Below are 57,281 nucleotides of genomic sequence, written 5' to 3'. Positions count from 1 at the left end.
CGCGCAGCGGCGAGCCGGACGGGCCGGCCGGGACGAAGCCGCCCTGCAGCGCGTGCAGCACGGCGTCCAGCTCGTCGGTGGTGGCGGCCAGGCGCGGCACCACCTGGGTGGCGGCGAAGGCCAGCACGTCGTGGACGGCCTCCGGCAGCCCGGCGGCGACCTTCTCGACCGCCTCCGGCGCCCAGTCCTCGGCCTCCATCGCCTCGACCAGGGCGCGGGCCCTGGCCTCGGCCGCGTCGGTGGCGCCGAGGGTCAGCGCCGCCTCGTCCAGGCCGAGCGCCTCGCGCAGGCCGGGCAGCGCGCTGACGCCGCCCCAGATCTGCCGGGCGCGCAGGATGGCGAGCACGATGTTGACCCGGTCGGTGCCGGCCGGCGCCTGGCCGAGGACGTGCAGGCCGTCGCGGATCTGGGCGTCCTTGACCTCGCAGAGCCAGCCGTCGACGTGCAGCAGGAAGTCGTCGAAGCCGTCGTCCTCGGGGCGCTCGTCCAGGCCGAGGTCGTGGTCGAGCTTGGCGGCCTGGATCAGGGTCCAGATCTGGGCGCGGATGGCGGGCAGCTTGGCCGGGTCCATCGCGGCGATGTTGGAGTGCTCGTCCAGCAGCTGCTCCAGGCGCGCGATGTCGCCGTAGGAGTCGGCGCGGGCCATCGGCGGGACGAGGTGGTCGACCAGGGTGGCGTGGGCGCGGCGCTTCGCCTGGGTGCCCTCGCCCGGGTCGTTGACCAGGAAGGGGTAGACCAGCGGGAGGTTGCCGAGGACGGCGTCCGGGCCGCACTCGGCGGACAGCGCGGCGGTCTTGCCGGGCAGCCACTCCAGGTTGCCGTGCTTGCCGAGGTGGATGACGGCGTGGGCGCCGAAGCCGCCGTCCTCCTGCGCGGCCTCGATCCAGCGGTACGCGGCCAGGTAGTGGTGGCTCGGCGGCAGGTCGGGGTCGTGGTAGATCGCGACCGGGTTCTCGCCGAAGCCGCGCGGCGGCTGGATCAGGACGAGCAGGTTCCCGGAGCGGATCGCGGCCAGCACGATGTCGCCGTCCGGGTTCTGCGAGCGGTCGACGTACAGCTCGCCGGGCGCCGGGCCCCAGTGCTCCTCGACCTGCTCGCGCAGCGCCTGCGGGAGGGTGGCGTACCAGCGGCGGTAGTCGGCGGCGGGGATGCGCACCGGGTTGCGGGCCAGCTGGTCCTCGGTGAGCCAGTCCTGGTCGTAGCCGCCGGCCGCGATCAGGGCGTGGATGATCGCGTCGCCCTCGTGGCCCTCCTCGGCCCCGTCGTCCAGGCCGGGCAGCTCGTTCCCGAGGTCCATGCCCTCCTCGCGCAGCCGGTGCAGCAGGCGGACGGCGCTGGCCGGGGTGTCCAGGCCGACGGCGTTGCCGACCCGGGCGTGCTTGGTCGGGTACGCGGAGAGCACCAGCGCGAGGCGGCGCTCGGCGGCCGGGACGTAGCGCAGCCGGGCGTGGCTGACGGCGGTGCCGGCGACGCGGGCGGCGCGCTCCGGGTCGGCGGCGTAGACGGTCAGGCCGTCCTCGTCCAGCTCCTTGAAGGAGAACGGGACGGAGATCAGGCGGCCGTCGAACTCCGGCACGGCGATCTGGGTCGCGGTGTCCAGCGGGGACAGGCCGTCGTCGCTGCTCTCCCACTGGGCGCGTGACCAGGTCAGGCAGAGCGCCTGGAGGATCGGGCGGTCCAGGGCGGCGAGCGCGCCCGCGTCCCAGGCCTCCTCGTCGCCGCCGGCCTGGGCGTCGGCGGGGCGGGTGCCGCCGGCGGCGAGCACGGTGGTGACGATCGCGTCGGCCTCGCCGAGCGCGGCCAGCAGCTCGGGCTCGGCGCCGCGCAGCGAGGCGCAGTAGTAGGCCTTCGCCCGTGCGCCCTGGTCCTCGATCGCCTGGCAGAGCGTCTCCACGAAGGCGGTGTTCCCGCTCATGTGGTGGGCGCGGTAGTAGAGCACCGCGACCGTCGGCCGGTCGGCGCCGGGGCCGTCGCCGGTGCGGGCTTCGCGCTCCAGCGGGCCCCAGGCCGGCGCGGACGCGGGCGGGGCGAAGCCGTGGCCGGTGAGCAGCACGGTGTCGGAGAGGAAGGAGCCCAGCTCGGCCAGGTTGGCGGCGCCGCCGTGGGCGAGGTAGGCGTGTGCCTCGGCGGCGATGCCGGCCGGGACGGTGGACAGCTCCATCAGCTGGGCGTCGGGGGCCTGCTCACCGGTCAGCACCACCACCGGGCGGGGGCCGGCCAGCAGCGCGTCCAGGCCTTCCTGCCAGGCGCGGCGTCCGCCGAGCAGGCGGACCACGACGAGTTCGGTGCCCTCCAGCAGCGCGGGCAGGTCGTCGGGGGTGAGCCGGGCCGGGTTGCCGAGCCGGAAGGGCACCGGGCCCTCGGATGCGCGGGCGCTGAGCAGGTCGGTGTCGGACGTCGACAGCAGCAGGATCATGCGAAGGCCCTCCCGGCCTCGTCGGTGGCCGGGCCGGCCGTGGAGCCGGTCGGGGTGGCCCGGACGCGGGCCGGGTCGGCCGTGGAGTCGGCCGCGGCGGCCGTGACTCGGGCCGGGGCCGCCGTGCTGGCGGCCGTGGACGCGTGCGCGGGCATGCGACAGCGCTGGTGCATTTCTGCCTTCCTCGGGGTCCGCGCCCCGGGCCGGTGGAGGACGGCAGGAGTTCCTGGCTCCCGCGGCCGACCGGTTGCCCGGTGAACCGCGGTCACAGTGGCGGGACCGCACCGGGTTTGCACCGGTTTCCTCCCCTGCGCCGTCGCTGGCGTGTGGACGGTCCGCCGGACCGTCCGCCCTGCATCGTACGGGGTACGGCTGACCTGGGGGAGAGTGAGCTTTCGGCCGGGCCCCGGAGGGGGCGGCGCGCGGCCCGGGGGCGGTGGACGTACGGGTCCGGGCCGGTCGGGGCGCTGGTCCGGGCCGGCCGGCAGGCGGCTCGGGGCCGTGCGGTGCGGGCGTCCGGGCCGGTCGGGCACGGCGGCGCCGGGCGCATGCGACGGGTGCGCCGGAGTGTGATGCAGCGGACGGAGGCAACCGATCGGATCATCTGTATGCTCGCCGCCATGCCACCGACACCCGACGCCACCGCGCCGGGCGCCGCCGTGCCCGACCGGGAGGTGCCCGACCGGGGGCGCGCGGACGCCTGCCCCGGGGCGCTTCGCCTGCACCCGGCCGACGACGGCGCCCTGGCCCGGATCCGGCTGCCCGGAGGCCTGCTGACGGATCGTCAGGCACTCGCGCTGGTCGAGGCCGCCGAGGCCCTGGGTGACGGGCAGGTGGAGACCACCTCGCGCGGCAACGTCCAACTGCGGGGCCTGGCTCCGCAGTGCGGGGCGGACCTCGCCGAGCGGCTGCGCGCCGTCGCGCTGCTGCCCTCGGAGACCCACGAGCGGGTCCGCAACATCGTCGCCTCTCCGCTGGCCGGGCTGGATTCCGGCCCGGGCGCCGACGTCCGGGCCTGGGTGCGGGAACTGGACGCGCGGCTGTGCGCGAGCGACTGGGCGGCCGGGCTCTCCGGCAAGTTCCTCTTCGCGCTGGACGACGGGCGGGGCGATGTCGCCGCGCTCGACGCCGATGTGACATTGATCGCAGCCTCGGGGGCCGCGCCGGGAACGCCCGCGCTGCTGCGCCTCGGGCGTTCGGGCCACGGGCACCCGGTCGAGGCCGGGCAGGAGGTGGCGGCCGTGCTCGACGCGGCCCGCTCCTTCCTGGACGCGCTGCGCACCAGCGGGCGCCGGGCCTGGCACCTGCGCGAGGTGCCCGACCTGCTGCCCGCCGGCCCGGTGCCGCTGCCCGCCTTCGCCGGTGCGGCGCCCGCCGTCGGCGCGCATCCCGGCGGGCTCTCGGTGGGGCTGCGCTTCGGCCGGGCGAGCGCCGCGCAGTGGCGGGCGCTGGTCGCCGCCGCGGCGGCCTCCGCCGGTGAACTGCGGCTGACGCCCTGGCGCGGCGCGGTCGTGCCCGGAGCGGCCGCCGATCTGCTGCCCGGGCTGGCCGCGGCCGGGTTCCGCACCGAGCCGGGCTCCGCCTGGGAGCGGGCCACGGCCTGCACCGGGTTGCCGGGCTGCGCCAAGTCGCTCGCCGACGTCCGTTCGGACGCGGCCGGGGCGCTGGACGCCGGCCCCGCTGGTGCGCACCCGGGCCCCGGCGCGCTGCCCGTCCACTGGTCGGGCTGTGAACGGCGCTGCGGCCACCCGGCCGGGCGGTGGGTGGACGTGCTCGCCACCGGGCACGGCTACCGGGTGACGGTGAACGGACCGGCGGCCGCCCCCATGGCCGCCGAGGTGACGAACGAGCAGATGGCCGAGGCGGTCGCCGAGGCCAGGAGGACCACGAAGTGATCGAGTACGAGAAGGACGGCGCGTCCATCTACCGCCAGTCCTTTGCCACCATCCGCGCGGAGGCCGATCTGGCCGCCCTCCCGGCGGACGTCTCCCAGGTCGCGGTGCGGATGATCCACGCCTGCGGGATGGTCGACCTGGTCGAGGACCTGGTGTACTCGCCCGGCGTGGTCGCCTCCGCGCGCGCCGCGCTGCACGCCGGTGCGCCGATCCTCTGCGACGTCAACATGGTCGCGAGCGGTGTGACCCGCAAGCGGCTGCCCGCCGACAACGAGGTGATCTGCACCCTCACCGACCCGTCGGTGCCCGAACTCGCCCGAAAGATGGGCAACACCCGCAGCGCCGCCGCCATGGAGCTCTGGCTGCCCCGGCTGGAGGGCGCGGTGGTCGCCGTCGGCAACGCGCCGACCTCGCTGTTCCGGCTGCTGGAGATGATCGAGGCGGGCGCGCCGCGCCCGGCCGCGGTGATCGGCGTCCCGGTCGGCTTCATCGGCGCCGCGGAGTCCAAGCAGGCCCTGGCCGAGCACCCGTCCGGCCTGGAGCACCTGGTGGTGCGGGGCCGGCGCGGCGGCAGTGCGATGGCCGCCGCCGCCGTCAACGCGATTGCGAGCGAAGAAGAATGACGGAACATCAGGAACGTCAGGAGTCTTCGACCGGGCGGCTGTACGGCGTCGGACTCGGCCCCGGCGACCCGTCGCTGGTGACCGTCCGCGCCGCCGAACTCATCGGCAAGGCCGACGTGGTGGCGTACCACAGCGCCCGGCACGGCCGGTCCATCGCGCGCTCGATCGCGGAGCGGTACCTGACGGCCGGTCAGATCGAGGAGAAGCTGGTCTACCCGCTCACCGTGGAGACCACCGACCACCCCGGCGGCTACCGGGGCGCGTTGGACGAGTTCTACGAGGAGGCCGCCGACCGGCTGGCCGCCCACCTGGACGCCGGGCGCGACGTCGTCGTGCTCGCCGAGGGGGACCCGCTCTTCTACGGCTCGTACCAGCACATGCACAAGCGGCTCGCCCACCGCTACCCGACCGAGGTGGTGCCCGGCGTGACCTCGGTCAGCGCCGCGGCGGCCCGGCTCGGACAGCCGCTGACCGAGGCCGAGGAGACGCTCACCGTCATCCCCGGCACGCTGCCCGAGGAGGAGCTGACGGCGCGGATCGCGTCCGCCGACTCCGCCGTGATCATGAAGCTCGGGCGCACCTTCCCGACCGTCCGCCGCGCCCTGGAGCGGGCCGGGCGGCTGGCCGACGCCCAGTACGTCGAGCGGGCCTTCATGGCCGGCGAGCGCATCGCGCCGCTCGCGGAGGTCGACGGCGAGACCGTGCCGTACTTCTCGGTCGCGGTGCTGCCCAGCAAGGTCGCGCCGCTGGAGCCCGAGGTCCGGCTGTCGGAGGGCACGGGCAGCGTGACCGTCGTCGGCACCGGGCCGGCCGGGCCGCTCTGGCTCACCCCCGAGGCGCGCGGCGCGCTGGCCGAGGCCACCGACCTGGTCGGCTACACCACCTACCTGGCCCGGGTGCCGGAGCGCCCGGGGCAGCGGCGGCACGGCTCGGACAACAAGGTGGAGTCGGAGCGCGCCGAGTACGCGCTCGACCTCGCCCGGCGCGGCCACCGGGTCGCGGTGGTCTCCTCCGGCGACCCGGGGGTGTTCGCGATGGCCACCGCCGTGCTGGAGGTCGCCTGCGAGGAGGCCTACCGGGACGTCCCGGTGCGGGTCCTGCCGGGGATGACCGCCGCCCACGCGGCCGCCTCCCGGGCCGGCGCCCCGCTCGGGCACGACTACGCGACGGTGTCGCTCTCGGACCGGCTGAAGCCCTGGGACGCGGTGGCCAAGCGGCTGCGCGCCGCCGCCGAGGCGGACCTGGTGCTCGCCCTCTACAACCCGGGCTCGAAGTCCCGCACCACCCAGGTGGGCCTCGCCCGGGACCTGCTGCTGGAGTACCGGGCGCCCGAGACCCCGGTGGTCATGGCGCGCGACGTCGGCGGGCCGACCGAGCGGGTGCGGATCGTCCGGCTGGGCGAGCTGGACCCGGCGCTGGTCGACATGCGGACGATCCTGCTGATCGGTTCCTCGCAGACCCGGGCGGTCGAGCGGGGCGGCGGCGTGGAGGTCGTCTGGACGCCCCGGCGGTATCCGGAGGCCTGACGGCCGGCGGCCGGCGAACGGCGGATGACACATGACAGCCGACAGATTTCATCATCTGTCGGCTGTCATGTGTCTGCGGTCCTCTGTTCTCGTCCCCGCCGACCGTTACCGGGTCGGCTTGGCGACCAGCAGCTCCGTGTTGTGGTCCTCGCCCGCGCCCAGCAGCGCCGTCGGCCGCCCGTTCGGGTCGTTGTACGACAGCTCGCGGTAGAGCGCCGCGAGGTTGGCGTCCGAGGTGCTGCCGAAGTCCGTCCCGTACGGCGCGGAGGACTCGATCAACGTGGTGAACAGGGAGAGCGTGCCGTCCCCGTTGTCCACGACCTCGATGACCCGGCCGTGCTGCGGGTAGTCGATGTGCGAGGCGGTGTTGATCTCCCAGAACGCCCGCTCCGGCACCGAGTGGCCGTGCGGCGTGATCTTGTTCATGTGGGTGTGGCCGTTCACCCAGGCGACGACGTTCGGGTAGCGCTGCAGCAGCGTCACCAGCTCGTTGCCGTCGTGCCGCTTCTCGAAGATGTTGCGCGGGTCCGGCAGCAGGTTGCCCATCGAGGTGCTGGTGTGGTGGCTGAAGAGCAGGACCACGTCGTCCGTGCTGCCGCCCGTCACCCGGCGCCCGTCGGCGTCGTACCAGTGCCCGCTGTGCGCCTGCAGCTGCTGCTCCAGCCAGCGCAGCTGCGCGGTGCCGAGCGAACCGTCGGCGAACCCGGCCTGGTTGGTGGTGTCCAGGCTGATGCCGACCACCTTCTCCGAGATGCGGAAGGTGTAGTAGAGCTTGCCGCTGCTCACCATGTCCGAGGTGAAGCCGTGGCCGTACGGGCCGGCGCCGGTGACCGCCGGGTTCAGGTGGGCCTTGGCGAACTCCTTGAGCGTGAACGGCTTCCGGCGCTCGTCCGGGGTGATCCGGCGCACTGCGTCGCCGCTGGCTATCAGCTTGGCGAGCAGGAACACGGCGCCCGCCGGGTCGCGGCGCAGGGAGTCCATCAGCTGGGCGGCGGTCGCGTCGTCGCAGCCCTCCAGCTTGTACTGGCCGGTGTAGAGGTCGTTGAGCAGCCCGAGGTCCGGCAGGGTGCCCTCGATGCTGTCGTCGTGGTTGCCGACCGTGGTGTACCAGGGGGTGCGCAGGCCCGGCGCGTCGAAGGGGCGGCCGGCGGCGGACAGGAAGCCGGGCACCAGCGGGAAGCCCTTGGCCTTGTAACCGTCGGTGTACGAGAGTTCGGGGTTCCAGTAGCCGGCGTTGCCGGAGTTCTGGACCCCTTCGTAGCGGTTCGGGTCGCCGGTGTTCTGGGCCAGTCGTCCGCCACCCATGACCTTGAGGTACCAGTCGAGTTCGGCGAGCTCGTGGTTGTCGGTGTTGTCGCCGGTGGCCATCACCATGCTGAACGGCATGCCGGTGTAGGGGCCGCCGCCGAGCGAGTTGACCCGCTCGACGAGGGCCGACACGCCGCGGGCGTTCAGGGCCTCCTGCGGCCGGTACGCGCTGCCGTTGAACCGGGCCAGGTACTCGAAGCGCACCGGGGACTCGGTGTCGACCAGGTGCAGGTCGCTGAACTGGACGAAGCTGGCCAGCCCGGTGCGGCGGTCGTCCCGGCCGGTGCCGGGCGCCGCCAGTTCGCCGCGCACCACCAGCGGCCAGCCCGGACCGGCCGTCAGCCGCTTGTAGCCGCCGGTGCCGACCGGCGTGGCCACCTGCTCCAGCGTGGTCCCGGTGACCTTGACCGCTCTCGCGGCCGTCGTCGCCAGCGCCTGGTCGCGCGTCGCGGCCGAGGCGAACTGCGCGCCGCCCAGCGACAAGGCCGACCACGCGGCGGCCACCGACGTACCCGTGAGGAACGTACGCCGACTCATCCCTGCCACAAAAACCCCCATACTGATGGCCGGCCGGGCGGACGACCCGTTCACCGACCCACGTGTCATGAACCCGCTTCTGGCGGACCGCCAGATTACTCACTGGTAGGGCACGGGGGCGAGGCCCGTGCAGCGAACACTTCGGGAACGCGGGAGGCCGGCTGCGCGCAGTTTCCGCACGGCTCGCGCACGGCCCGCCGCACGCCTCGCGCGTGACCGGCCGCACGCCTCGCGCGGGGCCTGCCGTTGCGGCTCGCGCACGGCCCGCCGCGCGGCTCCCCGGAGAGCTGCCGCGCGGCTCGCGCAGGTGGTCCGGCGGGTGGCGCCCCGGGTCGTCGTCGGCCACCCCGGTCGGGCCGCGGCCGGGCGAATGGGGGAAAATCGGCGGCGGCGGCCGGTGCGGCCGCCGGAGAGAGCAGGACGGCGCGGGCGCCGTCGGAAGCGAGGCGCAGGTGGCCGCAGCGGCAGCCGAAGGCGGAGCCCGGGCGCAGTCCGGGGCGGGGGGCCGGGCCGGCCAGCTCAAGAGCAGCGGCCTGCGGCACGGCTGGACGACGGGCGCCTGCGCCACCGCGGCCACCAAGGCCGCGTACACCGCGCTGCTCACCGGAGAGTTCCCCGACCCCGTGGTCATCACCCTGCCCAAGGGGCAGCGGCCCGCCTTCGCGCTCGCCGCCGAGCGGCCTGCGGCGGACGGGCGGCCGTACGCCATGGCCGGGGTGGTCAAGGACGCCGGCGACGACCCCGACGTCACCCACGGCGCGCTGATCCGCTCGACCGTCCGGGCCGGAGAGCCCGGGGCCGGGGTGGTGTTCCGGGCCGGACCGGGGGTGGGGACGGTCACCAAGGCGGGCCTGCCGCTGCCCGTCGGGGAGCCCGCGATCAACCCGGTGCCCCGGCAGATGATCCGGGACGCGGTCGCCGAGGTGGCCGCCGAGCACGGCGGCAGCGGGGACGTGGTGGTCGAGATCTCCGTCGACCACGGTGCGGAGATCGCCCGCTCGACCTGGAACCCGCGGCTGGGCATCCTCGGCGGCCTGTCGATCCTCGGCACTACCGGGATCGTCGTCCCCTATTCCTGCTCGGCCTGGATCGACTCGATCCGCCGCGGTGTCGACGTGGCCCGGGCGGCGGGCCGCACGCACGTGGCCGGGTGCACCGGTTCGACGTCGGAGAAGGTCGCGGTCGCGGTGCACGGCCTGCCCGAGGACGCACTGCTGGACATGGGCGACTTCGCCGGAGCCGTGCTGAAGTACCTCAAGCGCCACCCGGTGCCCCGGCTGACCATCGCGGGCGGCTTCGCCAAGCTGTCCAAGCTCGCGGCCGGTCATCTCGACCTGCACTCGGCGCGGTCCCAGGTGGACAAGGGGTACCTGGCCGAACTGGCCCGGCGGGGCGGGGCGGACGAGGCGCTGACGGAGGCGGTGGCGGCGGCCAACACCGGTCTGGAGGCGGTGCAGCTCTGCGGGGCGGCCGGGGTGCCGCTCGGGGACCTGGTCGCCGAGGCGGCCCGGGCGACGGCGCTCGGCGTCCTGCTGGGCTCGCCGGTCGCGGTGGACGTCATCTGCATCGACCGCGCGGGCACCGTCGTCGGCCGGGCCGAGCCGCTGGGGCCGTGACAATGTCACGACTGTCACGGGAGCGCGACAACATCACCTGGTGATGTGAAGATCTGACGGCCATACAGGGAAAGAAACGGACAAAAGGAGCGCCGCGCCGCCTCTCGCTTCTATCGCCATCTCAGCCATGAGATATGGTCTGCCGAGTGACAGGCGACTACCTCACCCGTATCGGCACCCTCATCCGTACCGCGCGTCAGCACCGCGGCTGGTCCCAGGCGCAGCTCGGAGAAGCGCTCGGCACCAGCCAGAGCGCGGTCAACCGCATCGAACAGGGCAAGCAGAACGTCAGCCTTGAGATGATCGCCCGCATCGGCGAAGCCCTCGACAGCGAGATCGTCTCCCTCGGCTACTCCGGCCCGATGCACCTGCGCGTCGCCGGCGGCACCCGCCTCTCCGGCGCCATCGACGTCCGCAGCAGCAAGAACGCGTGCGTCGCGATCCTCTGCGCCTCGCTGCTGACCACCGGTCGCACCACGATCCGCAGCGTCGCCCGGATCGAGGAGGTCTACCGCATCCTCGAAGTGCTCACCAGCATCGGCGTCAAGAGCCGCTGGATCAACGAGGGCCGCGACCTCGAACTCACCCCGCCCGCCGAGCTGAACCTCGACGCGATGGACGTCGAGGCGGCCCGGCGGACCCGCAGCGTGCTGATGTTCCTCGGCCCGCTGATGCACCGCGCCCAGCGCTTCGCCATCCCGTACGCGGGCGGCTGCGACCTCGGCACCCGCACCGTCCAGCCGCACCTGACCGCGCTGCGCCGCTTCGGCCTGGAGGTCGCCACCACCGGCGGCGCCTACCACGCCTCGGTCGAGCCGGGTGCCCCGCTGGACCGCCCGATCGTGCTGACCGAGCGCGGGGACACCGTCACCGAGAACGCCCTGCTGGCCGCCGCGCGGCACGACGGCGTGAGCGTCATCCGCAACGCCTCGCCCAACTACATGGTCCAGGACCTCTGCTTCTTCCTGGAGGAGCTGGGCGTCAGGATCGAGGGCATCGGCACCACCACGCTCACCGTGCACGGCGTTCCGGAGATCACCCGCGACGTCGACTACACCCCGGCCGAGGACCCGGTGGAGGCGATGAGCCTGCTCGCCGCCGCGGTCGTCACCTCCTCCGAGCTGACGATCCGCCGGGTGCCGATCGAGTTCCTGGAGATCGAGCTCGCGGTGCTGGAGGGCATGGGCCTCGACTACGACCGGACCCCCGAGTACCGGGCCCACAACGGTCACACCCGCCTGGTCGACCTCACCGTGCGCCCCTCCAAGCTGACCGCGCCGGTCGACACCATCCACCCGATGCCCTTCCCCGGCATCAACATCGACAACGTGCCGTTCTTCGCCGCCATCGCCGCGGCCGCGCACGGCACCACGATGATCCACGACTGGGTGTACGACAACCGCGCGATCTACCTCACCGAGCTGACCCGTCTCGGCGCGGACGTCAAGCTCCTCGACCCGCACCGCGTGCTGGTCCAGGGCCCCACCCGCTGGCGCGCCGCCGAGATGATGTGCCCGCCGGCCCTGCGCCCGGCGGTCGTCATCCTCCTCGCCATGCTCGCCGCCCAGGGCACCTCGGTCCTGCGCAACGTCTACGTCATCAACCGCGGCTACGAGGACCTCGCCGAGCGCCTCAACTCCATCGGCGCCCGGATCGAGACCTTCCGCGACATCTGACGGTCCCTCAGCGAACTGTCCGCCGCCTGCCGTCCGGACTCAACCGGTGAGTCCGGTCAGCAGGATGGCCACGTCCAACCCGGTGTCCAGGTAGTCCACGAACACCGGGTTGTTCAGTGCCCAGGGCGACCGCCGTTCCCGGATCAGCCGGACCGCCTCGCCAGTGTCCAGGCCCAGGCCTACCAGGGCCTGCGCCACCACCAGGCCCGAACGGTTGTAGCCCGAGTGGCAGCGCACCAGCGTCCGGCGGCCCCGGTGGACGGCCTCCGCCGTGAGCTCCGCCGCCTCCCGCACGGCCTCCAGCTGACCGGGGGAGAGCGGGGCGTCGGGCACCTCCCGGACGACGTGTTCCACCCACGGCGCCGGGCCGTGCCCGGGGAGCGTGAACAGACTGACCACCAGATCGAACTCGTCGCGGACGACGGCGGGTTCCAGATCGCCGCCGGGCGGGGTGAAGCAGTGCCCGCCCATCCAGAGCCCGGGGGCGATCTCGTTCCAGGGCTCCGACGGCCCGGGGGTGCCGCGTTCCTTCTGGCGGGTCCGCACGACCTGCTCCCTCTCCGTCGGCCCGCCCGGCCCCCGGCCCGGGTGCTACTCGCCGGTGCTGCCGTCGAGGTGCTCGCGCAGCAGGTCGGCGTGGCCGTTGTGGCGGGCGTACTCCTCGATCATGTGGGTGAGGATCCAGCGCAGCGGGAAGACCTCCTCGCCGTGGTGGCCCAGGACGTCCAACGACTCTGCGGCGGCGACGAGTTCCCGGGCGCGGTCGCACTCGCGGTGCCAGCTCGCGAAGGCCTCGTCCGGGTCGGCGTCCTCCACATCGAACTCGACGAAGGAGCCGTCGGGGTGCTTCCGGAACCCGGGCAGCCCTTCGCCGTCGAGGACGTTGCGGAACCAGCCGCGCTCCACCTCGGCGAGGTGCCGGACCAGACCGAGCAGCGACAGGGCGGAGGGCTCCAGCGCCCGGGCCCGGAGCTGCTCGGTGGTCAGGCCCGCGCACTTCATCGCGAGGGTGTCGCGCTGGAAGTCCAGGAAGCCTGCCAGGGTGGTGCGTTCGTCGGCGGTCCGCGGGGTCTCGGTGCGCCGGTCGGCCGTCATTCCGGTGCGCTGGGCGTCGGTCATGGGTCATCCTGCCGGGCGGTCGGCGGGTTCGCCCGGCATTCCACGGACCGGGCTCAGCCCGACCGCTCCAGCCAGCGCAGCGCCCCCTCGACGTCCGGGACCACCGGCACGCCGTCCGGCACCGGCGGACGCTCCACGACGATGACGGGCAGCCGCAGCCCGCGGGCGGCGGTGAGCTTGGGCGCGGTCGCGGCGCCACCGCTGTCCTTGGTGACCACGACGTCGATGTCGTGCGCGCGCAGCAGCGCCAGCTCGCCCTCGATCGTGAATGGGCCCCGGTCCAGCAGGACTTCGAAGGACGGCGGCAGCGGCGGCTCGGGCGGGTCGACCGAGCGGGCGAGGAAGTGGACCCCGTCGAGGTGGGCGAAGGCGGCGACGCTCTGCCGCCCGGTGGTCAGGAAGACCCGCTCGCCGCGCCGCGGCAGCAGGTCGGCCGCCGCGGCGAGCGACGGCACGGGGAGCCAGTGGTCCCCGTCGACGCGGGTGAAGCCAGGGCGGCGCAGCACCAGCAGCGGCACGCCGGCGGCGGCGGACGCCACGGCGGCGTTGTGCGAGATGCCGGCGGCGAACGGGTGGGTGGCGTCGACGACGGCGTCCACCCGCTCGGCGCGCAGCCAGTCGGCCAGGCCGTCCGGGCCGCCGAAGCCGCCGATCCGCACCTCCCCGGCGGGCAGCCGGGGCCGGGCGACCCGGCCGGCCAGCGAGCTGGTGACCCGCAGGGACGGGCGGCCGTCGAGGGCCGCGGCCAGCGTCCGCCCCTCGGTCGTCCCGCCGAGGATCAGCAGGTGGCGCATCACGCCCCGCAGGGCTCGTGCGGGCGTTCGCGGTCCGCCGAGTAGAGGTGGCTGTCCCGGAAGTGCTCGGCGGCCAGCGTCCGGCCGACGATGATGACGGCCGTGCGGACCACGCCCGCCGCCTTGACCTGCTCGGCGATGTCGCCGACCGTGCCGCGCAGCACCAGCTCGTCCGGGCGGCTCGCCATCGCGACGACGGCGGCCGGGCAGTCGGCGCCGTAGCGCGGGAGCAGCTGCTCGACCACGTCGTCCACGTACCCGGCGGCCAGGTGCAGCACCAGCAGGGCGCCGCTGCGGCCGAGGGTGTCGAGGTCCTCGCCCTCGGGCATCGGGGTGGCGCGCTTGGCGATCCGGGTGAGGATGACGGTCTGGCCCACGGTCGGCACCGTCAACTCCCGCTTCAGCGCGGCCGCGGCGGCGGCGAAGGCGGGCACACCGGGGACGACCTCGTAGGGGATGCCGGCCGCGTCGAGGCGGCGCATCTGCTCGGCGACGGCGGAGAACACGGACGGGTCGCCGGAGTGCAGCCGGGCGACGTCCTTGCCCTCGTGGTGGGCACGCGCCATCCGCTCGACGATGCGGTCCAGGGTCATCTGGGCGGTGTCGACGAGCAGCGCGCCGGGCGGGCACTCGTCCAGCAGCTCGCGCGGAACCAGGCTGCCGGCGAACAGGCAGACCTCGCTGCGGGCCAGGATGCGCTGGCCGCGCAGGGTGATCAGGTCGGCGGCACCCGGGCCGGCTCCGATGAAGTAGACGGTCACGAGGCGTCCTCCTGGGGGGTGTCGGTCCTGACGGCGGACCACTGGGTGACCGGCATGGCCTGGCGCCACCCGGTGAAGCCGCCCACCGGGACGGCGTGGGAGACGGCCAGTTTCACGAGCTCGCCGCCGTGCCGCCGGTACCACTCGGTCAGCAGCGCCTCGGACTCCAGGGTCACGGTGTTGGCGACCAGCCGGCCTCCCGGGCGCAGCGCCGCCCAGCAAGCCTCCAGCAGACCGGGTGCGGTGAGACCGCCGCCGACGAACACGGCGTCCGGGGTGGGGAGTCCGTCGAGGGCTGCGGGCGCGGGGCCGGTCACCACGCGCAGCCTCGGCACGCCGAGCGCGGCGGCGTTGCGGGCGATCCGCCCGGCGCGCACCGGGTCGCGCTCGACGCTGACCGCCCGGCAGTCGCGGTGGGCGCGCAGCCACTCGACGGCGATCGAGCCCGAGCCGCCGCCGACGTCCCAGAGCAGCTCGCCGGGGGAGGGGGCGAGCGTGGCGAGGGTGGCGGCGCGGACGTGCCGCTTGGTCAGCTGGCCGTCGCTCTCGTACGCGGTGTCGGGCAGGCCGGGGACGAGGGAGGTGCGGGGGCCGTCGCCGAGCTCGACGGCGATCAGGTTCAGCGGGTCGCCCGGCGGGTGCGGCCAGCCGTCGGCGGGGCCGTGGAGCTGCCGTTCGCGCGCGTGGCCGAGCTTTTCCAGCACGCGCAGGCGGGCGGTGCCGTAGCCGCGCTCGGTGAGCAGGGCGGCGACGGCGGCCGGGGTGGCGGCGTCGGCGCTGAGCACCAGCAGGCGGCGGCCGGGGTGGAGGGCGAGCGCGAGGGTGGCCGGCGGACGGCCGACCAGGCTGACCACCTCGGTCGCCTCCAGCGGCCAGCCGAGCCGGGCACAGGCGTAGGAGACGGAGGAGGGGTGCGGCAGGACGCGCAGCCGCTCGGCCCCGACGGTCTCGGCCAGGGTGCGGCCGATGCCGAAGAACATCGGGTCGCCGCTGGCCAGGACGGCGACGCGGCGGTCGGCGTGGGCGGCGAGCAGTCCGGGGACGGCCGGGCGCAGCGGGGAGGGCCAGGGGACGCGCTCGGCGGTGACCTCCTCCCGGGGGAGCAGGTCCAGCTGGCGGGGGCCGCCGATGACCACGTCGGCCTCCCGGAGCGCGGCCCGGGCGGTGGCGGCGAGGCCGGGCCAGCCGTCGGCCCCGATCCCGACGACGGTGATCGGGGGTGGCAGCTCGGGCACCGGGTGGCTCCTCGTCGTTCGATCCTGCGGTTGTCGCGACTCGTGGTCCCGCGGTTCCGGGGTCTCGCGGTCCCGGGGTCCCGGGGCCCTGGAGTCCCGGGGGCCTGGGGCCGGCGATCCTGCCGGCCGGGGCAGCCTACCTGGCGGTATCCAGGGGGTAACGGGGCGGTCCTGGTGGCCGGTCCGTCCGGACCGGGTCCGGTGGGGGCGGGGGCTCGGGCGGCTGACGATCGACGGGTTTCAGATGACAGATTTCATCATCTGTTCGCTGAAAGCTGTCAGCTGTGATCTGTCAGCCGCGATCCGTCACACGCGATCCGTCGCCCGTCCCCGCTCACCCGCTGCGCCGCTCGCGTCCTGCGCCGCTCACCTGCCGCACCCGGTCACCGGTCCGCCCAGTCCCCCGAAGCGATCAGTGCCGGCCGCTCGCGCAGTCGGGCTTCGGCGTCCGGCCCGGCCAGGTAGACCCACGCGTCCCGCCGCCCGCCCGGCACCGCCGTCCGGACCGCCAGCCGCCGCCGCACGTACAGCCCTGTCCCGTCCGCCTGGCACTCCTCCAGCAGGTCGAGGGCGGCGAGTGCTCCGGCGTAGGCGCTCGGGCGAATGGTGATCAGCTCGCCCACGATCCGCCGCCCGGGCGTCGCGTCGAGCACCGCGTACGGAAAGCCGGGGCCCTCGTGCAGTGCGGCGCCGTCCAGCACGGCCGGCCGGACGTCGGCGCAGCGTCCGGCCAGGTGTGCGGCGTGGTTGCGGCCGCCGCTGCGCAGAGTGCCGTAGACGAAGAACGGCAGCTCCTCCTCGGACGCGGACACGGGTTCGACCTCCTCGCTGGGGAGCGCCCACGGTACGTCCTCCGGTCCGGTTCGTGATACCGACTGGCGCGCCGGGCCGGTCATGCGCTGTCATATCGGATGTTCGGCCAGCACCGTCCAAGGGGGACACACATGACATCGCCCGCCTCCTCCCAGCCGGCCACCACCGCCGGTGCCGCCCCCACGACCCCCGCCACCCCCGTCACCCCCGCCACCCCGGGGAGTCCCGCCGACGCACCCCCTGCCGACGCACCCCCCGTGGCCCTCACGAAGACCGCCACCGTCGGCCCGCCCCCGCCCGCCGACGCCCGCCCGGCCGGCCGCCTCGGCGGTGCGGTCTGGCTGGCCCTCGCCGTGGTCTACGTCGTCTGGGGCTCGACCTACCTCGCGATCCGGATCGCGGTGGAGACGATGCCCTCCTTCCTCTCCGCCGCCGCCCGCTTCCTCATCGCGGGCTTCCTGTTGGTCGGCTACCTGCTGGTGCGTCAGGGCCCGGCCGGGCTGAAGGTGAGCGGGCGGCAGCTGGCCTCCGCCGCTCTGGTCGGCCTGCTGCTGCTGACCGGCGGCAACGGACTGGTGGTCCTGGGCGAGACCTCCGTCCCCTCCGGCCTGGCCGCCCTGCTGGTGGCGGCCGTCCCGCTGTGGATGGTGGTGCTGACGGCCTTCGGCGGCGAGCGCCCGAAGGCCGCCGAGCTCGCCGGGGTGCTGCTCGGCCTGGTCGGCCTCGGTGTGCTGTCGGCCCCGGCGATCGGCGGGTCCGTCGCGCCGCTCGGCGTGGTCCTGATCATCTGCGCCACGCTGTTGTGGGCGGCCGGCTCGTTCGCGAGCAAGAAGGTCCCGATGCCGGGCAACGTGCTCGCCGCGAGCGCCTACCAGATGCTGGCCGGCGGGTTCTGCAACCTGCTGATCGGACTGGTCCGCGGCGAGCAGCGGGGGCTGGACCTGGCGGCCGTCTCCGGCCGGTCCTGGCTGGCCCTCGCCTACCTGGTGCTGTTCGGCTCGCTGCTCGCCTTCACCGCGTACGCCTGGCTGCTGCGCTCCGCACCGCTGACGCTGGTCGCCACCTACGCGTACGTGAATCCGGTGGTGGCGGTGCTGCTGGGCTGGCTGGTCCTGGCCGAGCCGCTGACCGGCCCCACCCTGGCGGGCGGGGGGATCGTGGTCGCGGGCGTCTGCCTGGTGGTGAGCGTCAGCCGGCGTCCCGGGCGTCGTCCCGGGCGTCGTTCTGGGCGTCTCGGGTCGGAGCCGTCCGCTCGTAGGTGAGCACGACGTTGCCGCGCTCGAAGACCCGGCTGTCGGTGAGGGTGAAGGCGCGGGGCGTGAAGCCGGCGGCGCCCGGGGCGAACAGCGGGATGCCCGAGCCGATCACCACCGGGTACTGCTTGACGATCAGCTCGTCGATCTCGGGCAGCAGCTGACCGGCCAGGTCGGCACCGCCGCAGAGCCAGATGCCGAGCCCGTCCTCCGCCTTCAGGCGGCGGACGACGCTCAGCGGGTCCTCGGCGGTGAGCTCGACCGCAGGGTCCGGGCTGGTGTCGAGGGTGCGGGAGAAGACGATCTGCCGCAGGTGGGCGTAGGGGTTGGCGATTCCGAGCCGGATCCCCGGCTCGTAGGTGCCGCGGCCCATGAGCACGGTGTCGAAGCGCTCGTTGGGGGCGTCGGCGATGCCGACCGCCGCCCGGCCGAAGGTGGGGATGGTCTCGGGGTACTCGCTGTGGAGCGTCGGGGCGTAGTCCTCGGTCACGTACGGCATGAAGACGCCGAAGTCGCCGTCCGGGGCCGCGATGAAGCCGTCGATGCTGGCGCCGATGAAGTAGGTGAGCTTGCGCATGCAGGTCCTTGGGGTCGAGGAACGGGATTCGGGGCGCGGTGCGGGCCGGGACCGGCCTGCTCGGCGAACCACGACAACTATAGTACTCCACATGTAGTGGTTGCCAGGGGTGTGCCGCTCGAATCCCACGCGGTCCGATTTCACGCGGTCCCGATGCCGTACCGCCCCGATCCGGTACCGCCCCGATCCGGTACCGGCCCGAGGCCTCGACGTCACAGGGGGGAGAATCGGCCCATGGTCCAGAACCCAGCCCGCCGCACCGCCCTCGCCGACGCCGCCATCGAGGTCCTCGCCCGCGACGGCGCCCGCGGCCTCACCTTCCGCGCGGTCGACGTCGAGGCCGGCGTCCCCAAGGGCACGGCCTCCAACTACTTCGCCAGCCGGGACCACCTGCTCCACCAGACCGCCCGGCACATCCACCACCGGCTCATCCCGGACCCGGCGATCCTCGACGAACTGATGCGCGCCCCCCGGGACCGCGCCCTGGTCACCGCCCTGATGCACGAGCTGATCCGCCGCATCACCGCCGACCGGGCCGGCTACCTGGCGATGCTGGAACTACGACTGGAGGCGACCCGCCGCCCGGACCTGAGGACCCAGCTCACCGGCACCATCCGGGACGACCTGGAGGCCAACGTCGCCTACCACCTGGACGAGGGCTTCCCCGGCGACCGCGAGACCGTCCTCGTGCTCTACCTCGCCATGACCGGCCTGATCCTCGAACACCTCACCCTGCCCGAGGTGTTGGGCGTCGACGGCTTGGCGGCGCTGATCGACACCATCGTCGAGCGGATCGTCCCGGCGGTCTGACCGCTCCGGGGGCCGCGGTCGCCCCCGCGCGTCCGGTTCGCGGGGGCGGGTCGCCGGGTCGCCGGGTCGCCGGGTCGGCGTCTCGGGGTGGGCGGAGCCTTCGGGTCAGAGGGCGTGCGGCGGCTTGCCCGTCCACCAGTTGCCGGGTGCGTCGGGGTCGCGGCTGGTCCAGTACTCGATGATCGCGGTGGTGAACTCGGCCGCGGACAGGACGCCGTCGCCGTCGGTGTCGAGGTGGCGGAAGGCCTCGTCGGCGTCGTCGCGGCAGAGGCCCGCGAAGTGGCCGCGTTGGAAGACGAAGAACTCGCCGGCGTCGATGGTTCCGCTGCGGTCGGCGTCGGCGACGGCGAGGAAGGCCTCGGCGAGTGCGCCGAGGCTGTCCCGGGCGGCTTCGGGGTCGTCGGCGAGCGACCCGGTCGAGGCGACGAACTGGTCGCGGGTGATCGCCTCGGTGCCGGCGGGCAGCCGGGCGAGGTGCAGGTCGTGCCAGATCGTCAGGTAGGCGCGGACGATGACGGCCTCCGCCTCCGAGCCTTCCTGGTGGCCGAGCGAGCGGGCCACCGAGTGGCCCATCAGGACGTGGTCCCGTTCGGTGATGAGTCCGTCGCCGTCGGCGTCGAGGTGATCGAAACCGTGGTTGATCTTTGCGATGAGCAGGTCGTCCGACAATGTGCCCCCTCGGCTGGCGATTCCTGGCTCTCCTACGTCACATCGCCTGCACGCTAACCCCTTGAGCCGCGCTCGCGCAGCTGAACGAACGGCGAACGGCCGTGCCGGTCCGTCCCGGCGCCGCCCGCCCGTCAGTCCTCCTGGTGGTCGGCCCAGACGTACGTCTCCGGCAGCAGGTCCCGCACCGGGACGGTGCGCAGCGCGGACCCCCGCCCGACGATGATCCGCAGGTCCGGAAAGTAGTCCAGCAGCGCCTGGCGGCAGCGACCGCACGGCGGGATCACCCCGCGCTCCCGGTCGCCGACCGCCACGACGGTGGTGAGCTCGTACGCGCCCTGCCCGGCCGCCGCCCCGATGAGCACCAGCTCGGCGCACGGCCCGCCGGTGAAGTGGTAGGCGTTCAGGGCGGTGACGATCCGCCCGTCGGCGTTGCGCCCGGCGGCCGCCACGGTGTGGTTGTCGCCCCGCGCGTACCGCCGGGCCACCTCCCGGGCGGCCGCGACGAGCTCCGTGTCCACGAGCGGGTGGTCATGGGTGGACATGGTGGTTGCCCCTCCTCGATCGGATCCGACGGGATCCGATCATGATCCACCGGCCCCTGGACGTTCCAGTGCTTTCCTGGGTCACGGCGCCGCCGATGACCCCGTGCCGCCGGTCCTGCCGCGCCGCTCGCCCGGATGCCCCGACCCGACGGGCGTCCTCAGCGCGCCGCCGCCAGCAGCTCCCTGGTGTACTCGGTGTGCGGCGCCTCGAACAGCCGGTCCCGGTCGGTGGACTCGACGAGCCGGCCCCGGTGCATCACCGCGACCCGGTCGCAGAAGTGCCGGACCACGGCGAGGTCGTGCGAGACGAACAGGAAGGCCACGCCGAGGCGTTCGCGCAGCTCCATCAGCAGGTTGAGCACCTGTGCCTGCACCGAGACGTCGAGTGCCGAGACCGGTTCGTCCGCGATGATCAGTCGCGGCTGCGGCGCCAGTGCCCGGGCGATGCCGATCCGCTGGCGCTGCCCGCCGGAGAACTCGTGCGGGTAGCGGTCCAGGTGCCCGGCGCTCAGCCCGACCTGCTCCAGCAGCTCGGCCGAGCGCTCCCGCCGTTCGGCCGCCGTCAGCGCGGTGTGCAGGCGCAACGGGGTGTCGAGGGTCCGGGCGATGGTGCGGCGCGGGTTCAGCGAGGCGTACGGGTCCTGGAAGACCAGCTGGATCTCCCGGCTGAGCCGGCGTCGCAACTCCCGGTCCGGGCGGGTGACGTCCTGGCCGTCGTACGACACCCGACCGCCGGTGGGCCGTTGCAGGCCGGCCAGGACGCGCGAGGTGGTGGACTTGCCGGAGCCGGACTCGCCGACCAGGCCGACCGTCTCGCCGGGCGCGATCCGCAGGCCCACGCCCTCGACCGCCCGGACCGGCTCGGCCCGCCGGCCGGGGAAGCGCCGCCGGCCGGGGAAGTACACGGTGAGGTCCTCCACCTCGGCCAGCCACCGCTCGGGCCGCTCGACGACCCTCGGGCGGAACGCCCACGACGGTGACGGTTCGTCGACAGTGGGCAGTGGGCTGCCCGGTACGGAGTCGAGGCGCAGCGCCGCCCCTACGAGCGAACGGGTGTACGGTTCGCGCGGTGTGGCCAGCAGCTCGGCCGTCGGCGCGGACTCGACGGGGACGCCGTCGCGCAGCACCAGGGTGCGGTCCGTGGTCCCGGCGACCACGCCCAGGTCGTGGCTGACCAGCAGCACCGCGGTGCCGTGCTCGCGCTGCAACTCGCCCAGCAGGTCGAGGACCTGCCGTTGGACGCGGGCGTCCAGGGCGGTGGTCGGCTCGTCGGCGATCAGCAGCCGGGGGTCGTTCATCAGCGCCATCGCGATCATCACGCGCTGCCGCATCCCGCCCGAGAACTGGTGCGGGTAGTCGCGCACCCGGGCCGTCGGGATGCCGACCCGGTCGAGCATCGCGGCCGCCCGCCGGCGGGCCTCGGCGCGGCCCGTCCCGGGGTGGTGCAGCCGGTACGTCTCGGCGAGTTGGGCGCCGACCCCGTGGAAGGGGCTGAGCGAGGCGAGCGCGTCCTGGAGGACCAGCGCGGCCCGGCCGCCCCGCACCCCGCGCAACGCGGACTCCCCGGCACCCACCAACTCCTGCCCGTCCAGACGGATCGAGCCGGTGACGGTGGTGGTGCGCGGGTCGTGCAGGCCGAGGACGGCGAGGCCGACCGTCGACTTTCCGGAGCCGGACTCGCCGACCAGGCCCAGGACTTCACCCGGTGCGAGGTCGAACGAGAGCCCCCGCACGACGGTCACCGACGCGCCGCCCCGCGGGCCGGCGAACGTGACGGTCAGGTCGCGGACACTCAGCACCGGCTCGGCGCCGTCCCCACCGGCACCCGCGGCGGCGTAACCCGCACCCGTATCAGTGGACTTCATCGGAACACTCCCGTCAGCTCAGTCGGACACGCGGGTCGAGCCAGGCCACCGCGAGGTCGGCCAGCGCGACGAACAGCACCACGAAGCAGGCGGCGAACAGCACCGCGCCCACCACGGCGGGCAGGTCCTGCCCGGCGACGGCCTGCGCGGCGAACCGCCCGACCCCGTTCAGCCCGAACACCGTCTCGGTGATCACCGCTCCGCCGAGCAGCGCACCGGCCTCCAGCCCGAGCAGCTGCACCAGCGGTCCGGCGGCGCCGCGCGAGGTGTACTTGAGGTGGGTGCGCAGCCGTCCGAGGCCCTTGGCGCGGGCCGTGCGGACGTACTCCTCGTTCATCGTCTCCAGTAGCTGCGAGCGCGAAAGCCTGGCGAACACGGCCGAGTTGACGAATCCGAGGACGAGCCAGGGGAGCAGCATCCCGCCCGCCCAGGCCGCCGCGTCCTCGGCCGGCGGGGTGTAGGAGGGAAGCGGCAGCAGACCGGTGGAGTAGACCAGGAGCCACTGGGCGACGTATCCGAGGAAGTAGATCTGCACGCTGGCGCCGACCAGGGTGAAGCCGGACAGCAGCCGGTCCGTGCGCCGTCCGTGGAACAGGGCGGAGACGAACCCGCTGCCGAGGCCGAGCACCAGCAGGACGGCCAGTGCCCCGGCGGTCAGGGAGAAGGTGACCGGCAGGTGGTCGGCCAGTGCCTCACTGACGGGCTGGTGCAGCCGGTAGGAGTAGCCGAGGCAGGGCGCGGCGCAGTGGAGGGCCGAGCCGTCCACGTCGTTGATGTCCCGCCCGGCGACGACCCCGACGAGGTAGTCGGTGTACTGGGCGACGAGCGGCTGGTCCAGGCCCATGCTCCGGCGCACGGCCGCGACCTGTCCGCTGTCGCAGCGCGGGCCGCAGGCGGCGCGGGCCGGGTCGGCGGGCGCGGCGTAGAAGAGGGCGAAGGCGGCGGCGGATACCGCGACCAGGACGGCGAGGGCCTGGACGGTCCGTCGCAGGACGAAGGAGAGCATGGCCGATCCGGGGGTCGACGTGGCGGGGAGACGAGGGAGACGAGGGAGTCGAGGGAGACGGGGGAGACGGGGGAGAGGGGGGAGAAGGAGCGAGGGGACGAGGCCGGGAGCGTCGGACACACTCCACCCCCGTTCGGGGGGGGGGGGGGGGGCGGAGGTGGGCCCGACCGCTCCCGGGCCTCGGTGCGTCAGGACTTCAGGTACAGCCAGGACAGCGAGACCGTCCCGTAGATGGGGTGGATGAACGCCCCGCCGACGTTGCTGCCGCGCAGTTGGCTGGTGGTCGGGTAGGCGAACGGCAGCACCGGAAGGTCCTTCATCACGGTCTGCTCCAGCGCGTACAACTCCTTGGCCTTGGCGCGCGGCTCGCCGATCCGGTTGATCCGGTCGATCTCCTTGTCCACCTCGGGGTTGCGGTAGCGCGCGGAGTTGACGTCGCTGCCGGCCCGCCCGTCGAAGGAGAACGGGATCAGCGTGGACGGGGTCGGCCAGTCGACCGAGGAGGTCTCCTCGAACAGGTCGTACGGGGAGTCGCTGCGGTGCACCTCGTCCAGGAAGGCCTTGGGGTCGACGGGCTTGGGCACGACGGTGATCCCGGCCCTGGCGAAGCCGTCCACCAGCACCTGGGCGACGCGCTGCCCGTTCGGCGTGTTCTTGTACGCGTAGGTCAGGCTGCCCGGCGCCTGCCCGGCCTTGGCGAGTTCGGCCTTGGCGGCCGCCGGGTCGCCCTCGGGCCCGGCCGGGTGGAGGTCGTACTTCTGCCAGTCGATCAGGGCGGGGGAGCTGAGGGTGGTGGCGAGCTCGCCGGTCCGGGCGCCGCCCTGGACCTGGCGGGCCTGCCGGCGCGGGTACGCGAGGTCCAGCGCCTTGCGGACCGCCAGGTCCGGCACCCGCTCGTTGTTGATCACCAGCTGGGTGACGAAGGCGCCCTGCCGGCCGGTGACGACCAGTTCGCCGGCCCCGGGGTCGGTGTCGGTCGTCTGGTAGAGCTCGGGGGAGAGGGGGTCGGCGGCGGTGGTGGCGTTGGCGCCGCCGTCCCGCCCGGAGAGGATCTCCTGGTTGAGGTTGAGTGCCTCCTTGCCGTACGTGAAGACGAACTTGTCCGGGTACTGGGTGCGGATCGGGTCCGTCTCCGGCTTCCACGCCGGGTTGCGCTCCAGCACCATCCGGGTGTTCTGGACGTGCTCGACGATCCGGTAGGGGCCGGTGGCGAACGGCAGCCGGTCGTAGTCCGTCCCGGTGTCCTTGTCCCGGCGCACCGGCGAGGAGGAGGACTGTGCGGCCATGTACGGGACGTCGGCCTGCGGCTGCGGGAAGTGGAAGACGACGGTTCGCTCGTCCGGTGTCTCGATCGCGGCGAGGTCGCCGTCCTGCGGGCCCGCGTACTTGGCGCGCGCCGCTTCGTAGTTCGCCTCGCCGGTGAGCCACTGCGGCCAGTAGGGCGGGCCGACCTCGTAGCCCTTGCCGAAGGTCCGCTCGATGCCGTACTTGACGTCCTGGGCGGTGATCGGCCGGCCGTCCTCCCAGGCCACGCCCTGCTTGAGCCGGTACGTCCAGGTGCGGCCGCCGTCGGCCGGGGTGCCGGTGTCGGTGGCGAGGTCGCCGACCAACTTGGCCTTGCCGTCGACGATCTGATACTGCGTCAGCTGCCGCCCCCAGAGCAGCGAGGCGTTGTAGGCGGCGCCCGCGTAGACCTTCTGCGGGTCGAGGTGGCGGAACTCCACACTGTTGTACACGTTCAGCGTGCCGCCGGCACGGGCACCCGGGACGGCCGGGGCGGGGCCGGCGCTCTCCTGCTCGGTGCCGAGTGCGGCGGTCAGCGGGGCGGTCTCCTCGGCGGAGGCCCCGGCACCGGCGGGGCCGGGGCCGCCCGCGCCGGCCGAGCAGGAGGTCGCCAGCAGGGCGGTGGCGACGACGGCGAGGGACGGTCTGGTCCAGCGCATGGGGAATCTCTCCTCGCCCCGGCGGATCGCGCCGGGGAGGCTCGGGTTGACGAACGGGAACGGTGTGGCGGGTGTGCCGTCGTCCCGGGGTTGCCGGGGAACGGTGCGTGAACCGGAACGGCGGGTGTACCGGGACCGCCGGGTGCGGCGGGCGGGCTCGGTGGGCTCAGCGGGCGCCGGAGTACGGGTCCAGCGCGTCCCGGACGGCGTCGCCGAGCAGGTTGAAGGCGATCACGAACAGCAGCAGCGCGACGCCGGGGAAGACCATGTAGGTGGGATCGGCCCGGAAGGCCTCCGAGCCGCGCGAGATCATCCGCCCCCAGTCCGGCACCGGCTCGGTGATGCCGACGCCGAGGAAGGACAGCGCGGCCTCGGAGGCGACGTAGGCCGGCACGGCCATCGTGGCGTGCACCAGCAGTTGCGAGCGCACGTTCGGCAGGAGTTCGTGGACGACGACGTGGAATCGGCTCGCGCCCTGGGCCCGGGCGGACTGCACGAAATCCCTTTCCCGGAGCGAGCGCACGCCGGCCCGCAGGGAAAGTGCGAGCGGAATCCAGCCGAACGCGGAGAAGACCAGGACCAGGACCAGGAATTGCATCCACTCCGGTTCCGCGGTGCCCGGATCGACCAGCCGGGACTGGATGACCGGACTGAGCGCGAGCAGCAGGAGCAGAGCCGGAAAGGCCAGCAGCACATTGGCGAGGAATCCGAACAGCCGGTCCGCGGTTCCGCCGAGGTAGCCGACCGCGACGCCCGCCGGCACGCCCAGCGCGGTGGTCACGGTGGCGGCGGCGAAGGCGACCAGCAGCGAGGTGCGGATGCCGTACAGCAGCTGGGTGAACACGTCCCGGCCGAGGCCGGGCTCCAGGCCGAACCAGAAGTCGCCGGAGATCCCGCCGTTCGGCAGCATCGGCAGGCCGCCGTCGCTGAGCAGCCCCGGGGTGTTCTGGCCGTAGTGTTCGGCCGGGTTCTTCCCGTACAGCGCGGCGACCAGCGGGGCCGCGGCGGCGAGGAGCAGGAACAGCACCACGACGGCCAGGGCGGCGGCGCCGACCCGGTCCCGCAGGATCCGGCGGAGCAGGTGCGGGGCCGCAGCGGGCGCGGGCCCGGCCGCGGGCGCTCGGACCGTGTCGGCCACTGTCATGAGGAGTAACCCCCGAATTCTCCGCCGCCCCGTGGGTGGGGGTGCGCTGGTGTGCATTTCCGGTTCGGCCCACAGGGGTTTCCCGTGGGCCGTTCGAGTGACATCAGATCGGATGCGTCCGAGGTTCCGCAAATCCCGTCGAGGGCCATTCCGGGAATTCCTGCAGAACTGTTTCGGGAAATGTGGCGGCTTCATTTCGGTGCAACACCGGCGTTGCAGGAGAACGGACATAAGCCTACAAACCGGTTCGGCCGTCCCGCATTCTGAGACCTCCGCCACAGTCCGTCCGGTGTTGGTAGGCTCCCGGTGGGCTGCGACTGGCGCGCAGGGATGGAATCAACCATCGGGAAGCGGCCTCGTGAAACCTCACGTGAAGTTGCCGAGCGCCTGGGCCATCCGTATCCCCACCAGGAGACCGCCTTGGCCCAGCAGCCCCACACCGCCGCGACCCCCGCCGCCGACACCGCCTTCCGCAGCGCCCTCGACGTGGTCGCCGGCGTCGAACCGCGGATCGCCGCCGCCATCGGCCGGGAACTCGCCGACCAGCGCGCCTCGCTCAAGCTGATCGCCAGCGAGAACTACGCCTCCCCGGCCGTCCTCCTCACCATGGGCAACTGGCTCAGCGACAAGTACGCCGAGGGCACCGTCGGCCGCCGCTTCTACGCCGGCTGCCGCAACGTCGACACCGTCGAGTCCATCGCCGCCGAGCACGCCCGCGAACTCTTCGGCGCCGACCACGCCTACGTCCAGCCGCACTCCGGCATCGACGCCAACCTCACCGCCTTCTGGGCCGTCCTCTCCCAGCGGGTCGAGAGCCCGGCCCTGGAACGCGCCCGGGTCCGCAACGTCAACGACCTCACCGAGGAGGACTGGGCGCAGCTGCGCCGGGACCTCGGCAACCAGCGCATGCTCGGCATGTCCCTGGACACCGGCGGCCACCTCACCCACGGCTTCCGCCCCAACATCTCGGGCAAGATGTTCGAGCAGCGCAGCTACGGCACCGACCCGGCCACCGGCCTGATCGACTACGACGCGCTGCGCGAGACCGCCCGCGAGTTCCGCCCGCTGATCATCGTGGCCGGCTACTCCGCCTACCCGCGCCTGGTGAACTTCCGCACGATGCGCGAGATCGCCGACGAGGTCGGCGCCACCCTCATGGTCGACATGGCGCACTTCGCCGGCCTGGTCGCGGGCAAGGTGCTCACCGGCGACCACGACCCGGTCCAGCACGCCCACATCGTCACCACGACCACCCACAAGTCCCTGCGCGGCCCGCGCGGCGGCATGGTGCTCTGCACCGCTGAGCTGGCCGAACACGTCGACCGCGGCTGCCCGCTGGTGCTCGGCGGCCCGCTCTCGCACGTCATGGCCGCCAAGGCCGTCGCCCTCGCGGAGGCCCGCCGCCCCGAGTTCCAGGCCTACGCCCACGCCGTCGTCGCCAACGCGCGGGCCCTCGCCGAGGGCCTGCTGCGCCGCGGCGGCACGCTGGTCACCGGCGGCACCGACAACCACCTCGTCCTCGCCGACGTCTCCGGCTACGGCCTGACCGGCCGCCAGGCCGAGTCGGCACTCCTCGACTCGGGCATCGTCACCAACCGCAACTCCGTCCCGCAGGACCCGAACGGCGCCTGGTACACCTCCGGCGTCCGCCTCGGCACCCCGGCCCTCACCACCCGCGGCCTCGGCACCGCCGAGATGGACGAGATCGCCGAGCTGATCGACACCGTCCTGCGCGCCACCACCCCCACCACCGCCGCCAACGGCACCCCGTCCAAGGCCGGCTACGCCCTCGACCCCGCCCTCCGCGACGCCACGGCCAAGCGCGCCGCAGACCTCCTCGCCCCCTACCCGCTCTACCCGGGCATCGATCTCGCCTGACCGACACCCCCGGGCTGCCGCATCCCCGGCAGCCCGGGCTCAGGGCCCGTCCCGGCGCCCCGGGTGACGATCCCGATCCCGCGCCGGTCCGGTCAGTACTGCAGTGACTTGTACTGCAGGAACTCTTCCAGCCCGTGGCGGCCCAGTTCGCGGCCGAGACCGGAGTTCTTGTAGCCGCCGAAGGGGGCGAGGGGGTTGAAGCGGCCGCCGTTGAGGTCGACCTGGCCGGTGTCGAGGCGGCGGGCGAAGGCGGCGGCGGTGTCGGTGTCGCGGGCCCAGACGCCGCCGGCCAGGCCGTACGGGGTGCCGTTGGCCAGCTCGACGGCGTGGTCCTCGTCGCGGTAGGCGAGGATGACCAGGACCGGGCCGAAGACCTCCTCCTGGGCGACCGCCATCTCCGGCGTCACGTCGGCGAGCACGGTCGGGCGGACGTAGAAGCCGGTGGGCAGTTCGGCGACGGGTTCCGAGCCGCCGACGACGAGCCGGGCGCCCTCGGCGAGCGCGCCGTCGATGTAGCCGCGCACCCGGGCCAGCTGCTTGGCGTTGACCACCGGCCCGATCCGGGTCTGCGGGTCGGTCGGGTCGCCGGGCACGTACTGGGCGGCGGCCTTGGCGGCCCGCGTGACGGCCTCCTCGTACTGGTCCTCGTGCACCAGGAGGCGGGTCAGGGCGCTGCAGGTCTGGCCGGAGTTGGCGAAGACGCCGGCGACGTTGTTCTTGACGGCGCGGGTGATGTTGGCGCCGGGCAGCACCACGTTGGCCGACTTGCCGCCGAGTTCCAGCGCGACCCGCTTGAGGCCCCGGCCGGCGGTCTCGGCTACCTGGCGGCCGACGGCGGTGGAGCCGGTGAAGGACACCACGTCCACCTGCGGGTGGGCGACGAGCGCCGCGCCCGCCAGCTCCCCGGTGCCGGTGACCAGGTTGAACACCCCGGCCGGGAAACCGGCTTCGTGCACCAGCCGGGCGAACAGCCGGGCCACCAGCGGGGTGTCCTCGGCGGGCTTGAGGACCACCGGGCAGCCGGCCGCGAGCGCGGGGACGACCTTGGCGACGATCTGGTGCAGCGGGTAGTTCCACGGGGTGATCGCGGCGACGACGCCGGCCGGCTCGGCGTGCACCACCGAGTTGCCGATGCGCTCCTCGAAGGGGTGCTCGGCGAGCAGGGTCAGGTAGGAGGTCGCCACGGTCAGCGGCAGCCCGGCGTGGACGGCGGCGGTGAAGCCGACCGGGGCGCCGAGTTCGGCGACCACCGTCTCGGTGATCTCGTTCTGTGCGGCGTCGAGCCCGTCCCGCAGCCTGGTCAGCAGGTCCAGCCGCTCCTCGCGGGTGGTCGCGGCCCAGCTCCGGGCGGCCCGGCGGGCTGCCGTCACCGCCGCGTCGACGTCGGCCGTCCCGCCGGCCGGTACCGTGGCGAGCACCTGCTCGGTGGCAGGGTTCAGTACTGCTGTCGAGCCGGGGTCTCCGGAGGGCCGCCAGGCCCCGTCGATGTACTGGTCGCTGTACTCCGCGTACTGCTGCACCGATTGTCCCCTCATCTGCTCAGCTCGTCTGCTCAGCCGTTTGACCGACGGCGCTCGTCGGAGGCCAGTCAAAACGGCCCGGGCGGGCGCGCGCAAGAGCCGGTCCGGCCCGGCAGACTTGCCGGTCACCGCGGGCCGAACCGCGCGGCGCACGCGTCGAACGGATCGGCACCCGGGCCGGTGCCACCCCCGGCGCCCTCCGAGTTGCCGGTCCCCGTGTCGCGCGGCAACCTGTCCCCGTGGCGCGTGGCGACCGGCACGCCGGGGTGCCGGCACGTCGGCGCCGGGTGCGGAGCCGACACCCGGGTCGTCCCCGGAACCGGTCATGCGGAGGCGTTGAACGGGACATGAGGAATCCCCGTCCGACGACCACCGTGTTCACCTTCCGGTGGTTCGGTGACGGTTCCGGAAACTCCCCGCGCGAAGACCTCCACACAGTGGTCGGTACGCAGGTACATTGCTGTGAACTCAGCGGCGGGGGAATACTGCTGACGATGTCTCGACGTGCTGCGCACGGTCGGGGCCGGCGCGTACCGCGACCGCCCCGGAACTCCCCTCCCGCTGAGGTCCGGTGAGAGATCCACCGGTCCACCCGTGCCCCGAAGGAGCTTCCATGACCGACGCCGCGTTGTCGGGCGAGTCGCAGCACACTGCCGAGCCGGCGAGCCTGGACGACGTCCCCGGGTGGTTCTGGGACCACGACCGGCATTCCTTCGAATGGTTCCTGGGGCGGCAGGAGAAGACCGGCGTCACCGGTGACCTGATGGAGATGGGGGCCTACCTCGGCCGTAGCGCGATCGTGATCGGCGAGCACCTCCAGCCCGGCGAGACGTTCACCGTCTGTGACCTCTTCGATTCGGACGCGCCCGACGACGAGAACGCCGCCGAGATGGACCTCTCCTACCGGAAGACGCTGACCCGCTCGGCCTTCGAGAGCAACTACCTGTCCTTCCACGACGAGCTGCCGGAGATCATCCAGGCGCCGACCTCGGTCCTGGCCGGCGGGAAGGTCCCCGTCGGTGCGTTCCGGTTCATCCACATCGACGCCTCCCACCTGTACGAGCACGTCGTGGGGGACCTCCAGGTGGCCCGGGTCGCCTTGCAGGAGCAGGGCGTCGTGGTGCTGGACGACTACCGCTCGCAGCACACCCCCGGAGTGGCGGCCGCGACCTGGGAGGCCGTGTTCAACCACGGGTTGAAGCCGATCCTGCTCACCGAGTGCAAGTTCTACGGCACCTGGGGCGACCCGGAGCCGTTCCAGCGCGAGCTGCTGGACCGGATCGACCTCGCGGCGGGCTGTCAGCTGAGTTCCGAGACCCTCAACGGTCGCCCGGTGCTGCGGATGACCGGGGACTCGGAGGGCATCGAGCGGTTCCGCGGCTCGCGCCACCACGGCCGGCTGGTCGCCGAGTCGGCCCGCCGGGAGGCCGAGCAGTCCGCGGTGGAGGCCGACCGGGCGCTCCGGTCGGCCCGCGACGAGGCCGCCGGCGACCTGGCCGCCCGCCGGGCCCGGGCCGCGGAGGCGCGCCGCCCCGTCAACGTCGCCAAGCGCGCGGCCCGGGACCTCCTCCCGCCCGTCGTCACCACCGCCATCCGCCGGGCCCGCCGCGGCTGACGGTCCCCGCCCGCGGGAGCACCTCACCGCGGCCGCCACGGACTGTCGCGGACTGCCGCCGACGCCGCGCGCCACGGGAACGCCGAAGGGCCGGTCGGAACATCCGACCGGCCCTTCGGCCTGCGACACCTCGCCGTCGGCGCGGCGCCGTGAGCGCGGGATCAGACCCGCGAGAGCTCGTCCGCCGTGGCCGGCGCCGGAGCGTCCCCGGCGTGCTCCGCGTCCGCCATCTCCTGCCGGACGGCGGCCAGCGAGGGGTTGGCCCAGGCGCTGGCGACGCCCCAGTAGTAGAACGCGAGACCGATCGCGGCCACGATCAGCAGGTCCCAGCCCTCCGGCAGGTACCCGTGTCCGCCGAAGTCGCTGCTGCCGGCCCAGGACACGCCCGCCATCACGAACAGGTAGGCGACCATCCAGGCGCCCGCCATGAGGTGCGGCTTGAGCTCGGCGAACGGCTTGCGCAGCTCGTACCAGGCCCAGATCGGCAGACCGGCGGCCATCAGCAGGATGACCTTGCCGGTGAGCGGCCAGCGGGCCCAGTACAGCACCAGCGAGCCGAAGACCATCGCGACCGGGGCGATGACGGGCATGGCGCGCAGCCGGACCGGCCGCGGCAGGTCGGGGGCGAGGCGGCGCAGTGCCATGACGGCGACCGGGCCGGTGATGTACGAGATCACGGTGGCCACCGAGACGATCTCGGCCAGCGAGCCCCAGCCGCGGAAGACCGCGAGGAAGAGGAAGGCGACCACCAGGTTGAGCACCAGCGCCGGGCGCGGGATGCCGGTCTTGGCGTCGACCTTGCCGAAGATCTTCGGCAGGTGGCCGTTCTCCTGCACGCCGTGGATCATGCGCGAGGTGGTGGCGGCGTAGATCATGCCGGTGCCGGACGGCGAGACGAATGCGTCCGCGTAGAGCAGGATGGCCAGCCAGTTGATGCCCCAGGCGATGGCCAGGTCGGCCAGCGGCGAGGTGTAGGAGAGGCTGCTCCAGCCGTTGGACAGATCGGCGGCCGGGATGGCACCGAGGAAGGCGATCTGCAGCGCGACGTAGATCACCAGGGCGATCAGGATCGAGCCGATGACGGCCTTCGGGAGTGACTTGCCGGGGTCCTTGGCCTCGCCGGCCAGGTTGAGCGGCGACTGGAAGCCGTTGAAGGCCCAGACGATGCCGGAGACCGCGACGGCGGTGAAGACCGCGCTCCAGCCGTTCGGCGCGAAGCCGCCGTGGTCGGTGAAGTGCGCGGAGTCGAAGTGCGCGAGGAGCAGTGCGCCGGCGGTCAGCGTCGGCACGATGACCTTGAAGACGGTGATCGCCGTGTTGGTCTTGGCGAACAGGGTGATCGCGAACCAGTTGAGGGCGAAGTAGACGAGCAGCAGCACGCTGGCGAGCGCCACACCGCTGAGGGTGAGCTCCTGGCCGTTGTAGAGCCCCTTCGCCCAGCCGAAGTGCCAGGAGCTCATGTACTGGACGGAGGCGGTGGCCTCGCCCGGGATGACCGAGACGATGGCGATCCAGTTGGCCCAGGCGGCCAGGTAGCCGGCCAGCGAGCCGTGCGAGTACTGGCCGTACCGGACCATGCCGCCGGCCTTGGGGAACATCGAGCCCAGCTCGCTGTAGGTGAGGGCGATGGTCAGGGCCACCGCGGCGCCGATCACCCAGGCGAGGATCGAGGCCGGCCCGGCGAGCTTGGCGGCGCGCTCGGCACCGAACAACCACCCGGATCCGATGATCGACCCCAGCCCGACCGCGGTCAGGCTGATCGTGCCGAGCGATCGGCGGTAGTTCTGGTGTGATGCCGTCGAGGATTCGGTCTCACTCAACGTATCGGTCCTTTCGCTCGGGGCTCATCGGGTGGTGTCGGTGTTTTTGCGGTTTTGAGTCGGTATTCCGGACAAACGCACAGCAGCTTATGGTCCAAAAACGGGCGAATACCTCAGAGGAAGCTCAAACCGTTCGATCGTTGCCATCTCGTGTCCGGTTTCCGGACCGGCGGACCCCCGTGGAGAGACCGGCGCCACGCCATCACGGCGGTGGTGGCCAGGGGCCGGCGGAGATCAATCGGGGGAAGCGGGCCGGGGAGGTGCTCGGAGAGCGTCCCGGGGGCGTCCGGGGAAAAAGAAATTCCCCGTGGGTTCCTTTCGGATCCCACGGGGAATTCGGCTGTGTCCGAGGGGGGACTTGAACCCCCACGCCCGATAAAGGGCACTAGCACCTCAAGCTAGCGCGTCTGCCATTCCGCCACCCGGACAGGGTGTGTGCTTCGGGGGTTTTTCTCTCGCCCCCTCGGCGACAGAGAGAACATTACCAGGGTTCTGGAGTGCTTCTCACCTGCGGTTCCTCGGGCCCGCACCCCGCTGCCCGCACCCCGGTGCCCGGCCCGCGGTGCGGCCTGCGGTGCGGACGGGGGTGGGAGCCCGCCCGGGCCGCCGGGGAGGCCGCCGCACAGGTTGGTACGGCTGGCGAACGCGCTCGAACCCCGTCCGAACCGATGACGACCGCGAAGGAACCGGTCGACTCCGCTACCAGCCGCGATCGGTTCCGGCCGGAATCGGTCCGACACGGGCAAGTTGTCGACGGTGCCACAGCCGTCGCGACGGCTCTCCTAGCCTCTGTGGACCGAGGGCGCCATGAGCGGATCGCCTGATTCCCGGGTCGCGGACGAAGGGCGGCTGGACGTGGAGCAGATCAGCGGGACGGCGGAGGCCGAACCGAGACGCGGCAGGCCGGGGGACGACGGGGGCGGTGCCGTCGCGGCGCCCGGCGGCCCGGCCGCGGCGCCCGGCGGCCCGGCGGCCGGTCCGGCGGACGGCCCCGCCGAGGGAGTGTGGCGCTTCCCGGTACCCGCCGCCGAGGCCTCGGTGCCGCTCACCCGGCACGCGGTGCGCGACCGCCTGCTGGCCCAGGGCATGGCCGGGGTGCGCTACCAGGAGCTGGTGGACGACCTGCTGCTGATCGTCTCGGAGCTGGTGAGCAACGCGGTGACGCACGCGGCCGAGCTGTCGCCCGAGGTGGTCACCGAGCTGTCGGTGCGCGGGGGCTGGGTGCGGGTCTCGGTCGAGGACGGCGATCCGTACCGGCCGAAGGCGCTGGAGAACGACACCGCGCGCACCGGCGGGCGCGGCCTGCTGCTGGTGAAGAGCGTCACGCTGCAGGCCGGCGGGGTGTGCGACGTCGAGCGGACCGGGGAGGGCGGCAAGGTCATCTGGGCCTCGCTGCCCGTCCCCCCGGAGCCCGACCGCTGACCGGTCCGCCGCGGCGGCCGGCGCGAGGGGACCGGCGACCGGCCCCGCACGGCGCGCCGAGACCGGTCCGGCCCCGGCCGCCGGCCCTGCACCGGCGACCGCCCTTTCGGCCCGGCACCGGAAGCGCCTACCAGTCCCGCCCGGCGATCTCCCGGATCCCCGGCAGCGCGGCCTCGAAGACCGTCTCGAACCAGACCGAGAACGGCCGCTCGGCCCGCAGCTCCCGCAGCTCCTGCGCGGTCACGAAGGCGAAGTCGTCCACCTCGTCGGGGTTCGGCTCGACCGGGGCGGTGACCAGTCCCACGAAGAGGTGGTTCCACTCCCGCTCGATCAGCCCGGAGGCCTCGTCCGGCAGGTCGTAGCGGACGGTGCCGGCCTCGCAGAGCAGTGCCGGGGCGACGCCCAGTTCCTCCGCGGTGCGCCGGGCGGCGGCGACGAAGGGCGGCTCGTCCGGGTAGGGGTGGCCGCAGCAGGTGTTCGACCAGACGCCGGGGGAGTGGTACTTGCCGAGGGCCCGGCGCTGGAGCAGCATGCGGCCCTGGCGGTCGAAGAGGAACACCGAGAAGGCGCGGTGCAGCCGGCCCGGCTGCTGGTGGGCCCAGTGCTTCTCGGCGGTGCCGATGGTGACGCCCTCGTCGTCGACCAGCTCCAGCAGGATCTCGGTGCCGGCGGCCGAGTCGCCCGGAGGGGCGACCGACACATCGGCCTCCACGTCGAGACCGGTGTCGATCTCGGCGGTGAAGTGCGTCGGGTCGGTCGGCAGACTCTGGGGCATGGGGCCTCTTTCCGGGGGCGGGAGCAACGGGAGCATCGGGTGCGTCCGGCGCACCGGGTGGCGCGCGGCGGACGCAGCGGGGGCACCGGCGCCGGCGTCGGCATCCAGTCTGCCGTATGGGTGGCGCCGGGTAGGGGTCCCACGCACAACCGGGCGGATCATGACTCGGAGGAGTCGGAATCCGGGCAGAGAAGGATCCGGGAAGCCCCCATAAGGGTCACGATCGTCGCAGAACCGTTCGACGTGCGTTCGGCGGCCGTTCGACGGGTCCGTCCCGCCTCACCCCGCCAGGCCATGCCCCGCCCCGGCCCGGAACCGCCCGTCCGGAACCGCCTCCCGCACCCGGGCGTCGGCCCCCGGTCACCGCTCCGTCACCGTTCCGTCTCCGGGCGCGTTCGGGCCGGTCGTCCGAGTCGCCTACCATCACATACGACACGGTGCCCGGATCCGTGCCGGCACCGGCGCGCCGCTGCCCGGTCCGGTCGCACACCGGTCCGGCGAAGCAGCGCCGCCGCCCTTCGGCACGGCCCGCGCGCACAGCACGACGGATCAGGAGACCCCGCATGATCGGCCTCGTTCTGGCAGCCGGCGCCGGCCGCCGGCTGCGCCCGTACACCGACACCCTGCCGAAGGCGCTGGTGCCGGTCGACGGGGAGCGGACCGTCCTGGACCTCACCCTCGGCAACTTCGCCGAGGTCGGACTGCGCGAGGCCGCGATCGTCGTCGGCTACCGCAAGGAGGCGGTGTACGACCGCAAGGACGCCCTGGAGGGCAAGTACGGCGTCAAGCTCCACCTGGTCGAGAACGACAAGGCCGAGGAGTGGAACAACGCGTACTCGCTCTGGTGCGCCCGCGAGCTGTTCGGTGAGGGCCTGCTGCTGGCCAACGGCGACACCGTCCACCCCGCCTCGGTCCAGCGCACCATGCTGGAGGGCAACCAGCGCCTGATCGACGCCGGCACCGCCCCGGGCATCCTGCTCGCCCTCGACACGGTGAAGAAGCTCGCCGACGAGGAGATGAAGGTCGTCGTCGACCCGGCCGCCGGCATGCGCCGCATCACCAAGCTGATGGACCCCTCCGAGGCGAGCGGCGAGTACATCGGCGTCACGGTGATCAACCCCGCCGCCGCCGCCGACCTGACCGACGCGCTGCGCACCACCTACGAGCGCGACCCCCAGCTGTACTACGAGGACGGCTACCAGGAGATGGTCGACCGCGGCCTGCGGATCGACGTCCAGCCGATCGGCGAGGTCTCCTGGGTCGAGGTCGACAACCACGACGACCTGGCGAAGGCACGGGAGATCGCGTGCCAGTACTGACCCGGCTGGTCCCGTCGCCGCTGTTCGTGGAGATCCGACCGGGTGCGCTGGACGCGCTCGGCGGGATCCTCGCGGACCAGCGCCTGTCGGCCTCGGGCCGGATCGCGGTGGCGATCAGCAACGGATCCGGCGCGGCCATGCGCCGGCGCCTGGAGCCGGCCCTGCCCGGCGCCGACTGGTACAACGTCGACGACGGCAGCCTGGACAGCGCGGTGCGCCTGGCCGAGGCGATGCGCGGCGGGCACTACGACGCGATCGTGGGCCTCGGCGGCGGCAAGATCATCGACGCCGCCAAGTACGCCGCGGCCCGGGTCGGCCTGCCGCTGGTCGCGGTCGCCACCAACCTGGCCCACGACGGCATCTGCTCGCCGGTCTCCACCCTCGACAACGACGCCGGGCGGGGCTCCTACGGGGTGCCCAGCCCGATCGGCATCATCGTCGACCTGGACGTGATCCGGCAGGCCCCGGCGCGCTTCGTGGCGGCCGGAATCGGCGACGTCGTCTCCAACATCTCGGCCTGCGCGGACTGGGAGTTGTCGCACGCGGTCACCGGTGAGCCGGTGGACGGACTGGCCGTCGCGATGGCCCGCTCGGCCGGTGAGAACCTGCTGCGGCACCCAGGAAACACTCAGGATCAGGACCTCCTGACAGCCCTCGCGGAAGCCCTGGTACTGTCCGGCATCGCGATGAACATCGCGGGCAGCACCCGGCCTTCGTCGGGCGCCTGCCACGAGATCTCGCATGCCCTGGACGTGCTGTATCCCAAGCGGTCCGCCCAGCACGGCGAACAGGTCGGCCTCGGTGCCGCGTTCGCCAGCTTCCTGCGGGGCGAGCGCGAGCTGTCCGGTCTGATCGTGGAGCGCCTGGCGAGCCACGGGCTGCCGGTGACCGCGGCTCAGATCGGCTTCACCGAGGCGGAGTTCACCGAAGCGGTGAACTACGCCCCGAACACCCGCCCGGGGCGCTTCACCATCCTCGAACACCTCGACCTCTCCCCTTCCGCAATCAGGGACGCGTACGCCGACTATGTCCAAGCCGTCAACAGCTGACCCCTCCACCGCGGGCGCCGAACGGCCCCCGGTGGACCTGACCCGCCGGCCCTCGATCGAGGAGCTGCGCGCGGTGATCCACCCGGAGGGCATGCTCCAGCGCCGCAGCGCCGAGCACTGGGCCGGGCGCCTGTACATGCGGAAGATCTCGCTGCGGATCACCCGCGTGCTCTCCACCGTGACGGCGATCACGCCCAACGGCCTGACCTACCTGATGATGTTCACCGGCGTCCTGGCGGGCGCCGCGCTGATCGTGCCGGGCATCGTGGGCGCGGTCCTGGGTGCCCTGCTGATCCAGGTCTACCTGCTGCTGGACTGCGTGGACGGCGAGGTGGCCCGCTGGCGCCGGCAGACCTCGCTCACCGGCGTCTACCTGGACCGGGTCGGCCACTACATGTCCGAGGCGGCCCTGCTGACCGGCCTCGGTCTGCGCGCCACCGACCTGCTGCACCGCGAGGGCGGCGGCTCGCACTGGGAGTGGGCCTTCCTCGGCACGCTGGCCGCGCTCGGCGCGATCCTGATCAAGTCCGAGACGGACCTGGTGGACGTGGCCCGGGCCCGCAGCGGCCTGACGGCCGTCGAGGACAGCGCCTCGGTGCCGCGTTCGGCCACCGTCGCCAAGGCCCGCCGGGCGGCCTCGCTGCTGAAGTTCCACCGCCTGGTCGGCGCGGTCGAGGCCTCGCTGTTCATCCTCGCGGCCGGGGTCGCCGACGCCGTGCACGGCGGGCTGTTCTTCACCCGGCTCGCGGTGGTCGTCCTGGCGGCGATCGCCATGCTGCAGACCGTGCTGCACCTGCTGAGCATCGTCCTGTCGAGCAGGCTGCGGTGACCGCCGTGACCAGTGCGGAGAACGTCCGCCTCGGCGCCGTGATCATCACCATGGGCAACCGGCCCGCCGAGCTCAACGCCCTGATCGAGTCCGTCCGCGCCCAGGAGGGCCCGACGGTCGAGCTGGCCGTGGTCGCCAACGGTGCCCCGCTGCCCCCGCTGCCGGAGGGCGTGCGCAGCGTCGAGCTGCCGGAGAACCTCGGCATCCCGGGCGGCCGCAACGTCGGCATCGAGCTGTTCGGCCGGGACGGCGAGGAGGTGGACGCCGTCCTCTTCCTGGACGACGACGGCCACCTGCCGCGCACCGACTCCGCCCGCCTGCTGCGCGAGGCCTTCGCCGCCGACCCGGAGCTGGGCATCGTCTCGTTCCGGATCGCCGACCCGGACACCGGCGTCACCCAGCGCCGGCACGTCCCCCGGCTGCGCGCCAGCGACCCGCTGCGCTCGTCCCGGGTGACCACCTTCCTGGGCGGTGCGAGCGCCGTGCGCTGCAAGGTGTTCGAGGGGGCCGGCCAGCTGCCCGCCGAGTTCTTCTACGCCCACGAGGAGACCGACCTCGCGTGGCGCGCGGCGGACGCCGGCTGGGCCATCGACTACCGGGCCGACGTGGTGCTGCACCACCCGACGACCTCCCCCGCCCGGCACGCGACCTACTTCCACAACGTGGCCCGTAACCGGGTCTGGCTTGCGCGGCGGAACCTTCCGGCCCTGTTGGTGCCTCTCTATCTGGGAACCTGGCTTCTGCTCACCCTGGCCCGTCGCCCCTCCCCCGAGGCGCTGAAGGCCTGGTGGGGCGGATTCCGGGCGGGCTGGCGCGAACCCTGCGGTCCGCGACGGCCCATGCGATGGCGTACCGTTTGGCGACTGACCAGGCTGGGCCGACCACCGATCATCTGATCTGATCGAATGATCGATCGCCGCGGCCGGTGACCACACACCGGCCGGCTCCCCCGAGATCCCAGTGGATCCCCATCGGCGCAAAGGCCGGCGGACCCCGCCGACCGGCCGCCCCGACCGATCCCGCGTGAAGGACGAATGTGTCGACAGTGAGTGAACCCGTCAGCCTCTCGACCCCCAGGGGGGTGGACGCGAGCCTTACCCCCAAGCAGCTCGCGGACAAGTACGGCTTGTCGGTGAGCGGCGCCCGGCCGGGTCTGTTCGCCTACACCAAGCAGCTCTGGGCCCGGCGCCACTTCATCTGGGCCTTCGCCACCGCCCGACTGGTGGCCCAGTACACCGACGCCAAGCTCGGCCAGCTGTGGCAGGTCGTGACCCCGCTGCTCAACTGCGCGGTCTTCTACCTCGTCTTCGGCGTGATCCTGTCGAGCAAGGACGGCTTCCCGCCGAACACCTACATCGCCTGGCTCTGCATCGGCGTCTTCGTCTTCCAGTTCACCCAGAACGCGGTGCAGTCCGGCACCCGGGCGATCTCCGACAACCTCGGCCTGATCCGGGCGCTGCACTTCCCCCGTGCCAGCCTGCCGATCGCCTTCACCGTGATCCAGCTCCAGCAGCTGCTGATCTCGATGGTCGTGCTGGTCGTGACCGTCCTGGCCAGCGGCATCGCCCCGGGCAAGACCTGGCTGCTGATCGTCCCGGCGCTGATCCTGCAGACGATGTTCAACACCGGCATCTCGCTGATCATGGCCCGGATCGGCGCCAAGACCAGTGACATCTCCCAGCTGATCCCGTTCGTGATGCGCGCGTGGATGTTCCTGTCCGGCGTGATGTTCAGCATCCAGGACCGGGTCCACAAGTGGCCGCACTACATCCAGGTGATCTGCGCCATCAACCCGGCCTCGGTCTACATGGACCTGCTGCGGCACGCCTTCGCGCCGATCATCTACAACCCGCACCAGAACCCCCACCAGTCCCTGCCGCCGCACCAGTGGACGTACGGCCTCGCCTGGGGCGTCGGGATGTTCGTCATCGGATACGTCTTCTTCTGGAAGGCCGAGGAGGAGTACGGCCGTGGCTGACACCGACCTGAGCAAGAGCGACAGCGTCCGGGACGCGGACGTGGCCCGCGAACCCACCGTCGTCGTCGACGACGTGCACATCGTCTACCGGGTGCACGGCGCCGGTTCCGGCAAGGGCAGCGCCACCTCGGCGATGAGCCGCATCCTCAGCCGCAAGCGCGGGGCCGGCGTGCGCGAGGTGCACGCGGTCAAGGGCATCAGCTTCACCGCGTACAAGGGCGAGGCGATCGGCCTGATCGGCTCCAACGGCTCCGGCAAGTCGACCATGCTGGCCGCCATCGCGGGCCTGCTGCCGACCGAGAAGGGCGGCATCTACACCAACGGCCAGCCCTCGCTGCTGGGCGTCAACGCGGCCCTGATGAACGAGCTCAGCGGCGAGCGGAACGTCGTCCTGGGCTGCCTCGCGATGGGGATGTCCCCGGCCGACGTGAGGGCGCGTTACCAGGAGATCGTCGACTTCTCCGGCATCAACGACAAGGGCGACTTCATCTCCCTGCCGATGCGCACCTACTCCTCCGGCATGGGCGCCCGCCTGCGCTTCTCGATCGCCGCCGCCAAGACCCACGACGTGCTGCTGATCGACGAGGCCCTGGCCACCGGCGACCAGGCCTTCCAGCAGCGCAGCAAGAAGCGCATCGAGGAGCTGCGCGGCTCCGCCGGTACGGTCTTCCTGGTCAGCCACGACAACAACTCGGTCCGCGAGGTCTGCGAGCGGACGATCTGGATCGAGGCCGGCGAGCTGGTCATGGACGGCCCGACCGACGAGGTCGTCGGCCGCTACGAGCGCGGCGAGCGCCCGTAGCACCGTGGGCCGCCCCACGGACGGCCGCGTGAGTCACCCCGCCACCAGGGCCGGTTCCGGAACCTCCGGGACCGGCCCTTCGGCGTGCCCGGCCGTTACCCCGGGTGGCCGCCGCCGCGGGGGTGAGCGGCCCGGCCCGGCAGGCGGGGCGCCCTTCTCCGGCGCGGCCCGCGGTGTCAGGCTGGTGGACGCGGGGGCGGTGTGCCGGACGTGACGCCCGCTCTCGGACGCGTGTCCGAGTCGGACCGGTGGTACCCAGCGGTGTAGAACGGGGGAGTGACAGCAGTGTCGGCTTCGGCCCAGCCCAGTGATACGCCGGTGAACCGTTCCGCGGGTCAGACCCTGGAGAAGGCGGGGGCCGAGAACTTCCCGGTCGCCCCGTTCTTCCTGCCCGCGGCCTGGCGCGACGACCTGATGGCGGTGTACGGCTTCGCCCGCCTCGTCGACGACGCGGGCGACGGCGACCTGGCCGACCCGGCCGCCACCGCCCGCCTGCTCGGCGTCGAGCAGGCGCCCCCGGCCACCCCTTCGGAGCAGCCCGGCCCGCCGACCCCGCAGGAGACCGCCTTCCGGCTCGCCCTGCTCGACGGGCTGGAGCACGACCTGGACCGGGTCTTCGAGACCGCACTGCACCCCGCCGGCGCCGACCGCCCCCGCCACCCGCTGATGCGGGCCCTGGTCCCGCTGGTCGACCGGCGCGGCCTGACCCCCGAACCGTTCCGCCGTCTGATCGAGGCCAACCGGGTGGACCAGACCACCGCCCGCTACGCCACCTACGACGACCTGATCGGCTACTGCACCCTCTCCGCGGACCCGGTCGGCCGCCTCGTCCTGGCCATCGCGGGCGTCTCCACCCCCGAGCGGACCGAACTCTCCGACGCGATCTGCAGCGGCCTCCAGGTGGTCGAACACCTGCAGGACGTCGCCGAGGACCTGCGCCGCGGCCGGATCTACCTCCCCACCGAGGACCTGGAGCGCTTCGGCGTCACCGAAAACGACCTCGCCGCCCCCTCCGCCGACGGCGCGGTCCGGGAGCTGATCGCCTTCGAAGCGGAACGGGCCCGCACCCTGCTCGATCACGGCGCACCATTGGTAGGTACGGTTCGGGGGAGGCTTCGACTGCTCCTGGCGGGATTCACCGCCGGCGGGTACGCGGCCCTGGCTGCCGTCGAGGACGCCGGGTACGACGTGCTCGCCCGGCAGGCGAAGCCGGACAAGCGCCGCCTCGCAGCGAAGGCGGCGGCCATCTTCGCGAAGGGAAGGTGAACGCCCGCGTGGCGGCATCACCACTGGCGTCGGCCCAGGTCATGGCGGCGTACCGGTACTGCGAGGCAGTCACCGGGCTGCAGGCGCGCAACTTCAGCTACGGCATCCGGTTGCTGCCCGAACCCAAGCGGCTGGCCATGTCGGCCCTGTACGCCCTGGCCCGCCGGGTGGACGACATCGGCGACGGCGACCTCCCGGCCGACCGCAAGGCCGAGGCACTGCTGCGCACCCGGGAACTGGTGGACGAGGTCCGCTCCGGGGCGGTCTCCGAGGACGACACCGACCCGATCAAGGTCGCCCTGGCCGACACGGCCCGGCGCTTCCCGATCCCGCTCGGCGGCTTCGACGAGCTCATCGACGGCGTCGAGATGGACCTCAAGGGCGCCGAGTACCAGACGTACGAGGAACTGAAGGTCTACTGCCGCTGCGTGGCCGGCGCCATCGGCCGGCTCTCGCTGGGCGTCTACGGCTGCGACGACCCCGAGCGCGGGGCGCAGTACGCGGACACCCTGGGCCTGGCCCTGCAGCTCACCAACATCCTGCGCGACCTGCGCGAGGACGCCCTGAACGGCCGCACCTACCTGCCCACCGAGGACCTGGTCCGGTTCGGCTGCGAGCAGGGCTTCGCCCTGCCCAAGCCGCCGGTCGGCGCGGACTTCACCGGCCTGGTGGCCTTCGAGGCCGCCCGCGCCCAGGCCGCCTTCGAGGAGGGCCTGCGGCTGCTGCCGATGCTCGACCGCCGCAGCCGCGCCTGCACGGCCGCGATGGCCGGGATCTACCACCGGCTGCTCGGCCGGATCGCCGCCGACCCCGAGTCGGTGCTGCGCGGCCGGGTCTCCCTGCCGGGCTGGGAGAAGGCGTACGTGGCGCTTTCCGGGCTCGCCGGGGGGCGTTCTTGATTCTCGCGACAGTTCTGTCACGCTGTGTCAGCGGGGAATCACGTGCGGGTAGTTCCGTGTCGACCGAACGCGTACCGGCTTCAGTGACCGCCTCCCGGCGGTCCAGCGACTGCGAGGGGGAGGGCCGATGACCGGGCGAGCCGATGCCGCGCGCCCGGCTTCCGTCGTGGTCGGCGGCGGCCTGGCCGGCATCACCGCGGCGCTGCGCCTGGCCGAGGCGGGCCACCGGGTCACCCTCGTGGAGGGCCGTCCCCGGCTCGGCGGCCTGGCGTTCTCCTTCCGGCGCGGCGAGCTGACCGTCGACAACGGCCAGCACGTCTACCTCCGCTGCTGCACGGCCTACCGCGGCCTGCTGGAGCGCCTCGGCGCCACCCGCCTGGTCCACCTGCAGGAGCGCCTCGACGTCCCGGTGCTCTCCGTCACCGGGCCCGAGGACGCACCCGTGCGCACCCTCGGGCGGCTGCGGCGGGCCGGCCTGCCCGTCCCGCTGCACCTGGCCGCCAGCCTCGCCCGGTACCCGCACCTGTCCCCGGCGGACCGCGCCCGGGTGGTCCGCGGCGCGCTCGCCCTGAAGGGCCTGGACCTCGCCGACCCGGCGCTGGACCGGATCTCCTTCGGCGAGTGGCTGCGCCGCAACGGGCAGAACGCCGCCACCCAGGCCGCCCTGTGGGACCTGGTCGGCGTCGCCACCCTGAACGCCCGGGCCGACCAGGTGTCGATGGCGCTCGCGGCGAAGGTGTTCCAGACCGGCCTGCTCTCCGACCCGGGCGCCGCCGACATCGGCATCGCCGCCGCCCCGCTGGGCGCGATCCACCACGACCGGGCGCTCGCCGAGCTGGAACACGCGGGTGTGACGGTCCTGCTGCGCGCCCGGGTGGCGGAACTCAAGCCGGCCGCGCCGCAGCACGCCGTCCTCCTGGAGGGCGGGGAACTGCTCACCGCCGACACCGTCGTCCTGGCCGGCGCCCAGGACACCGCGGCCGCCCTGCTGCCGCCGGACGCGATCCCGGGGCAGGAGCGCCTGGCGGAGTTCGGCACCGCGCCGATCCTCAACGTGCACGTGATCTACGACCGCAAGCTGCTGCGCCGGCCGTTCTTCGCCGCCCTCGGCTCACCGGTCCAGTGGGTCTTCGACCGCACCGCGCACTCCGGCCTGGCCGCGACCGAACTCGGCCGGGCCCACCCGGGCGCCCAGTACCTGGCCCTCTCGCAGTCCGCCGCGCAGGACGAGATCGACCTGCCGGTCGCCGAACTGCGCCGCCGCTACCTGCCCGAGCTGGAACGACTGCTGCCGGCCGCGGCCGGAGCCGAGGTGCTCGACTTCTTCGTCACGCGCGAGCGCACCGCGACCTTCGACCCGGCCCCGGGCGGCGGGGCGCTGCGCCCGTCGGCCCGCACCCGGGTCCCCGGCCTGCTGCTGGCCGGCGCGTGGACGGCCACCGGCTGGCCCGCGACCATGGAGGGCGCCGTGCGCAGCGGCCACGCCGCGGCCGACGCCGCGCTCACCGCGGCCGGCACCCGGGTGCCGACCGACCGCGGCGACGGGAGGTGGCCCAGGTGACGGCGGGCCCCGCCGCCGGAGAGCCCGCCAGAGCCGACGGGCGTACCGTCGAGCGCGTCGGCGGAATCAGCGGGACCGGCCGGACCGGACGCACCGACGTCCCCCGCACCGGCACCACCCGAATCGACACCAGCCGCACCGACGGCACCCGGCCGCCCCGTGCGGTCCGGCACCACGAGGGAGAGGGAACGCACGTGGAGTCACGCACCGGCTTCGCCGTCGGAGGCACGGCGCACGCCGAACCGGTCTCGGTGCCGGAGCTGCTCGCCCGCAGCCGTACGCTCTGCACCCCGCCGCTACGGGCCGCCGTCGCCCGTTTGGCCGCACCGATGGACACCGTCGCGGCCTACCACTTCGGCTGGATCGACCGCGACGGCACCGCGGTCACGGGCGACGGCGGCAAGGCCGTGCGCCCCGCGCTGGCGCTGCTGTCCGCCCAGGCCGCCGGTGCGGCCGCCGAGGTGGGGGTGCCCGGCGGGGTGGCCGTTGAACTGGTGCACAACTTCTCCCTGCTCCATGATGATCTGATGGACGGTGACGAGACCCGGCGGCACCGGGCCACCGCCTGGACGGTCTTCGGCCCGGCCCAGGCGATCCTGGTCGGCGACGCCCTGGCGACGCTCGGCACGGAGGTGCTGCTCGACGCCGCGGTGACCGGCGGGGCCGGTCCCACCGACGCCGCGCGCGCCGTCCGGCTGCTCACCACGGCGACCCGCCGACTGATCGACGGCCAGGCCATGGACGTCGCCTTCGAACAGCGCGACAGCGTGACCGTCGCGGAGTGCCTGGAGATGGAGGGCGGGAAGACGGCGGCCCTGCTGGCCGCCGCCTCGGCGATCGGCGCGGTCCTGGCCGGGGCCGACGACAAGGTCTCCGACTCCCTCCAGCGCTACGGCCACCACCTGGGACTGGCCTTCCAGGCGGTGGACGACCTGCTCGGCATCTGGGGCGCCACCGAAGTCACCGGGAAGCCGCACTGGGGCGACCTGCGCCAGCGCAAGAAGTCCCTGCCGGTCGCCGCCGCGCTGGCCGAGGGCGGACCGGCCTCGCGCCGGCTCGCCGAGGAACTGGCCGACCCGCGGGGACGCGGGGAGGAGAGCGAGCCCGAGCTCGCCGCCCGGGCCGCGCTGATCGAGCAGGCCGGCGGTCGCGCATGGACCCAGGAGGAGGCCCGCCGCCAGCACACGACTGCCCTCGCCGCCCTGGACGAGGTGCCCATGTCCGACGAGGTGCGCGAGCACTTCGTCGCACTCGCCGAATTCGTGGTGGTACGAGAGAGGTGACGTTACGTTGACAGCAACCGCGGACGGCCGGCTCGACCCTGAGTACGATTCCGAGCCGGTCGCGGTGGGCGACCGCCCCCCGGCCCTGCTGGGTCCGGGGCGGTGGCAGCCCGAGGACGCCGACCAGCCGCGGCCGGCCGATCAGGCGGACCTCCCGCCGGCCGACCCGCGGGAGGCCCTGGCCCGCGCCACCACCCACCTGCTCTCGCTGCAGTCCTCCGAAGGCTGGTGGAAGGGCGACCTGGAAACCAACGTCACCATGGACGCCGAGGATTTACTGCTCCGGCAGTTCCTCGGGATCCGGACCGAGGAGCAGACGAACGCCACCGCCGAGTGGATCCGCTCCCAGCAACGCGAGGACGGCACCTGGGGCACCTTCCACGGCGGACCGCCCGAACTGTCCACCACCGTCGAGGCGTACGTCGCCCTCAGACTGGCCGGTGACGACCCGAACGCCCCGCACATGCTCACCGCCGCCCGGTACGTCCGCTCCGCCGGCGGCATCGCGGCCGCCCGGGTGTTCACCCGGATCTGGCTCGCGCTGTTCGGCTGGTGGCCCTGGGAACGCCTGCCGGAGATGCCACCCGAGATCATCTTCCTGCCCAGGTGGCTGCCGCTGAACATCTACGCCTTCGGCTGCTGGGCCCGCCAGACCATCGTCCCGCTGACCGTCGTCTCGGCCCACCGGCCCGTCCGCCCGGCGCCCTTCCCGCTCACCGAACTGCACACCGACCCGGCCGACCCCTACCCCGAACGGCCGCTCGCGCCCGCCACCACCTGGGACGGCCTGTTCGAACGCCTCGACAAGGCACTGCACGCCTACCACCACCGGGCGTTCCGCCCGCTGCGCCGACTCGCCGTCTCCCAGGCCTGCCGCTGGATCGTCGAACGGCAGGAGGCCGACGGCTGCTGGGGCGGGATCCAGCCGCCCGCCGTGTACTCGCTGATCGCCCTGCACCTGGAGGGCTACGAGCTGGAGCACCCGGTGATGCAGGCCGGGCTCTCCTCCTTCGACCGCTTCACCGTGCACACCGAGGACGGCAAGCGCTGGATGGAGGCCTGCCAGTCCCCGGTCTGGGACACCTGCCTGGCCACCGTCGCGCTGGCCGACGCCGGGGTGCCGGCCGACCACCCGGCGCTGGTCTCCGCCGTCGACTGGATGCTCGGCGAGGAGATCCGCAAGCGCGGCGACTGGTCCGTCCAGCGCCCCGGGCTCCCCGCCGGCGGCTGGGCCTTCGAGTTCGAGAACGACACCTACCCCGACATCGACGACACCGCCGAAGTGGTCCTGGCGCTGCGCCGGGTGGCCCACCCCGACCAGGCCAAGGTCGACGCGGCGGTCGACCGGGGCGTGCTGTGGAACCTCGGCATGCAGTCCAAGAACGGCGCCTGGGGTGCCTTCGACGTCGACAACACCAGCACGCTGCCCAACAAGCTGCCGTTCTGCGACTTCGGCGAGGTGGTCGACCCACCGTCCGCCGACGTCACCGCCCACGTGGTGGAGATGCTCGCGGAGACCGGCCGCGCCCGCGACCCCCGGACCCGGCGCGGCATCGAGTGGCTGCTGCGCAACCAGGAGGCCGACGGCTCCTGGTTCGGCCGCTGGGGCACCAACTACATCTACGGCACCGGCTCGGTGCTGCCCGCCCTGGTCGCGGCGGGCGTCCCGGACGAGCACCCGGCGATCCGCCGGGCGGTGCGCTGGCTGGAGGACCGGCAGAACGCCGACGGCGGCTGGGGCGAGGACATGCGCTCCTACGACGACCCGGCGCGCTGGGCCGGGCGCGGCGACTCCACCGCCTCGCAGACCGCGTGGGCGCTGATGGCGCTGCTCGCGGCCGGTGAGGGACCGGACGGCCGGGCCACCCCGGCGGTGGAGCGCGGCGCGGACTGGCTGGTGCGCACCCAGCTGCCCGAGGGCACCTGGGACGAGCCGCAGTTCACCGGCACCGGCTTCCCGTGGGACTTCTCCATCAACTACCACCTGTACCGGCTGGTCTTCCCGGTCACCGCGCTCGGCCGCTACGTCCACGGCAGCCCGGCGACCGGCGGGGGCCGGGCCGGCGGCAGCCCGGCGATCGGGGCGGTGCGGTGACCACCGCCCCCCTGCTGGTGCTCTGCGCGCTGGGTCCCGAGGTCTGGGCCCTGCGCGGCGGCGACTGGCGCGGAGCGGCCGGCGGACCCCCGGTGCTGGTGCGCACCGGGGTCGGCCGACGGCGCGCCGGGATCACCGTCCGCCGGCTCCTCGGCTCCGCCCCCGGTGCCTACGGCGCGGTCGTGGTGGTCGGCTTCGGCGCCGCGCTCGGCCCGGGCGTGCTGCCCGGCGACGTGGTCGCGGCCGATGGCGTGCGGGACGCCGAGGGCCACCTCTACCCGGTCGGCTCCGGGCCGGAGCTCACCCGGGCGCTGAAGGAACGCGGCCTGACCGTCCACACCGGGGTGCACCACACCGCCGACCACGTGGTGCGCGGCATCGAACGGCGGGCCCTGCACCTGCAGGGCGCGCTCGCCGTCGACATGGAGGCCGCCGCCGTGCTGGCCGCGCTGCGCGAGGTGCGGCCCGCGCTGCCCGCGGCCGTCCTGCGGGTGGTGGTCGACACCCCCGAGCACGAGCTGCTGCGGCCCGGCACCCTCCCGGCCGGGGTGCGGGCCTGGCGGACCCTGCGGGCGACGGTGCCCGCCCTCGTCGACTGGTCCCGGCAGGCGCTCGCGCCCCGCCCCCCAGAGCTGATCCACCCGACATCCTCGACGCTCCCCCAGGAGGCGAGCTAGCCATGGCCATGCCGTTGCGCCAGACCGTGCGGGTCGGCACCTACCTCATGCAGCAGAAGCTGCTCAAGCGACGCGACAAGTTCCCGCTGATCGTGGAGCTGGAACCGCTGTTCGCCTGCAACCTCGCCTGCGAGGGCTGCGGCAAGATCCAGCACCCGGCCGGCGTCCTCAAGCAGCGGATGCCCGTCGCCCAGGCGGTCGGCGCGGTCCTGGAGTCGGGTGCCCCGATGGTCTCGATCGCCGGCGGCGAGCCGCTGATGCACCCGCAGATCGACGAGATCGTCCGCCAGCTGGTCGAACGCCGCAAGTACGTCTTCCTCTGCACCAACGCGCTGCTGCTGCGCAAGAAGATGGACAAGTTCACGCCCTCGCCGTACTTCTCCTTCGCCGTGCACATCGACGGCCTCCGCGAGCGGCACGACGAGTCGGTGGCCAAGGAGGGCACCTTCGACGAGGCGGTGGCCGCGATCAAGGAGGCCAAGCGGCGCGGCTTCCGGGTCACCACCAACAGCACCTTCTTCAACACCGACACCCCGCAGACCGTCATCGACGTGCTCGACTACCTCAACGACGAGCTGAAGGTGGACGAGATGATGATCTCGCCCGCCTACGCCTACGAGAAGGCCCCCGACCAGGAGCACTTCCTCGGCGTCGAACAGACCAGGGAGCTCTTCCGCAAGGCCTTCGCCGGCGGCAACCGCAGGCGCTGGCGCCTCAACCACAGCCCGCTCTTCCTGGACTTCCTGGAGGGCAAGGCCGACTTCGAGTGCACCCCCTGGGGCATCCCCAACTACTCGTTGTTCGGCTGGCAGCGGCCCTGCTACCTGATGGCCGACGGATACGTCCCGACCTACCGCGAGCTGGTCGAGAAGACCGACTGGAGCAAGTACGGCCGCGGCAGGGACCCGCGCTGCGAAAACTGCATGGCCCACTGCGGCTACGAGCCGACGGCCGTCCTCGCGACCATGGGCTCGCTGCAGCAGTCGCTGCGCGCCATCACCGAGACCGTCAGCGGCAACCATAGCCGCTGAGACGGGAGTTGACCGCCAGGTCGGCACCCCGGCCCGGGCCCCGCGCCCGGGCCGGCTCCCGCCCCAGTCGGGCGGAGGCATCACCGCACCGCTTCCAGTCGCGAGGTGTACCCATGTCACTGCTCTCCCGCGTCACCTCGCCGGCCGAGCTGCGCAAGCTCCCGGCGGCCGAACTCCCGCTGCTCGCGGACGAGATCCGCGACTTCCTGATCGACGCCGTCACCCGCACCGGCGGACACCTCGGGCCCAACCTCGGCGTGGTGGAGCTCACCATCGCGCTGCACCGGGTCTTCGACTCGCCGTACGACCGGATCGTCTTCGACACCGGCCACCAGAGCTACGTCCACAAGCTGCTCACCGGCCGCCAGGACTTCGCCCGGCTGCGGATGCGGGGCGGGCTCTCCGGCTACCCCTCGCGGGCCGAGTCCGAGCACGACCTGGTCGAGAACTCGCACGCCTCCACCGCGCTCTCCTACGCCGACGGCCTGGCCAAGGCCGCCCGGCTGCTCGGCCAGCACGACCGGCACACCGTCGCGGTGATCGGCGACGGCGCGCTCACCGGCGGCCTCGCCTGGGAGGCGCTCAACAACATCGCCGAAGCCCGGGACCGGCCGCTCGTCATCGTCGTCAACGACAACGAGCGCTCCTATGCCAGGACCGTCGGCGGCCTCGCCCACCACCTCGCCACCCTGCGCACCACCCAGGGCTACGAGCGCTTCCTCGCCCTCGGCAAGGGGGCGCTGCAACGCACCCCGCTGGTAGGCCAGCCGATCTTCGACGCGCTGCACGGCGCCAAGAAGGGGTTCAAGGACGCCTTCGCCCCGCAGGGCATGTTCGAGGACCTCGGCCTCAAGTACCTCGGGCCGATCGACGGCCACGACCTGGGGGCGGTCGAGCAGGCGCTGCGCCAGGCCCGGAACTTCGGCGGGCCGGTCATCGTGCACTGCCTGACCGTCAAGGGACGCGGCTACCGGCCCGCCGAGCAGGACGAGGCCGACCGCTTCCACGCCGTCAACCCGATCGACCCGTACACCTGCCTGCCCATCTCGCCGAGCGGCGGCGTCTCCTGGACCTCGGTGTTCGGCGAGGAACTGCTCGCGCTCGGGACGGAGCGGCCCGACCTGGTGGCGATCACCGCGGCCATGCTGCAGCCGGTGGGCCTGGCGCCGTTCGCCAAGGCCTACCCGGCGCGGACCTTCGACGTCGGGATCGCCGAACAGCACGCCGTCACCAGCGCCGCGGGGCTGGCGACCGGCGGGCTGCACCCGGTGGTCGCGGTGTACGCGACCTTCCTGAACCGGGCCTTCGACCAGGTCCTGATGGACGTCGCCCTGCACCGGCTGGGCGTCACCTTCGTGCTCGACCGCTCCGGCGTCACCGGACCGGACGGCGCCTCGCACAACGGCATGTGGGACATGTCGATCCTGCAGGTCGTCCCGGGTCTGCGGCTCGCCGCGCCGCGCGACGCCGACCAGCTGCGGGCCCAGCTGCGCGAGGCCGTCGAGGTCGAGGACGCGCCGACGGTCGTGCGCTTCCCGAAGGGCAACGTCGGCCCCGCCGTGCCGGCCGTCGAGCGGATCGGCGGCGTGGACGTGCTGCTGCGCACCGGACGGCCCGCCGAGATCCTGCTGGTCGCCGTCGGCACCACCGCCCCGGCCTGCCTGGACGCCGCGCGACTGCTGCTCGCCGAGGGCTTCACCGCGACCGTGGTCGACCCGCGCTGGGTCAAGCCGGTCGACCCGGCCCTGGCCGAACTGGCCGCCGCGCACCGGCTGGTGGTCACCGTCGAGGACAACGGCCGTAGCGGCGGGGTCGGTTCGGCGATCGCCCAGGCGCTGCGCGACGCCGACGTGGACGTACCGGTTCGGGTGCTCGGCCTGCCCCAGGAGTTCCTCGGGCACGCGTCGCGCGGGGAGATCCTGGAGGAGGCCGGGCTGACCGGGACCGGGGTCGCCGCGCAGGCCGCCGTCTTCGCCAAGAACCTGCTGCCGACCCGAGGAGCGAACCCGCGCCATGCCGGCTGACCCCGACCGTCCCGCCTTCGACCTCGCCGCCCTCATCGCCGAACGCGGCCGTGAGCGCTACGAGTTGAACAGCCGCTACCTCAACCCGCAGTTGTCCCGGATGCTCCACACCATCGGCTTCGACAAGTACTACGAGCGCGCCAAGGGCCAGTACTTCTACGACGCCGAGGGCAACGAGTACCTCGACATGCTGGCCGGCTTCGGCATCTTCGCCCTCGGCCGCCACCACCCGGTGGTGCGCTCGGCGATCCAGCAGGTGATGGACCTGGACCTGCCGGACCTGGTCCGCTTCGACTGCTCGCCGCTGCCCGGACTGCTCGCGGAGCGGCTGCTGTCGCACGCACCCGGACTGGACCGGGTATTCTTCGGCAACAGCGGGACGGAAGCGGTCGAGACCGCGCTGAAGTTCGCCCGGTACGCCACCGGACGCCGGCGGATCCTCTACGCCGACCACGCCTTCCACGGCCTGACCACCGGCTCGCTCTCCGTCAACGGGGAGAGCGGCTTCCGCAAAGGCTTCGACCCGCTGCTCCCCGACACCGCCATCCCGCTCGGCGACATCGGCGCGCTGGCGAAGGAGCTGAAGCGCGGCGACGTCGCGGGCCTGATCGTCGAACCCATCCAGGGCAAGGGCGTCCAGGCACCGCCGCCCGGCTGGCTGCGCGCCGCCCAGGCGCTGTTGCACGAGCACCGGGCGCTGCTGATCTGCGACGAGGTGCAGACCGGGATCGGCCGCACCGGCGAGTTCTTCGCCTACCAGCACGAGGACGGCGTGCTGCCCGACCTGGTCTGCGTGGCCAAGGCGCTCTCCGGCGGGTACGTGCCGGTCGGGGCGACGCTCGGCAAGGGCTGGATCTTCGAGAAGGTGTACTCCTCGATGGACCGGGTGCTGGTGCACTCGGCCAGCTTCGGGTCCAACGCCCAGGCCATGGCGGCCGGGCTGGCGACCCTGGAGGTGATGCGGGACGAGAAGGTGGTGGAGAACGCCCGCGCGGTCGGGGACCGCTTCCGCGAGCGGCTGACCGCGCTGGTCGACCGGTACGAGCTGCTCGCCGAGGTGCGCGGCCGCGGGCTGATGATCGGCATCGAGTTCGGCCGGCCCCGGTCGCTCAAGCTGCGCACCGGGTGGACCGCCCTGCAGGCGGCGCGCAAGGGGTTGTTCGCGCAGATGGTCGTGGTGCCGCTGCTGCAGCGGCACCGGATCCTGACCCAGGTGTCCGGGGACCACCTGGAAGTGATCAAACTTATTCCGCCGCTGATCATCACCGATCGGGACGTGGACCGGTTCATGGACGCCTTCACCGACATCATGGACGAGGCCCACCGGGGCAGCGGGCTGATGTGGGACTTCGGGCGGACGCTGGTGAAACAGGCGGTCGGCAACCGCTGAGGCCCCGGGCGGACGCGCGGAGTGGGAAGTCGGACGGGCCGACTTCCCACTCCGTGGGAGACACCGCGTCAGAGCTCGGTCCGGCGGCGCCGGATGACCACCACGAGATCGACGACGGCGAACAGGGAGAGCAGGCCGCAGGCGATGGCGAAGCCGGTCAGCGTGCCCCGGCTGGGGGCGCCGTCGACCGGCGAGGCGGCCGCCCAGAGGGCGAAGCCCACCGTGGCCAGGATGAACAGCGGCGTGAAGGTGAGCGACAGCAGGTAGCGGAGCTTGAGGTCGCTGCGGGCGGTCGCCGGCTCGGTGCCGCTGCGCCAGCGGCGCGGGGTGGTGGTACGCACGGCTGTTCACCTCCGGACCGCGTGGGTCGGGCTACGATTCCAGCGTACGTCCGAGGGGACTGGCCGGGGGAGGCACGATGTCGGGGTCGGACGCGGTGGGGTCGGGTGCCGCGGGGGCGGATGCCGAGGGCTACGCGGGGCTGCGGGTCGAGCGGGCCCGGGAGCTGGCCCGGCGGCACGGCTGGGCCGCGGTCCGGGTGCTGGAACCGGGGGAGCTGATGACCATGGAGTACCGGCAGGGGCGGCTCAACCTCGCGGTGCGGGACGGCGTGGTCGAGCGGAGCTGGGAGGGGTAGCGTCCGCTGCCCGGGCCGGTGGGGCCCAGTACGGCGGGGGTCGGCGGCCGAAACGGCGGTGCAGCCGGTGCTCGGCGGCGGCGACCAGGGGTTCCAGCAGGGGCAGGGAGAGCAGGACGAGCAGTCCGGCGGCCCAGCCCGCCAGCACGTCGGTGACCCAGTGGGTGCCCAGGTAGACCGTGGTCAGGCCGATCGAGCAGGCGGTGGCGGCGGCGATCACCGCGCCGGTGCGGCGCCAGCGGACCGCGAGGTAGGCCAGCACCCCCCAGGTGACGACCGCGTTGGCGGTGTGGCCGGACGGGAAGATGGTGCCCCCGGCGAAGAGCTCGGGGGAGCCGACGTACTGGGCGTAGTGCGGACCGAGCCGCCCAGTGACGATCTTGACCGCGCCGACCGTGACGTTGAGCAGGAGCAGCGCGACAGCCATGACCAGCAGCGGACGCAGCCGGCCGAGGCGGCGGGCGCGCCAGGCGAGCCAGGCGAAGGCGGCGATCGCCGAGGGACCGCGCTGCCCGGCGACCACCCAGGTGTCGAGCAGCGGCTCCAGCCGGGGCCACCGTTCGTACGGGCGCAGCAGCCGCACCGACCAGTCGAGGTCGACCAGGGCGGTGTTGAGCAGGACCCCGGCCACCACCAGCAGGTAGACGACGAGGGTGGCGGCGAGGAGGGCGGCCTGGCGTCGGCCCATCGGCGGCCAGCCCGGGTCGCGGTGGTCGTGGCCGGCGGAGCGGTCGGCGGGGTGACGGGTGTCGGGTCGGCGGTGGCCGGGGCCGATCGGGCCGGGGGCGTTGCCGGGGGCCGCGGAGCGTCCCGGGCCGGTGGTGGCGGTGCGGCGTTCCGTCCCCGGCCGCGACTCCCGCCCTGTGCCCTGCCGCGGAATGGGGGCGGGGGTACTTCTGGATTGCACGGGGTGACCTTACCCATCCGGGGAGGGTCATTCCGGGGGTAATTGTCATTTTCCCGGGAAATCGACAATCGGGTCCGCGTGGGGTGCCTCGGGGAGTGATTTCCGCTATTTCGGGATCGAATGCCAGTGTGGTCTTCGAATGATTCTGCAAAAGCGCCGGTAAAGAAAGCGGAGTGGGAGGCCGGTCCGCCCGGCTTCCCACTCCGTGGTAACCCTGTGTAGGTTCGGTGCTCAGTCGAGGGGGCCGCCTGCGACGTAGATCACCTGTCCGGAGACGAAGCCGGCGCCCTCGCTCGCCAGGAACGAGATGGTGTGGGCGACGTCCTCAGGCAGGCCGACCCGCTGGACCGGGATCTGAGAGGCCGCGGCCCGCTTGAAGTCTTCGAAGTCCATGCCGACCCGGGCCGCGGTGGCCGCCGTCATGTCCGTGGCGATGAAGCCGGGGGCGACCGCGTTGGCCGTGATGCCGAACTTGCCCAGCTCGATGGCCAAAGTCTTGGTGAAGCCCTGCAGGCCGGCCTTGGCGGCCGAGTAGTTGGCCTGACCGCGGTTGCCCTGGGCCGAGGAGGAGGACAGGTTGACGATACGGCCGAAACCGGCGTCGACCATGTGCTTCTGCACCGCGCGGGTCATCAGGAAGGCGCCGCGGAGGTGAACGTTCATGACCGTGTCCCAGTCGGACTCGGACATCTTGAAGAGCAGGTTGTCGCGGAGTACGCCCGCGTTGTTGACCAGGACGACCGGGGTGCCGAGTTCGGCGACCACCCGGTCGACGGCGGCCTGGACCTGCTCGGCGTCCGAGACGTCCGCGCCGACGGCCAGGGCCCGGCCGCCCGCGGCGGTGATCCGGTCGACGGTGTCCTTGCCGGCCGTCTCGTCCAGGTCCAGGACGGCGACCGCGAAGCCGTCGGCGGCCAGCCGGACGGCGGTGGCGGCACCCAGGCCGCGGGCGGCGCCGGTGACGACGGCGACCCGGGGGGCGGTGCTCTGCTCGGTCATGCTCGCTCTCGTCTCTCTCGGGGGAGTGCCTCCGGGAGCCCCCGGAGAGGGTGGCCACACCCTACCGGCGAGTAGGGAGGGCGACCAGAGCGGAGAGGCGCAGGTGACGGTCGGTAAGGACCGACCGGTCGGCTTTCTGCTCAGAACGGGTTACTGCAAGGGTGTCGCAGCGCGTAAATATGCCAATGTTGCCGAACCTGCGTCTACTATCCGCCCCTGCCTGCCAGCAAGGGCCCGCCGTTTGTATAGTGTCCGCCAGCAGCCACCGGCTGCACGGCTGGAGCGCCCTCCCTCATAGCTGGACGCCCACTCGCCGTTACTGCCCCACCCGGGTGTCCCACACACACCGGGTGTGACATCGGGACGGATACATGGTGCTGGGGGAGATCCCGACAACCCGCGTGTCCGCGCGACTGCAGCAGTCGCCCGGTCACCTGATTCGCGTTGCACAGCAGGTTCACACCCGGCTGTGGTCCGAGCACGTCGGAGCCGATCTCACGGCTCCGCAGTTCGCCGTGCTGCTGGTCCTGGCCCTCGAACCGGGCGCGGACCAGCGCACGGTCGGCGAGCGGGCCTCGTTGGACAAGGCCACGATGGCCGAGATGGTCGCGCGGCTGGTCCGCCGCGGCCTGGTGCTGCGCCGGCGCGACCCGGCCGACGGTCGGCGCAAGCTGCTCGCTCTCTCGCAGAGCGGCGCCCAGGCGGTGCGCGAGGCCACCGGTGGTGTGGTCCGCGTGCAGCGCGTCCTGTTCGAGCCGCTCTCGGCGGACGAGCAGGTCGAGATCGTCCGGGTGATGGCCAAGATAGCCAGGCTGGAGCCCGCGGCGGTCGCCGTCTTCACCGACGCGCGGCCGATACTGGACGCCCAGCGGGCGATCGGCTACCTGATCAGGGTCAGCCAGCAGGTGCACACCAAGCTCTGGTCGGAGCACGTCGGTGCCGAGCTGACGGCCCCGCAGTACGCGGTGCTGGACGCGCTGGAGCTGGAGCCGGGTGCCGACCAGCGCACGGTCGGCGAGCTGGCCTCGCTGGACAAGGCCACCATGGCCGAGATGGTGAGCCGGCTGGTGCGCCGCGGGCTGGTGCAGCGTCGGCGCGACCCCTCGGACGGGCGGCGCAACCTGCTCTCGCTCTCACCGGCGGGACAGGACCTGCTGCACCGCTCGGCCGCCGGCGTGGCCGAGGTCCAGCGACTGCTGCTGGCTCCGTTGGAGGATGGTGAGCACGAGGCTGCACTCGTGCTCATCGGCAAGGCGGCCAGGCTCTAGACCAAGCATTGGTAACAGCAGCCAAAACGATTCGCCAACGCACCGAGGGCCCGTGCCCCGTGGCGTCGTGAATCGCGCATGACGAAGAGCGCCCGCCCCGTCCTGGGGC

General features: G+C 73.2%; 49 protein-coding genes, 1 tRNA gene and 2 riboswitches (1 of these 52 running past the window's edge). Of the genes, 27 read left to right on the top strand and 23 right to left on the bottom strand.

Translation table 11 applies throughout. The annotated features are described in order from the left end of the window. On the bottom strand, positions 1-2,416 hold the 5' portion of the coding sequence (cobN, locus tag ACFV04_RS05870) for a cobaltochelatase subunit CobN (protein WP_380527063.1). It extends 1,214 nt beyond the left edge of the window; only the first 2,416 of its 3,630 coding nucleotides appear in the window; the start codon lies at positions 2,414-2,416; the stop codon falls past the left edge of the window. Continuing rightward, positions 2,413-2,589: a hypothetical protein gene (locus ACFV04_RS05865; RefSeq protein WP_360249964.1), complete on the bottom strand. Its 177-nt coding sequence runs from the start codon at positions 2,587-2,589 to the stop codon at positions 2,413-2,415. Before ACFV04_RS05865 ends, cobN begins: the two co-directional genes overlap by 4 nt. Positions 2,590-2,636: 47 nt before the next feature. Beyond that, positions 2,637-2,722, bottom strand: a riboswitch (cobalamin riboswitch). Between the two features lie 314 nt (positions 2,723-3,036). Between ACFV04_RS05865 and ACFV04_RS05860 the strand changes: the two genes are divergently transcribed. From ACFV04_RS05860 to ACFV04_RS05850, 3 genes are read left to right on the top strand one after another with little or no spacing between them, the layout of a single operon-like run. Beyond that, positions 3,037-4,311, top strand: coding sequence for a hypothetical protein (locus ACFV04_RS05860; RefSeq protein ID WP_380527061.1), 1,275 nt, complete (start codon positions 3,037-3,039; stop codon positions 4,309-4,311). Beyond that, positions 4,308-4,934, top strand: coding sequence for a precorrin-8X methylmutase (locus ACFV04_RS05855; RefSeq protein ID WP_359901678.1), 627 nt, complete (start codon positions 4,308-4,310; stop codon positions 4,932-4,934). The genes ACFV04_RS05860 and ACFV04_RS05855 overlap by 4 nt, the downstream gene beginning before the upstream one ends. Continuing rightward, positions 4,931-6,460: a precorrin-2 C(20)-methyltransferase gene (locus ACFV04_RS05850; RefSeq protein WP_380342289.1), complete on the top strand. Its 1,530-nt coding sequence runs from the start codon at positions 4,931-4,933 to the stop codon at positions 6,458-6,460. The genes ACFV04_RS05855 and ACFV04_RS05850 overlap by 4 nt, the downstream gene beginning before the upstream one ends. 105 nt (positions 6,461-6,565) lie before the next feature. Here ACFV04_RS05850 and ACFV04_RS05845 read toward each other — a convergent pair whose 3' ends face one another. Next, positions 6,566-8,305 (bottom strand): TIGR03767 family metallophosphoesterase, encoded by a 1,740-nt coding sequence (locus ACFV04_RS05845; RefSeq protein WP_380342292.1) that lies wholly within the window; start codon positions 8,303-8,305, stop codon positions 6,566-6,568. Between the two features lie 452 nt (positions 8,306-8,757). On the opposite strand from ACFV04_RS05845, the gene ACFV04_RS05840 reads away from it, so the two are divergent. Further along, on the top strand, positions 8,758-9,921 hold the full coding sequence (locus tag ACFV04_RS05840) for a cobalt-precorrin-5B (C(1))-methyltransferase (RefSeq protein WP_380342295.1): 1,164 nt from the start codon (positions 8,758-8,760) through the stop codon (positions 9,919-9,921). Positions 9,922-10,067: 146 nt separating this feature from the next. Then, positions 10,068-11,597: a UDP-N-acetylglucosamine 1-carboxyvinyltransferase gene (locus ACFV04_RS05835; RefSeq protein ID WP_360249946.1), complete on the top strand. Its 1,530-nt coding sequence runs from the start codon at positions 10,068-10,070 to the stop codon at positions 11,595-11,597. Positions 11,598-11,636: 39 nt separating this feature from the next. Here the strand turns inward: ACFV04_RS05835 and ACFV04_RS05830 are convergent, their stop codons facing one another. The 6 genes from ACFV04_RS05830 to ACFV04_RS05805 all read right to left on the bottom strand — a co-directional run bounded on the left by ACFV04_RS05830 (position 11,637) and on the right by ACFV04_RS05805 (position 16,318). Further along, a complete protein-coding gene (locus ACFV04_RS05830; RefSeq protein WP_380527058.1) occupies positions 11,637-12,143 on the bottom strand; it encodes a protein phosphatase in 507 nt (168 codons plus the stop codon). 45 nt (positions 12,144-12,188) lie between these two features. Continuing rightward, entirely contained in the window at positions 12,189-12,716 is a 528-nt protein-coding gene (locus ACFV04_RS05825; protein WP_380527056.1) for a DinB family protein, read from the bottom strand. A 53-nt stretch (positions 12,717-12,769) separates the two neighbouring features. Further along, positions 12,770-13,510, bottom strand: coding sequence for a cobalt-precorrin-6A reductase (locus ACFV04_RS05820; RefSeq protein ID WP_380527113.1), 741 nt, complete (start codon positions 13,508-13,510; stop codon positions 12,770-12,772). Then, entirely contained in the window at positions 13,510-14,271 is a 762-nt protein-coding gene (gene cobM / locus ACFV04_RS05815; protein WP_380342299.1) for a precorrin-4 C(11)-methyltransferase, read from the bottom strand. Before cobM ends, ACFV04_RS05820 begins: the two co-directional genes overlap by 1 nt. Beyond that, positions 14,268-15,506 carry a precorrin-6y C5,15-methyltransferase (decarboxylating) subunit CbiE gene (gene cbiE / locus ACFV04_RS05810; protein ID WP_380342301.1) on the bottom strand — a complete coding sequence of 413 codons (1,239 nt, stop codon included), beginning with the start codon at positions 15,504-15,506 and terminating at the stop codon, positions 14,268-14,270. The genes cobM and cbiE overlap by 4 nt, the downstream gene beginning before the upstream one ends. Before the next feature lie 383 nt (positions 15,507-15,889). Further along, complete coding sequence (locus ACFV04_RS05805) at positions 15,890-16,318, bottom strand: gamma-glutamylcyclotransferase family protein (RefSeq protein WP_380342304.1); 429 nt, start codon at positions 16,316-16,318, stop codon at positions 15,890-15,892. A 132-nt stretch (positions 16,319-16,450) separates the two neighbouring features. On the opposite strand from ACFV04_RS05805, the gene ACFV04_RS05800 reads away from it, so the two are divergent. Further along, complete coding sequence (locus ACFV04_RS05800) at positions 16,451-17,581, top strand: EamA family transporter (RefSeq protein ID WP_380527054.1); 1,131 nt, start codon at positions 16,451-16,453, stop codon at positions 17,579-17,581. On the opposite strand, the gene ACFV04_RS05795 is transcribed toward ACFV04_RS05800, so the two are convergent. Further along, positions 17,508-18,149 carry a dihydrofolate reductase family protein gene (locus tag ACFV04_RS05795; protein WP_380527052.1) on the bottom strand — a complete coding sequence of 214 codons (642 nt, stop codon included), beginning with the start codon at positions 18,147-18,149 and terminating at the stop codon, positions 17,508-17,510. The two genes, ACFV04_RS05800 and ACFV04_RS05795, sit on opposite strands and share 74 nt — an antisense overlap. A 234-nt stretch (positions 18,150-18,383) precedes the next feature. Here ACFV04_RS05795 and ACFV04_RS05790 point away from each other — a divergent pair, with 234 nt between their 5' ends. Continuing rightward, entirely contained in the window at positions 18,384-18,959 is a 576-nt protein-coding gene (locus tag ACFV04_RS05790) for a TetR/AcrR family transcriptional regulator (RefSeq protein ID WP_380342311.1), read from the top strand. Positions 18,960-19,064: 105 nt separating this feature from the next. Here the strand turns inward: ACFV04_RS05790 and ACFV04_RS05785 are convergent, their stop codons facing one another. The 6 genes from ACFV04_RS05785 to ACFV04_RS05760 form a co-directional block, all read right to left on the bottom strand. Continuing rightward, positions 19,065-19,628, bottom strand: a complete 564-nt coding sequence (locus tag ACFV04_RS05785) for an EF-hand domain-containing protein (RefSeq protein WP_360249922.1) — start codon at positions 19,626-19,628, stop codon at positions 19,065-19,067. Positions 19,629-19,759: 131 nt separating this feature from the next. After that, complete coding sequence (locus ACFV04_RS05780) at positions 19,760-20,170, bottom strand: cytidine deaminase family protein (protein WP_380342314.1); 411 nt, start codon at positions 20,168-20,170, stop codon at positions 19,760-19,762. Between the two features lie 158 nt (positions 20,171-20,328). Beyond that, positions 20,329-22,035 (bottom strand): dipeptide ABC transporter ATP-binding protein, encoded by a 1,707-nt coding sequence (locus ACFV04_RS05775; protein WP_380527049.1) that lies wholly within the window; start codon positions 22,033-22,035, stop codon positions 20,329-20,331. 13 nt (positions 22,036-22,048) lie between these two features. Then, on the bottom strand, positions 22,049-23,041 hold the full coding sequence (locus ACFV04_RS05770) for an ABC transporter permease (RefSeq protein WP_380342320.1): 993 nt from the start codon (positions 23,039-23,041) through the stop codon (positions 22,049-22,051). A 188-nt stretch (positions 23,042-23,229) separates the two neighbouring features. Beyond that, positions 23,230-24,984 (bottom strand): ABC transporter substrate-binding protein, encoded by a 1,755-nt coding sequence (locus tag ACFV04_RS05765; RefSeq protein WP_380342322.1) that lies wholly within the window; start codon positions 24,982-24,984, stop codon positions 23,230-23,232. A 166-nt stretch (positions 24,985-25,150) separates the two neighbouring features. Beyond that, a complete protein-coding gene (locus ACFV04_RS05760; RefSeq protein ID WP_380527047.1) occupies positions 25,151-26,128 on the bottom strand; it encodes an ABC transporter permease in 978 nt (325 codons plus the stop codon). Between the two features lie 303 nt (positions 26,129-26,431). Further along, positions 26,432-26,528, top strand: a riboswitch (ZMP/ZTP riboswitch). A 20-nt stretch (positions 26,529-26,548) separates the two neighbouring features. On the opposite strand from ACFV04_RS05760, the gene ACFV04_RS05755 reads away from it, so the two are divergent. Beyond that, positions 26,549-28,006, top strand: a complete 1,458-nt coding sequence (locus ACFV04_RS05755; protein ID WP_380527045.1) for a glycine hydroxymethyltransferase — start codon at positions 26,549-26,551, stop codon at positions 28,004-28,006. A 92-nt stretch (positions 28,007-28,098) separates the two neighbouring features. Here ACFV04_RS05755 and ACFV04_RS05750 read toward each other — a convergent pair whose 3' ends face one another. After that, complete coding sequence (locus tag ACFV04_RS05750) at positions 28,099-29,541, bottom strand: aldehyde dehydrogenase family protein (protein WP_380342330.1); 1,443 nt, start codon at positions 29,539-29,541, stop codon at positions 28,099-28,101. 598 nt (positions 29,542-30,139) lie between these two features. On the opposite strand from ACFV04_RS05750, the gene ACFV04_RS05745 reads away from it, so the two are divergent. Next, the gene (locus tag ACFV04_RS05745; protein WP_380342333.1) at positions 30,140-31,141 is read left to right on the top strand and encodes a class I SAM-dependent methyltransferase; all 1,002 of its coding nucleotides are present in this window, start codon (positions 30,140-30,142) and stop codon (positions 31,139-31,141) included. Positions 31,142-31,302: 161 nt separating this feature from the next. On the opposite strand, the gene ACFV04_RS05740 is transcribed toward ACFV04_RS05745, so the two are convergent. After that, complete coding sequence (locus tag ACFV04_RS05740; protein ID WP_380342336.1) at positions 31,303-32,961, bottom strand: APC family permease; 1,659 nt, start codon at positions 32,959-32,961, stop codon at positions 31,303-31,305. A 343-nt stretch (positions 32,962-33,304) separates the two neighbouring features. After that, positions 33,305-33,389 (bottom strand) — tRNA-Leu (locus tag ACFV04_RS05735). Positions 33,390-33,768: 379 nt separating this feature from the next. Here ACFV04_RS05735 and ACFV04_RS05730 point away from each other — a divergent pair. Continuing rightward, positions 33,769-34,383 (top strand): ATP-binding protein, encoded by a 615-nt coding sequence (locus tag ACFV04_RS05730; protein WP_380527043.1) that lies wholly within the window; start codon positions 33,769-33,771, stop codon positions 34,381-34,383. Positions 34,384-34,510: 127 nt separating this feature from the next. Here the strand turns inward: ACFV04_RS05730 and idi are convergent, their stop codons facing one another. Next, complete coding sequence (idi, locus tag ACFV04_RS05725; protein ID WP_360249901.1) at positions 34,511-35,158, bottom strand: isopentenyl-diphosphate Delta-isomerase; 648 nt, start codon at positions 35,156-35,158, stop codon at positions 34,511-34,513. A gap of 563 nt (positions 35,159-35,721) precedes the next feature. On the opposite strand from idi, the gene ACFV04_RS05720 reads away from it, so the two are divergent. The 15 genes from ACFV04_RS05720 to ACFV04_RS05650 all read left to right on the top strand — a co-directional run bounded on the left by ACFV04_RS05720 (position 35,722) and on the right by ACFV04_RS05650 (position 53,361). Further along, positions 35,722-36,477 (top strand): phosphocholine cytidylyltransferase family protein, encoded by a 756-nt coding sequence (locus ACFV04_RS05720; protein ID WP_360249898.1) that lies wholly within the window; start codon positions 35,722-35,724, stop codon positions 36,475-36,477. Beyond that, the gene (locus ACFV04_RS05715) at positions 36,465-37,526 is read left to right on the top strand and encodes an iron-containing alcohol dehydrogenase family protein (protein ID WP_380527041.1); all 1,062 of its coding nucleotides are present in this window, start codon (positions 36,465-36,467) and stop codon (positions 37,524-37,526) included. Before ACFV04_RS05720 ends, ACFV04_RS05715 begins: the two co-directional genes overlap by 13 nt. Positions 37,527-37,617: 91 nt before the next feature. Continuing rightward, positions 37,618-38,355, top strand: coding sequence for a CDP-alcohol phosphatidyltransferase family protein (locus tag ACFV04_RS05710; protein WP_380342418.1), 738 nt, complete (start codon positions 37,618-37,620; stop codon positions 38,353-38,355). A gap of 50 nt (positions 38,356-38,405) precedes the next feature. Beyond that, a complete protein-coding gene (locus tag ACFV04_RS05705; protein ID WP_360250638.1) occupies positions 38,406-39,251 on the top strand; it encodes a glycosyltransferase in 846 nt (281 codons plus the stop codon). A 140-nt stretch (positions 39,252-39,391) separates the two neighbouring features. Continuing rightward, positions 39,392-40,333 (top strand): ABC transporter permease, encoded by a 942-nt coding sequence (locus ACFV04_RS05700; protein ID WP_380342343.1) that lies wholly within the window; start codon positions 39,392-39,394, stop codon positions 40,331-40,333. Next, positions 40,326-41,135, top strand: a complete 810-nt coding sequence (locus ACFV04_RS05695) for an ABC transporter ATP-binding protein (RefSeq protein ID WP_380342346.1) — start codon at positions 40,326-40,328, stop codon at positions 41,133-41,135. Before ACFV04_RS05700 ends, ACFV04_RS05695 begins: the two co-directional genes overlap by 8 nt. A 318-nt stretch (positions 41,136-41,453) precedes the next feature. After that, positions 41,454-42,401, top strand: coding sequence for a squalene synthase HpnC (gene hpnC, locus ACFV04_RS05690; RefSeq protein WP_380527039.1), 948 nt, complete (start codon positions 41,454-41,456; stop codon positions 42,399-42,401). A gap of 41 nt (positions 42,402-42,442) precedes the next feature. Further along, positions 42,443-43,300 carry a presqualene diphosphate synthase HpnD gene (gene hpnD, locus ACFV04_RS05685; protein WP_380342421.1) on the top strand — a complete coding sequence of 286 codons (858 nt, stop codon included), beginning with the start codon at positions 42,443-42,445 and terminating at the stop codon, positions 43,298-43,300. A gap of 127 nt (positions 43,301-43,427) precedes the next feature. Continuing rightward, positions 43,428-44,861 carry a hydroxysqualene dehydroxylase HpnE gene (hpnE, locus tag ACFV04_RS05680; protein WP_380527037.1) on the top strand — a complete coding sequence of 478 codons (1,434 nt, stop codon included), beginning with the start codon at positions 43,428-43,430 and terminating at the stop codon, positions 44,859-44,861. A gap of 194 nt (positions 44,862-45,055) precedes the next feature. Continuing rightward, positions 45,056-46,144 (top strand): polyprenyl synthetase family protein, encoded by a 1,089-nt coding sequence (locus tag ACFV04_RS05675; RefSeq protein WP_380342354.1) that lies wholly within the window; start codon positions 45,056-45,058, stop codon positions 46,142-46,144. A gap of 7 nt (positions 46,145-46,151) precedes the next feature. Then, a complete protein-coding gene (gene shc, locus ACFV04_RS05670; protein ID WP_380342356.1) occupies positions 46,152-48,239 on the top strand; it encodes a squalene--hopene cyclase in 2,088 nt (695 codons plus the stop codon). After that, entirely contained in the window at positions 48,236-48,916 is a 681-nt protein-coding gene (locus ACFV04_RS05665) for a 1-hydroxy-2-methyl-2-butenyl 4-diphosphate reductase (RefSeq protein WP_360249880.1), read from the top strand. The genes shc and ACFV04_RS05665 overlap by 4 nt, the downstream gene beginning before the upstream one ends. A gap of 2 nt (positions 48,917-48,918) precedes the next feature. Then, positions 48,919-49,947 carry an adenosyl-hopene transferase HpnH gene (gene hpnH, locus ACFV04_RS05660; RefSeq protein WP_380342359.1) on the top strand — a complete coding sequence of 343 codons (1,029 nt, stop codon included), beginning with the start codon at positions 48,919-48,921 and terminating at the stop codon, positions 49,945-49,947. A gap of 113 nt (positions 49,948-50,060) precedes the next feature. Beyond that, a complete protein-coding gene (gene dxs, locus ACFV04_RS05655) occupies positions 50,061-51,971 on the top strand; it encodes a 1-deoxy-D-xylulose-5-phosphate synthase (RefSeq protein ID WP_380342362.1) in 1,911 nt (636 codons plus the stop codon). Next, entirely contained in the window at positions 51,961-53,361 is a 1,401-nt protein-coding gene (locus tag ACFV04_RS05650; protein ID WP_380342364.1) for an aspartate aminotransferase family protein, read from the top strand. The genes dxs and ACFV04_RS05650 overlap by 11 nt, the downstream gene beginning before the upstream one ends. A 68-nt stretch (positions 53,362-53,429) precedes the next feature. Here ACFV04_RS05650 and ACFV04_RS05645 read toward each other — a convergent pair whose 3' ends face one another. Then, the gene (locus tag ACFV04_RS05645; RefSeq protein ID WP_360249871.1) at positions 53,430-53,702 is read right to left on the bottom strand and encodes a DUF6343 family protein; all 273 of its coding nucleotides are present in this window, start codon (positions 53,700-53,702) and stop codon (positions 53,430-53,432) included. 77 nt (positions 53,703-53,779) lie between these two features. Between ACFV04_RS05645 and ACFV04_RS05640 the strand changes: the two genes are divergently transcribed. Next, complete coding sequence (locus ACFV04_RS05640) at positions 53,780-53,998, top strand: I78 family peptidase inhibitor (protein WP_360249868.1); 219 nt, start codon at positions 53,780-53,782, stop codon at positions 53,996-53,998. Here the strand turns inward: ACFV04_RS05640 and ACFV04_RS05635 are convergent. Beyond that, a complete protein-coding gene (locus ACFV04_RS05635) occupies positions 53,949-54,905 on the bottom strand; it encodes a phosphatase PAP2 family protein (RefSeq protein WP_380342367.1) in 957 nt (318 codons plus the stop codon). The genes ACFV04_RS05640 and ACFV04_RS05635 overlap by 50 nt on opposite strands. Positions 54,906-55,136: 231 nt before the next feature. Next, positions 55,137-55,904, bottom strand: coding sequence for a 3-oxoacyl-ACP reductase FabG (gene fabG, locus ACFV04_RS05630; protein WP_380342369.1), 768 nt, complete (start codon positions 55,902-55,904; stop codon positions 55,137-55,139). Between the two features lie 401 nt (positions 55,905-56,305). Between fabG and ACFV04_RS05625 the strand changes: the two genes are divergently transcribed. Further along, positions 56,306-57,172 (top strand): MarR family winged helix-turn-helix transcriptional regulator, encoded by an 867-nt coding sequence (locus tag ACFV04_RS05625; RefSeq protein ID WP_380342371.1) that lies wholly within the window; start codon positions 56,306-56,308, stop codon positions 57,170-57,172. Positions 57,173-57,281: the final 109 nt, after the last annotated feature.

Origin of the sequence: Kitasatospora sp. NPDC059599 (assembly GCF_042735125.1) — a bacterium.
Classification (GTDB): domain Bacteria; phylum Actinomycetota; class Actinomycetes; order Streptomycetales; family Streptomycetaceae; genus Kitasatospora.
The sequence above is the reverse complement of the archived record's forward strand: the minus strand, read 5'-3'. Positions and strand labels throughout refer to the sequence as shown.

Coding starts and splice junctions, on each gene's coding strand:
- ACFV04_RS05865 (WP_360249964.1), bottom strand. CDS start 2,589: ATGCACCAGCGCTGTCGCATGCCCGCGCACGCGTCCACGGCCGCCAGC.
- ACFV04_RS05860 (WP_380527061.1), top strand. CDS start 3,037: ATGCCACCGACACCCGACGCCACCGCGCCGGGCGCCGCCGTGCCCGAC.
- ACFV04_RS05850 (WP_380342289.1), top strand. CDS start 4,931: ATGACGGAACATCAGGAACGTCAGGAGTCTTCGACCGGGCGGCTGTAC.
- ACFV04_RS05845 (WP_380342292.1), bottom strand. CDS start 8,305: ATGAGTCGGCGTACGTTCCTCACGGGTACGTCGGTGGCCGCCGCGTGG.
- ACFV04_RS05825 (WP_380527056.1), bottom strand. CDS start 12,716: ATGACCGACGCCCAGCGCACCGGAATGACGGCCGACCGGCGCACCGAG.
- ACFV04_RS05820 (WP_380527113.1), bottom strand. CDS start 13,510: ATGCGCCACCTGCTGATCCTCGGCGGGACGACCGAGGGGCGGACGCTG.
- ACFV04_RS05800 (WP_380527054.1), top strand. CDS start 16,451: ATGACATCGCCCGCCTCCTCCCAGCCGGCCACCACCGCCGGTGCCGCC.
- ACFV04_RS05795 (WP_380527052.1), bottom strand. CDS start 18,149: ATGCGCAAGCTCACCTACTTCATCGGCGCCAGCATCGACGGCTTCATC.
- ACFV04_RS05790 (WP_380342311.1), top strand. CDS start 18,384: ATGGTCCAGAACCCAGCCCGCCGCACCGCCCTCGCCGACGCCGCCATC.
- ACFV04_RS05780 (WP_380342314.1), bottom strand. CDS start 20,170: ATGTCCACCCATGACCACCCGCTCGTGGACACGGAGCTCGTCGCGGCC.
- ACFV04_RS05775 (WP_380527049.1), bottom strand. CDS start 22,035: ATGAAGTCCACTGATACGGGTGCGGGTTACGCCGCCGCGGGTGCCGGT.
- ACFV04_RS05770 (WP_380342320.1), bottom strand. CDS start 23,041: ATGCTCTCCTTCGTCCTGCGACGGACCGTCCAGGCCCTCGCCGTCCTG.
- ACFV04_RS05765 (WP_380342322.1), bottom strand. CDS start 24,984: ATGCGCTGGACCAGACCGTCCCTCGCCGTCGTCGCCACCGCCCTGCTG.
- ACFV04_RS05760 (WP_380527047.1), bottom strand. CDS start 26,128: ATGACAGTGGCCGACACGGTCCGAGCGCCCGCGGCCGGGCCCGCGCCC.
- ACFV04_RS05750 (WP_380342330.1), bottom strand. CDS start 29,541: ATGAGGGGACAATCGGTGCAGCAGTACGCGGAGTACAGCGACCAGTAC.
- ACFV04_RS05745 (WP_380342333.1), top strand. CDS start 30,140: ATGACCGACGCCGCGTTGTCGGGCGAGTCGCAGCACACTGCCGAGCCG.
- ACFV04_RS05730 (WP_380527043.1), top strand. CDS start 33,769: ATGAGCGGATCGCCTGATTCCCGGGTCGCGGACGAAGGGCGGCTGGAC.
- idi (WP_360249901.1), bottom strand. CDS start 35,158: ATGCCCCAGAGTCTGCCGACCGACCCGACGCACTTCACCGCCGAGATC.
- ACFV04_RS05720 (WP_360249898.1), top strand. CDS start 35,722: ATGATCGGCCTCGTTCTGGCAGCCGGCGCCGGCCGCCGGCTGCGCCCG.
- ACFV04_RS05710 (WP_380342418.1), top strand. CDS start 37,618: ATGCTCCAGCGCCGCAGCGCCGAGCACTGGGCCGGGCGCCTGTACATG.
- ACFV04_RS05705 (WP_360250638.1), top strand. CDS start 38,406: ATGGGCAACCGGCCCGCCGAGCTCAACGCCCTGATCGAGTCCGTCCGC.
- hpnD (WP_380342421.1), top strand. CDS start 42,443: ATGGCGGCGTACCGGTACTGCGAGGCAGTCACCGGGCTGCAGGCGCGC.
- hpnE (WP_380527037.1), top strand. CDS start 43,428: ATGACCGGGCGAGCCGATGCCGCGCGCCCGGCTTCCGTCGTGGTCGGC.
- hpnH (WP_380342359.1), top strand. CDS start 48,919: ATGGCCATGCCGTTGCGCCAGACCGTGCGGGTCGGCACCTACCTCATG.
- dxs (WP_380342362.1), top strand. CDS start 50,061: ATGTCACTGCTCTCCCGCGTCACCTCGCCGGCCGAGCTGCGCAAGCTC.
- ACFV04_RS05650 (WP_380342364.1), top strand. CDS start 51,961: ATGCCGGCTGACCCCGACCGTCCCGCCTTCGACCTCGCCGCCCTCATC.
- ACFV04_RS05640 (WP_360249868.1), top strand. CDS start 53,780: ATGTCGGGGTCGGACGCGGTGGGGTCGGGTGCCGCGGGGGCGGATGCC.
- fabG (WP_380342369.1), bottom strand. CDS start 55,904: ATGACCGAGCAGAGCACCGCCCCCCGGGTCGCCGTCGTCACCGGCGCC.